General features: G+C 74.9%; 56 protein-coding genes and 2 pseudogenes (2 of these 58 running past the window's edge). 29 read left to right on the forward strand and 29 right to left on the reverse strand.

Annotation, left to right across the window (positions count from 1 at the left end; all coding sequences use genetic code 11):
- The 6 genes from ACFY2K_RS04910 to ACFY2K_RS04935 all read right to left on the reverse strand — a co-directional run.
- Positions 1 to 381, reverse strand: the 5' portion of a protein-coding gene (locus ACFY2K_RS04910; RefSeq protein WP_380587038.1) for an FAD-dependent monooxygenase. 753 nt of this gene lie to the left of the window's left edge; only the first 381 of its 1,134 coding nucleotides appear in the window; it begins with the start codon at positions 379 to 381; the stop codon falls past the left edge of the window.
- Between the two features lie 47 nt (positions 382 to 428).
- The gene (locus tag ACFY2K_RS04915; RefSeq protein ID WP_380523097.1) at positions 429 to 1,043 is read right to left on the reverse strand and encodes an ATP/GTP-binding protein; all 615 of its coding nucleotides are present in this window, start codon (positions 1,041 to 1,043) and stop codon (positions 429 to 431) included.
- Between the two features lie 3 nt (positions 1,044 to 1,046).
- On the reverse strand, positions 1,047 to 1,412 hold the full coding sequence (locus ACFY2K_RS04920; RefSeq protein ID WP_375895482.1) for a DUF742 domain-containing protein: 366 nt from the start codon (positions 1,410 to 1,412) through the stop codon (positions 1,047 to 1,049).
- 104 nt (positions 1,413 to 1,516) lie between these two features.
- Complete coding sequence (locus ACFY2K_RS04925) at positions 1,517 to 1,963, reverse strand: roadblock/LC7 domain-containing protein (protein WP_375895420.1); 447 nt, start codon at positions 1,961 to 1,963, stop codon at positions 1,517 to 1,519.
- Positions 1,963 to 4,860: a nitrate- and nitrite sensing domain-containing protein gene (locus ACFY2K_RS04930; protein WP_387709622.1), complete on the reverse strand. Its 2,898-nt coding sequence runs from the start codon at positions 4,858 to 4,860 to the stop codon at positions 1,963 to 1,965. The genes ACFY2K_RS04925 and ACFY2K_RS04930 overlap by 1 nt, the downstream gene beginning before the upstream one ends.
- 502 nt (positions 4,861 to 5,362) lie before the next feature.
- Positions 5,363 to 6,052: a FadR/GntR family transcriptional regulator gene (locus tag ACFY2K_RS04935; protein WP_380523166.1), complete on the reverse strand. Its 690-nt coding sequence runs from the start codon at positions 6,050 to 6,052 to the stop codon at positions 5,363 to 5,365.
- Between the two features lie 290 nt (positions 6,053 to 6,342).
- Between ACFY2K_RS04935 and ACFY2K_RS04940 the strand changes: the two genes are divergently transcribed.
- The 5 genes and pseudogenes from ACFY2K_RS04940 (at position 6,343) to ACFY2K_RS04960 (ending at position 10,314) form a co-directional block, all read left to right on the forward strand.
- Positions 6,343 to 8,100, forward strand: coding sequence for a 2-isopropylmalate synthase (locus ACFY2K_RS04940; RefSeq protein WP_387709624.1), 1,758 nt, complete (start codon positions 6,343 to 6,345; stop codon positions 8,098 to 8,100).
- Positions 8,101 to 8,107: 7 nt separating this feature from the next.
- Positions 8,108 to 8,617 (forward strand): YbaK/EbsC family protein, encoded by a 510-nt coding sequence (locus tag ACFY2K_RS04945; RefSeq protein WP_380523101.1) that lies wholly within the window; start codon positions 8,108 to 8,110, stop codon positions 8,615 to 8,617.
- Between the two features lie 303 nt (positions 8,618 to 8,920).
- Positions 8,921 to 9,307, forward strand: a pseudogene (locus tag ACFY2K_RS04950) (peptidoglycan-binding protein); the annotation flags it as partial.
- Between the two features lie 12 nt (positions 9,308 to 9,319).
- The gene (locus ACFY2K_RS04955) at positions 9,320 to 9,808 is read left to right on the forward strand and encodes a peptidoglycan-binding protein (RefSeq protein ID WP_375892119.1); all 489 of its coding nucleotides are present in this window, start codon (positions 9,320 to 9,322) and stop codon (positions 9,806 to 9,808) included.
- Positions 9,809 to 10,017: 209 nt separating this feature from the next.
- Entirely contained in the window at positions 10,018 to 10,314 is a 297-nt protein-coding gene (locus ACFY2K_RS04960; protein ID WP_375892109.1) for a DUF1330 domain-containing protein, read from the forward strand.
- 54 nt (positions 10,315 to 10,368) lie between these two features.
- Here ACFY2K_RS04960 and ACFY2K_RS04965 read toward each other — a convergent pair whose 3' ends face one another.
- The 3 genes from ACFY2K_RS04965 to ACFY2K_RS04975 all read right to left on the reverse strand — a co-directional run bounded on the left by ACFY2K_RS04965 (position 10,369) and on the right by ACFY2K_RS04975 (position 13,756).
- Entirely contained in the window at positions 10,369 to 11,043 is a 675-nt protein-coding gene (locus ACFY2K_RS04965) for an O-methyltransferase (protein WP_380642689.1), read from the reverse strand.
- Positions 11,044 to 11,082: 39 nt separating this feature from the next.
- Entirely contained in the window at positions 11,083 to 11,988 is a 906-nt protein-coding gene (locus ACFY2K_RS04970; RefSeq protein ID WP_387709626.1) for a HEAT repeat domain-containing protein, read from the reverse strand.
- 199 nt (positions 11,989 to 12,187) lie between these two features.
- Positions 12,188 to 13,756 (reverse strand): MFS transporter, encoded by a 1,569-nt coding sequence (locus ACFY2K_RS04975; RefSeq protein ID WP_387709727.1) that lies wholly within the window; start codon positions 13,754 to 13,756, stop codon positions 12,188 to 12,190.
- 157 nt (positions 13,757 to 13,913) lie between these two features.
- Between ACFY2K_RS04975 and ACFY2K_RS04980 the strand changes: the two genes are divergently transcribed.
- Entirely contained in the window at positions 13,914 to 14,906 is a 993-nt protein-coding gene (locus ACFY2K_RS04980; protein WP_387709628.1) for an Lrp/AsnC family transcriptional regulator, read from the forward strand.
- A 457-nt stretch (positions 14,907 to 15,363) separates the two neighbouring features.
- Positions 15,364 to 15,726 carry a hypothetical protein gene (locus ACFY2K_RS04985; RefSeq protein ID WP_387709629.1) on the forward strand — a complete coding sequence of 121 codons (363 nt, stop codon included), beginning with the start codon at positions 15,364 to 15,366 and terminating at the stop codon, positions 15,724 to 15,726.
- A gap of 196 nt (positions 15,727 to 15,922) precedes the next feature.
- Here ACFY2K_RS04985 and ACFY2K_RS04990 read toward each other — a convergent pair whose 3' ends face one another.
- The 5 genes from ACFY2K_RS04990 to ACFY2K_RS05010 form a co-directional block, all read right to left on the reverse strand.
- Positions 15,923 to 16,402, reverse strand: coding sequence for an RICIN domain-containing protein (locus tag ACFY2K_RS04990; protein WP_387709631.1), 480 nt, complete (start codon positions 16,400 to 16,402; stop codon positions 15,923 to 15,925).
- A 122-nt stretch (positions 16,403 to 16,524) separates the two neighbouring features.
- Positions 16,525 to 16,776 (reverse strand): DUF397 domain-containing protein, encoded by a 252-nt coding sequence (locus ACFY2K_RS04995; protein WP_387709633.1) that lies wholly within the window; start codon positions 16,774 to 16,776, stop codon positions 16,525 to 16,527.
- Positions 16,777 to 16,869: 93 nt separating this feature from the next.
- Entirely contained in the window at positions 16,870 to 17,349 is a 480-nt protein-coding gene (locus ACFY2K_RS05000) for an RICIN domain-containing protein (protein ID WP_380395790.1), read from the reverse strand.
- A gap of 276 nt (positions 17,350 to 17,625) precedes the next feature.
- On the reverse strand, positions 17,626 to 18,315 hold the full coding sequence (locus ACFY2K_RS05005) for an alpha/beta fold hydrolase (RefSeq protein ID WP_380642695.1): 690 nt from the start codon (positions 18,313 to 18,315) through the stop codon (positions 17,626 to 17,628).
- 123 nt (positions 18,316 to 18,438) lie between these two features.
- Entirely contained in the window at positions 18,439 to 19,137 is a 699-nt protein-coding gene (locus ACFY2K_RS05010) for a glyoxalase (RefSeq protein WP_380642697.1), read from the reverse strand.
- Between the two features lie 140 nt (positions 19,138 to 19,277).
- Here ACFY2K_RS05010 and ACFY2K_RS05015 point away from each other — a divergent pair, with 140 nt between their 5' ends.
- Positions 19,278 to 19,517 (forward strand): hypothetical protein, encoded by a 240-nt coding sequence (locus tag ACFY2K_RS05015; protein ID WP_380523108.1) that lies wholly within the window; start codon positions 19,278 to 19,280, stop codon positions 19,515 to 19,517.
- Between the two features lie 8 nt (positions 19,518 to 19,525).
- Here ACFY2K_RS05015 and ACFY2K_RS05020 read toward each other — a convergent pair whose 3' ends face one another.
- On the reverse strand, positions 19,526 to 20,695 hold the full coding sequence (locus ACFY2K_RS05020; protein ID WP_387709636.1) for a PQQ-binding-like beta-propeller repeat protein: 1,170 nt from the start codon (positions 20,693 to 20,695) through the stop codon (positions 19,526 to 19,528).
- A gap of 108 nt (positions 20,696 to 20,803) precedes the next feature.
- Here ACFY2K_RS05020 and ACFY2K_RS05025 point away from each other — a divergent pair, with 108 nt between their 5' ends.
- The gene (locus ACFY2K_RS05025; RefSeq protein WP_375892092.1) at positions 20,804 to 21,193 is read left to right on the forward strand and encodes a VOC family protein; all 390 of its coding nucleotides are present in this window, start codon (positions 20,804 to 20,806) and stop codon (positions 21,191 to 21,193) included.
- Positions 21,194 to 21,234: 41 nt separating this feature from the next.
- Here ACFY2K_RS05025 and ACFY2K_RS05030 read toward each other — a convergent pair whose 3' ends face one another.
- Together ACFY2K_RS05030 and ACFY2K_RS05035 are read right to left on the reverse strand one after the other, a co-directional pair.
- A complete protein-coding gene (locus ACFY2K_RS05030) occupies positions 21,235 to 22,131 on the reverse strand; it encodes an aldo/keto reductase (RefSeq protein WP_380642699.1) in 897 nt (298 codons plus the stop codon).
- Positions 22,128 to 23,021 (reverse strand): NAD-dependent epimerase/dehydratase family protein, encoded by an 894-nt coding sequence (locus tag ACFY2K_RS05035; protein ID WP_387709638.1) that lies wholly within the window; start codon positions 23,019 to 23,021, stop codon positions 22,128 to 22,130. Before ACFY2K_RS05035 ends, ACFY2K_RS05030 begins: the two co-directional genes overlap by 4 nt.
- A gap of 182 nt (positions 23,022 to 23,203) precedes the next feature.
- On the opposite strand from ACFY2K_RS05035, the gene ACFY2K_RS05040 reads away from it, so the two are divergent.
- From ACFY2K_RS05040 to ACFY2K_RS05050, 3 genes are all read left to right on the forward strand, one after another.
- The gene (locus ACFY2K_RS05040) at positions 23,204 to 24,127 is read left to right on the forward strand and encodes a LysR family transcriptional regulator (protein WP_387709640.1); all 924 of its coding nucleotides are present in this window, start codon (positions 23,204 to 23,206) and stop codon (positions 24,125 to 24,127) included.
- A gap of 125 nt (positions 24,128 to 24,252) precedes the next feature.
- Entirely contained in the window at positions 24,253 to 25,065 is an 813-nt protein-coding gene (locus ACFY2K_RS05045) for a nucleotidyltransferase domain-containing protein (RefSeq protein ID WP_380587007.1), read from the forward strand.
- A 123-nt stretch (positions 25,066 to 25,188) separates the two neighbouring features.
- On the forward strand, positions 25,189 to 26,406 hold the full coding sequence (locus tag ACFY2K_RS05050) for a glycosyltransferase (RefSeq protein ID WP_387709642.1): 1,218 nt from the start codon (positions 25,189 to 25,191) through the stop codon (positions 26,404 to 26,406).
- 45 nt (positions 26,407 to 26,451) lie between these two features.
- On the opposite strand, the gene ACFY2K_RS05055 is transcribed toward ACFY2K_RS05050, so the two are convergent.
- Positions 26,452 to 27,366 carry a hypothetical protein gene (locus ACFY2K_RS05055; protein WP_380642709.1) on the reverse strand — a complete coding sequence of 305 codons (915 nt, stop codon included), beginning with the start codon at positions 27,364 to 27,366 and terminating at the stop codon, positions 26,452 to 26,454.
- Positions 27,363 to 27,896, reverse strand: coding sequence for a SigE family RNA polymerase sigma factor (locus tag ACFY2K_RS05060; RefSeq protein ID WP_375892080.1), 534 nt, complete (start codon positions 27,894 to 27,896; stop codon positions 27,363 to 27,365). Before ACFY2K_RS05060 ends, ACFY2K_RS05055 begins: the two co-directional genes overlap by 4 nt.
- Before the next feature lie 101 nt (positions 27,897 to 27,997).
- Between ACFY2K_RS05060 and ACFY2K_RS05065 the strand changes: the two genes are divergently transcribed.
- From ACFY2K_RS05065 to ACFY2K_RS05110, 10 genes are all read left to right on the forward strand, one after another.
- Complete coding sequence (locus tag ACFY2K_RS05065) at positions 27,998 to 28,765, forward strand: alpha/beta fold hydrolase (protein ID WP_387709643.1); 768 nt, start codon at positions 27,998 to 28,000, stop codon at positions 28,763 to 28,765.
- A gap of 164 nt (positions 28,766 to 28,929) precedes the next feature.
- The gene (locus ACFY2K_RS05070) at positions 28,930 to 29,736 is read left to right on the forward strand and encodes an alpha/beta hydrolase (protein ID WP_387709644.1); all 807 of its coding nucleotides are present in this window, start codon (positions 28,930 to 28,932) and stop codon (positions 29,734 to 29,736) included.
- A 448-nt stretch (positions 29,737 to 30,184) separates the two neighbouring features.
- Complete coding sequence (locus ACFY2K_RS05075) at positions 30,185 to 31,120, forward strand: urea transporter (RefSeq protein ID WP_380586995.1); 936 nt, start codon at positions 30,185 to 30,187, stop codon at positions 31,118 to 31,120.
- A gap of 98 nt (positions 31,121 to 31,218) precedes the next feature.
- A complete protein-coding gene (locus tag ACFY2K_RS05080) occupies positions 31,219 to 31,524 on the forward strand; it encodes an urease subunit gamma (protein ID WP_188310190.1) in 306 nt (101 codons plus the stop codon).
- 3 nt (positions 31,525 to 31,527) lie between these two features.
- On the forward strand, positions 31,528 to 32,379 hold the full coding sequence (locus tag ACFY2K_RS05085; protein WP_387709646.1) for a sirohydrochlorin chelatase: 852 nt from the start codon (positions 31,528 to 31,530) through the stop codon (positions 32,377 to 32,379).
- A gap of 23 nt (positions 32,380 to 32,402) precedes the next feature.
- Positions 32,403 to 32,846, forward strand: a complete 444-nt coding sequence (locus tag ACFY2K_RS05090) for an urease subunit beta (protein ID WP_387709648.1) — start codon at positions 32,403 to 32,405, stop codon at positions 32,844 to 32,846.
- The gene (gene ureC, locus ACFY2K_RS05095; RefSeq protein WP_380523120.1) at positions 32,846 to 34,570 is read left to right on the forward strand and encodes an urease subunit alpha; all 1,725 of its coding nucleotides are present in this window, start codon (positions 32,846 to 32,848) and stop codon (positions 34,568 to 34,570) included. Before ACFY2K_RS05090 ends, ureC begins: the two co-directional genes overlap by 1 nt.
- Before the next feature lie 29 nt (positions 34,571 to 34,599).
- The gene (locus ACFY2K_RS05100) at positions 34,600 to 35,343 is read left to right on the forward strand and encodes an urease accessory protein UreF (RefSeq protein ID WP_387709729.1); all 744 of its coding nucleotides are present in this window, start codon (positions 34,600 to 34,602) and stop codon (positions 35,341 to 35,343) included.
- Positions 35,344 to 35,388: 45 nt separating this feature from the next.
- Positions 35,389 to 36,009, forward strand: coding sequence for an urease accessory protein UreG (gene ureG / locus ACFY2K_RS05105; RefSeq protein ID WP_387709650.1), 621 nt, complete (start codon positions 35,389 to 35,391; stop codon positions 36,007 to 36,009).
- Positions 36,006 to 36,971 carry an urease accessory protein UreD gene (locus ACFY2K_RS05110; RefSeq protein ID WP_387709652.1) on the forward strand — a complete coding sequence of 322 codons (966 nt, stop codon included), beginning with the start codon at positions 36,006 to 36,008 and terminating at the stop codon, positions 36,969 to 36,971. The genes ureG and ACFY2K_RS05110 overlap by 4 nt, the downstream gene beginning before the upstream one ends.
- Positions 36,972 to 37,037: 66 nt before the next feature.
- Here ACFY2K_RS05110 and ACFY2K_RS05115 read toward each other — a convergent pair whose 3' ends face one another.
- Positions 37,038 to 37,532 carry a MarR family winged helix-turn-helix transcriptional regulator gene (locus ACFY2K_RS05115; RefSeq protein WP_380523123.1) on the reverse strand — a complete coding sequence of 165 codons (495 nt, stop codon included), beginning with the start codon at positions 37,530 to 37,532 and terminating at the stop codon, positions 37,038 to 37,040.
- A gap of 68 nt (positions 37,533 to 37,600) precedes the next feature.
- Here ACFY2K_RS05115 and ACFY2K_RS05120 point away from each other — a divergent pair, with 68 nt between their 5' ends.
- On the forward strand, positions 37,601 to 38,476 hold the full coding sequence (locus ACFY2K_RS05120) for an NmrA/HSCARG family protein (protein WP_380523124.1): 876 nt from the start codon (positions 37,601 to 37,603) through the stop codon (positions 38,474 to 38,476).
- Between the two features lie 98 nt (positions 38,477 to 38,574).
- On the forward strand, positions 38,575 to 40,197 hold the full coding sequence (locus tag ACFY2K_RS05125; protein ID WP_387709653.1) for a serine/threonine-protein kinase: 1,623 nt from the start codon (positions 38,575 to 38,577) through the stop codon (positions 40,195 to 40,197).
- Positions 40,198 to 40,223: 26 nt separating this feature from the next.
- Here ACFY2K_RS05125 and ACFY2K_RS05130 read toward each other — a convergent pair whose 3' ends face one another.
- From ACFY2K_RS05130 to ACFY2K_RS05140, 3 genes are read right to left on the reverse strand one after another with little or no spacing between them, the layout of a single operon-like run.
- Positions 40,224 to 40,679, reverse strand: a complete 456-nt coding sequence (locus ACFY2K_RS05130; protein ID WP_380523126.1) for a protein phosphatase — start codon at positions 40,677 to 40,679, stop codon at positions 40,224 to 40,226.
- A 17-nt stretch (positions 40,680 to 40,696) separates the two neighbouring features.
- Positions 40,697 to 41,536: an SDR family NAD(P)-dependent oxidoreductase gene (locus ACFY2K_RS05135; protein ID WP_375892057.1), complete on the reverse strand. Its 840-nt coding sequence runs from the start codon at positions 41,534 to 41,536 to the stop codon at positions 40,697 to 40,699.
- Between the two features lie 37 nt (positions 41,537 to 41,573).
- The gene (locus ACFY2K_RS05140) at positions 41,574 to 42,956 is read right to left on the reverse strand and encodes a LuxR C-terminal-related transcriptional regulator (protein ID WP_380586976.1); all 1,383 of its coding nucleotides are present in this window, start codon (positions 42,954 to 42,956) and stop codon (positions 41,574 to 41,576) included.
- Positions 42,957 to 43,119: 163 nt separating this feature from the next.
- On the opposite strand from ACFY2K_RS05140, the gene ACFY2K_RS05145 reads away from it, so the two are divergent.
- Both ACFY2K_RS05145 and ACFY2K_RS05150 read left to right on the forward strand, forming a co-directional pair.
- Entirely contained in the window at positions 43,120 to 44,046 is a 927-nt protein-coding gene (locus tag ACFY2K_RS05145) for an NADP-dependent oxidoreductase (protein ID WP_380586973.1), read from the forward strand.
- 127 nt (positions 44,047 to 44,173) lie between these two features.
- Positions 44,174 to 44,950 (forward strand): SDR family NAD(P)-dependent oxidoreductase, encoded by a 777-nt coding sequence (locus ACFY2K_RS05150; protein WP_387709657.1) that lies wholly within the window; start codon positions 44,174 to 44,176, stop codon positions 44,948 to 44,950.
- A gap of 20 nt (positions 44,951 to 44,970) precedes the next feature.
- Here the strand turns inward: ACFY2K_RS05150 and ACFY2K_RS05155 are convergent, their stop codons facing one another.
- Entirely contained in the window at positions 44,971 to 45,495 is a 525-nt protein-coding gene (locus tag ACFY2K_RS05155; RefSeq protein ID WP_387709659.1) for a hypothetical protein, read from the reverse strand.
- Positions 45,496 to 45,602: 107 nt separating this feature from the next.
- On the opposite strand from ACFY2K_RS05155, the gene ACFY2K_RS05160 reads away from it, so the two are divergent.
- Positions 45,603 to 46,379: a GNAT family N-acetyltransferase gene (locus tag ACFY2K_RS05160; protein ID WP_380523132.1), complete on the forward strand. Its 777-nt coding sequence runs from the start codon at positions 45,603 to 45,605 to the stop codon at positions 46,377 to 46,379.
- 19 nt (positions 46,380 to 46,398) lie between these two features.
- Here ACFY2K_RS05160 and ACFY2K_RS05165 read toward each other — a convergent pair whose 3' ends face one another.
- The 4 genes and pseudogenes from ACFY2K_RS05165 to ACFY2K_RS05180 form a co-directional block, all read right to left on the reverse strand.
- Positions 46,399 to 47,082 (reverse strand): ABC transporter ATP-binding protein, encoded by a 684-nt coding sequence (locus tag ACFY2K_RS05165; protein ID WP_387709661.1) that lies wholly within the window; start codon positions 47,080 to 47,082, stop codon positions 46,399 to 46,401.
- A 52-nt stretch (positions 47,083 to 47,134) separates the two neighbouring features.
- Positions 47,135 to 47,818, reverse strand: a complete 684-nt coding sequence (locus ACFY2K_RS05170) for an ABC transporter ATP-binding protein (protein ID WP_387709663.1) — start codon at positions 47,816 to 47,818, stop codon at positions 47,135 to 47,137.
- Positions 47,819 to 48,101: 283 nt separating this feature from the next.
- Positions 48,102 to 50,078 (reverse strand): ABC transporter permease, encoded by a 1,977-nt coding sequence (locus ACFY2K_RS05175; RefSeq protein ID WP_387709665.1) that lies wholly within the window; start codon positions 50,076 to 50,078, stop codon positions 48,102 to 48,104.
- A gap of 142 nt (positions 50,079 to 50,220) precedes the next feature.
- Positions 50,221 to 50,637, reverse strand: a pseudogene (locus tag ACFY2K_RS05180) (hypothetical protein); the annotation flags it as partial.
- Between the two features lie 260 nt (positions 50,638 to 50,897).
- Between ACFY2K_RS05180 and ACFY2K_RS05185 the strand changes: the two are divergent.
- On the forward strand, positions 50,898 to 51,479 hold the full coding sequence (locus tag ACFY2K_RS05185; RefSeq protein ID WP_387709667.1) for a hypothetical protein: 582 nt from the start codon (positions 50,898 to 50,900) through the stop codon (positions 51,477 to 51,479).
- On the forward strand, positions 51,470 to 52,882 hold the full coding sequence (locus tag ACFY2K_RS05190; protein WP_380643161.1) for an ABC transporter substrate-binding protein: 1,413 nt from the start codon (positions 51,470 to 51,472) through the stop codon (positions 52,880 to 52,882). The genes ACFY2K_RS05185 and ACFY2K_RS05190 overlap by 10 nt, the downstream gene beginning before the upstream one ends.
- Positions 52,883 to 52,954: 72 nt before the next feature.
- On the opposite strand, the gene ACFY2K_RS05195 is transcribed toward ACFY2K_RS05190, so the two are convergent.
- Positions 52,955 to 53,969: the 3' portion of a PP2C family protein-serine/threonine phosphatase gene (locus ACFY2K_RS05195; RefSeq protein WP_380523139.1), read on the reverse strand. It continues 80 nt past the right edge of the window; 1,015 of the gene's 1,095 nt are visible here — the last part of the coding sequence; the start codon falls outside the window, past its right edge — the gene reads right to left on this strand; its stop codon occupies positions 52,955 to 52,957.

The following is a 53,969-nucleotide window of genomic DNA, read 5'->3' on the forward strand; positions in this document are numbered from 1 at the left end:
CGTGGTCCCGAAGCGGACCTCGGCGCCGGCCGAGGTGGCGGCGGCGGCCAGTACCCGGGCCAGGGCGGGGCGCGGTATGCCGTTGTTGGAGGGGGCGTCGCCCATCCGGGGCTGGGGGATCTGCGCGAGGGTGGTGCCGGCCGGGTCGCAGATGGTCAGCACCTCCCACTCGAAGCCGACGGCGAGGCACTCGTCCAGCACGCCGATCTCGCGCATCACGTGCAGGGCGTTGGACGGCTGGATGATGCCGACGCCCAGGGCCTCCAGCCCGTCGCGCAGTTCGGCGACGTCGACGTGGTGGCCGCGCCGGGCGAGGGCGGTGGCGAGGGTGAGGCCGCCGATGCCGCCGCCGTGGACGAGGACGCGCAGGGGTGTGGTCATGGAAGGGTGCTCCAGAGTACGGGGCTCGAGCGGGGGCTCGAACGGGCTCAGCCGACGGGGGTGGCGGCGAGGTCCATCAGGTGGTCGACCAGGGCGAGCAGCAGGTCGCGGCCGAAGCCGCGCTCGCGTACGTCGCCGATCAGCATCGGGACCTGCGGGTCGAGGTCGAGGGCGGCCCGGATCTCCTCCGGGGTGCGGGTGTTGTGGCTGTGGAAGCAGTTGATGGCGACCACGAACGGGATGCCGCGGCTCTCGAAGAAGTCGATCGAGGCGAAGCTGGTGTCGAGCCGCCGGGTGTCGGCGATGACGATGCCGCCGAGGGCGCCGTTGACCAGGTCGTTCCACATGAACCAGAAGCGCTCCTGGCCGGGCGTGCCGAACAGGTAGACCACCAGCTCGGGGCTGACGGTGATCCGGCCGAAGTCGAGGGCGACGGTGGTGGTGTCCTTCTGGTCGACGCCGTCCAGGTCGTCGACGCCGACGCTGGCCGTGGTCAGGTACTCCTCGGTGCGCAGCGGGGTGACCTCGCTGACCGAGCCGACCAGGGTGGTCTTGCCGACGCCGAAGCCGCCCGCGATCAGGATCTTGACCGCGGCGGGGGCGGCGGGGGCGGCGGGGGCCGCGGAGGCGGCAACGGGTGCGGGGGAGTGGGGTGTTGCCATGGTTCAGAGTCTCCGGAGTCCTTCGCGTACGGCCGTGAGCAGGCCGAGGTCCACGCCCCCGGCGGCGCGGGCGACCGAGAGGGGTGCCCGGGCCTTCAGCAGGCCCTGGGCGACGAGGTCGCCCAGCAGGATCTTGGTGACCGAGACCGGGAGGTCCAGGCCGGCCGCGACCTCGGCGACGGCGGCCGGGCGGCGGCAGCGGTCGAGGATCAGCCGGTGTTCGGGCTGGAGGCCGCGGGCGCCGGTGCGGCTGCCCCGCGCCAGGGCCGCGTCGGCCTCCTCCTCGGCCGTGGTGAGCACGGTGATCAGGGTGAGGTCGTCGCGCTCGGGCGCGGTCCGGCCGCGGGTGATGGTGTACGGGCGGACCATGACGCCGGTCTCGTCCTCGGCGTACGGTTCCTCCAGCTCGCTCCAGTGCGGCGTCCGGCCGCGGGCCCGCGGGTCCTCCTCGCCGGTGTGCGGCCCCACCCCGGTCAGCCCCGGGTCCGGGAGGCGAAGACGTCGAAGGACGCGGGGGCGCCCTCGGCGCGGGCCGGGGTGGTGAGCTTCTGGCCGACCTGCTGCACCAGGGTGTGCATGGCGACGGACATCACCTCGGCGTCGACCTCCTGGGAGGCGACCACGGCCAGGTGGGTGCCCTGGGCGGCGGCGATGACGAACAGCCAGCACTCGGCGAGCTCGACGATCACCTGGTGTACCGGCCCGCCGTCGAAGAGCTGGCCGACGCCCCGGGCGAGCGACTGCTGGCCGGTGGCCACGGCGGCGAGGCGCTCGGCGTCGGCGCGCTCGATGGTGCGGGAGTGGCTGACCACGAGGCCGTCGTCGGAGAGCAGGACGGCGTTGCGGGTCCCGGGCACCGAGTCGACGAGTCCGTCCAGCAGCCAGTCCAGGTCCTGGTGGGTGGCGATCGTGCGGTTCATCACTGGTCATCCGTTCGTGTGGTTCGGGGGTCCGCGGCCGGCAGGGCCCAGGGGGAGGGCGCCGACGCGGGGGCGGGGGGACCGGCGGGCGGAGCGGGGGGAGCCGGCGGGGTGGGGCGGGCGGGCAGCGGGTGTTCGCCGCTGTCCTGGGAGCGGGCGGCGCGGGACTGCCGCTGGAAGGCGCCGATGGTGGCGCCGGAACGGCGGACGGGCCGTTCGGCGCGCTCGGGGTGCTCGGGACGCTCGGCGCCCTGGGGGTGCCCGGACGGGGCGGCGGCGGGCTGCCCGGCGCCGGGCAGCCCGGCCGCCGGGTCGACCCACTCCTGCCGGGTCGGCGGGGGCACCCGCAGCTCGGCGGCCAGGCTGGCCTGGCGGACGCGCTGGGGCAGCGGCGGCTGGCCGCCCTCGACCTGGCTCACCGGCACGGCGGAGGGGTACTCGCGGTGCCGGCGCCGCTCGGCCAGCCGGTAGTGGTCGGCCGGGCGGTACTGCTCGTCGGCGTACGGGGCCTCGGCCTCGGTGACCCGGGCGTAGGCGATGTCCGGGTAGGCGGGGGCCTCCGGCGCGGGGGTGGCGGTGCCGGTGGCGGGCTGCGCCCCGGCCGGTGCGGCGGCGTAGGCCGGGGCCGGGTCGACGGGGGAGCTGTGCTGGATCGGCTGCTCGTACGACGGCGCCTGCTCGTACGGCTGCGGCGACGCCTGCTGATGGGACTGCGCCGGGAACGGGGCCTCCGGGAACGGCGCTTCCGGGAATGCCGCTTCCGGGAATGCCGCTTCCGAGAACGGTGGTTCCGGGAGCGGGGCTTCCAGCGGCCCCGGCTCCTGGAAGGCCGGCGCGACGCACCGCGCCGGAGCGACGGTCGCGACCGGTGCGCCGACGCCGGCCCCGAGGCCGACCCCGCCGACCCCGACCGGCAGCTGCTCGAAGGAGTCCACCGGTGCGACCGGCGGCCCGACCGCGACGGTCGGCTGGGCCGCCTCGTCGGAGGCGGAGCGCACCGCCCGGCGGGAGCGCCGGACCAGCGGGATGGGTTCGACGGGGGCGGCGTCCGGGAGTCCGGCGTCGCCGTCGATGACCAGCTCGTCGGGGACGAGCACGACCACCCTGGTGCCGCCGAAGGCGGACGGCCGGAACTCGATCCTGAGTCCGGTGAGCGAGGCGAGCCGGGCGACGACGTGGAAGCCGAGCCGGATGTCGTCGGCCCGGGCGAGCACGTCGGTGCGCGGCGGGCGGCTCATCAGCTCGTTGGCCGCGTCGTACTGTTCCGGGTCCATGCCGAGGCCGCGGTCCTCGATCTCGACCGCGAGGCCGCGGCCGACCATGGCGGCCCGGACCTCGACCGGGGTGGGCGGCTTGGAGAAGGTGGTGGCGTTCTCCATCAGCTCGGCGAGCACGTGGGCGACCGGCCCGACGGCCCGTTCGGAGAGCCAGGGGTGGCCCTCGACGTCGATCATGATCCGCCGGTAGTCCTGCACCTCGCCCTGGGCGGAGCGCAGCACGTCCAGCAGCGGGACGGGCTTGCGCCAGCGCCGCTGGGGCTGGCCGCCGGCCATGATGACGAGGTTCTCCTCGTAGCGGCGCAGGCGGGCGGTGAGGTGGTCGAGGTCGAACAGGCCCTCCAGGACCTCCGGGTCCTCGTGCTTGCGCTCCAGTTCGTCGAGCTTGCGCAGCTGGCGCCCGATCAGCAGCTGGGTGCGGCGGGCGATGCGCTGGAGCAGCCGTTCGAAGCCGCGGTGCTGGTCGGCCTGCCGGACGGCGGCCTCCAGGGCGGCGGAGCGGGCCAGGTTGAGGGCCTGGCCGAGGCGGGCGAGTTCGTCGGTGCCGTTGCCGTGCTCGCCGGTGGTGACGGCGCGGCTCGCGGCCTCGGTGTCGACCTGTTCGCCGCGGCCGAGGCGGTCGACCACCTCGGGCAGGGTGCGCTCCATCTCCTCGGCCTGGGTGTGGAGTTCCTTGATGCGGCGGCGCAGCGAGCGGCTGAGCCGCCAGGAGGCGATGACCACCGCGATGACGGTGATCAGGCCGACCACGGCGGTCAGCACGACGCGGGTGAGCAGGCCGAGGATGGTGCCCTTGCCGACCTCGACGATGGCGCCGGTGCGGGCCTCGATGGCCTTGACCAGCTGGGGGTTGAGCTGGTCGACGGCCTGGCGCCACTGGTCCTGGGCGGCGGGCAGTTTGACGGTGCCGTTGGACTCGGCGGCGGTGGGCCGGGTGAGCTGCTGCTCGACGGCGGTCTTGGCCTGCCAGGCGGGGCTGTTCATCAGGTCGTGCCAGGCGGCGGCCTCGCCGTCCGGGACGTACGGGACGACCTGGACGGTGAACAGGTGGTCCTGGGCGCCGATCAGCTGCTGGACCTGCTGGTAGTCGGCGGTGCTGAGCCGGCCGGTGGGCCAGCCGCGGGCCAGGACGGCGTCCTCGCGGGCCAGCATCTCCTTGGCCCAGAAGGAGTTGACCAGGGTCTTGGACACCCAGGTGACCTCGCCCGCGTCGACGTGGCTGAGCGCGGTGAACAGCCGCAGGTCGACGGCGATGAGGTCGGTGTAGTACGTGAAGACGGCCTGCTGGTCGAGGGCGCCCTTGTCGACGGCGGCCCGTTCCTCGGCCAGTTTGCCCATGGCCTGCCGGGCTTCGGCGACGGCGGTGCGGACGTCGTCGGGGGCGTTGTCGGCGGTCTCGCCGGACAGCGCCTGGAACTGGCGCACCGCGTCGTCGGTCAGCTGCCGCTGGTGGCGCAGCTGGTCGGCGTTGCTGCCGGGCCGGGCGAGCGCCTCGGCGCTGAGCCGGCGCTCCTCCTGGAGGTTGTAGTAGACGATGTTGGACGGCTGGCCGGCCTTCTGGGCGAGCATGCCCTGGGCGGCCTGGCGCTGGAAGTCGAAGACGGTCTCACCGCTGGTCACCGCCCAGAGAGCGACCAGGGCCAGGCTGGGGACGACGGCCAGGACGAGCAGCGCCGTCCGCAGGGACAGGCGTGGACGCCTGCGGGGGGTCTTCGGCGTCGGGGGCCGCCGATTCGCACGCGCGCGCAGAGCAGACTCCTTGGGACTGGCGGCCGGCCGGTGAGGGGCGGGCCGTCCGGGCACGGGCTTTTGACGAAGCGATACTAGCCATATCGTGTGATTGGAGTGAAAGCCCGTGTGCCACCTGCGTGGTGCTTGTGCACCAGCCGGACACAATGTCACCCCCGCGTTGACCGTCTGTGTCCGAAGCAGCCGGGTTTGCTCCTGCCTGACACAGTGTCGTCCCCACTCCGGGCCGTTGGGTGGCCGCGGTGTGAAAACTGTGTGACGCCCCCTCCGGAAGACGGCCCGCGCCCTCCGGTGGGTTCAGCGAGGGCCGCCCGCCGGTGACTTCGAGGGGAGCATCCGCCGGTGGGTTCAACGGGGCCGCCCGCCGCTGGGTTCAGTGCGGGCTGAGCAGCCGCGAGCGCGTCGACTCCAGCTCCGCCGCCAGCACCCGCCCCGCCGCCGCCGGATCGCCCTCGTGCAGCGCCCGCACCAGCTCCGCGTGCGAGTCGTACCCCTGGTTCGGATCCCCCTCGCGTAGACCGAACAGTCCGACCAGGGCCACCAGGTGCTCCCGCAGCACCGGCGCGAACTGGGCGAAGAGGTCGTCCAGGACGGGGTTGTGGGCGGCGGCGACGATCGCCGTGTGCAGCGCGATGTCGGCGTCCACGAAGACCGCGTCGTCCGCGCCGCCGGCCGCCAGGCGTGCGGCCAGTGCGGCGTCCACGGCGGCCAGGTCGGTCTCCGTGCGGCGCTCGGCGGCCAGTCGGGCGGCCTGCACCTCGACCATCGTCCGCACCTCGTAGACGTGCGCCAGCTCGGCGGCCCGCAGCCGGGTGGCCCAGTCCCCGGCGGTCGGGCGGTCGGACGTTACGAACACCCCGGCGCCCTGGCGGGCGCGCACCATCCCGGCCGCGGCGAGGGTGCGCAGCGCCTCCCGGACGGTGGAGCGGCCGACGCCCAGCTCCTTGGCGAGCGCGACCTCGCCGGGCAGCCGGCCGCCGACCGGCCACTCGCCCGACCGGATCCGCCGCTCGATCAGTTCGGCGGCCTGGGCGGCGAGGTGGGAGGGGCGGAGCGGGGGCATCGTCGTCACCTGTCAGGTTGTCTGAGGACTTCGGTCATGGTTACCCTACCCGGCATGCAGCCGTGGAGCGCTCTCCTTCTTGGTGGCCGCAGCGGGGCGTGACCTGACCGGCACCCCGCTGCGGGGCGCCGTCCTGCCGGTCCCCGGAACCAGAGCGCGGGAATCCGATCCCGATCCGATCCCGATGATCCGGGCGCGATCCCGATGATCCGATCGTGATCCCGATCCCCGATGATCCGATCCCGCTGCCCGGCTCCGGCACCCGAGTCGAGGACCCCCGAGGACGCCCGATGCGATTCCCGACCCTGCACGCCCCCGCCGGCCCCACCCCGGCCGACGCCCCCGCCTGGAACCCCCAGCGCGGCGGCGCCATGCCCTCCCACCGCTACCGCCCCGCCCACGAGCGGGTCCAGGTGCCCGCCCTGCTGCGCCGCTGGCCCGGCCGCCGGACCGAGCGGGCCCCGCTCTGGGTGCCCGTCGACCTGCGCGACGGCAACCAGGCGCTCGCCGAGCCGATGGACCCGGCGCGCAAGCAGCGGATGTTCGACCTCTTCCTGGCCATGGGCTTCAAGGAGATCGAGGTCGGCTACCCCTCCGCCAGCCGCACCGACTTCGCGTTCGTGCGCCGGCTCGCCGAGACGCCCGGGGCGGTGCCGGAGGACGTCACCGTGGTCGTCTTCACCGCCGCCCGGGCCGACCTGATCGACCGCACCTTCGAGGCCGTCGAGGGCCTGCCGCGCGTCCTCGTCCACCTCTACACCGCCACCGCCCCGCTGTGGCGGGACGTCGTCCTCGGCAAGGACCGGGCCGAGCTGCGGGCGCTGATCACCGCCGCCGCCGAACGGATGGCCCGGCTCGGGGGCGACCGGGACGGCGTGCGGTTCCAGTTCTCGCCCGAGGTGTTCAACCTGACCGAACCGGACTACGTGCTGGAGGTCTGCAACGGCCTGACCGAGCTGTGGGACGCGAGTCCCGACCGGCCGGTGGTCCACAACCTGCCGGCCACCGTCGAGATCGCCACCCCCAACGTCTACGCCGACCAGATCGAGTACCTCGACCGCCACCTGGCCCGGCGCGACAGCGTGATCCTCTCCGTCCACCCCCACAACGACCGGGGCACCGGCGTCGCCTGCGCCGAACTGGCCGTGCTGGCCGGCGCCCAGCGGGTCGAGGGCTGCCTGTTCGGCAACGGCGAGCGCACCGGCAACGTCGACCTGGTCACCCTGGCGCTCAACCTGCACACCCAGGGCGTCGACCCGATGCTCGACCTGTCCGACATCGACACGATCCGCCGCACCGTCGAACACTGCAACCGGCTGCCCGTGCACGAACGCCACCCCTACGCGGGGGACCTGGTGCACACCGCCTTCTCCGGCACCCACCAGGACGCCATCAAGAAGGGCTTCGCCCGGCACGCGCGGACCGCCGCCGAACTCGGCCTGCCCGAACGGGAGGCGCCCTGGTCGGTGCCGTACCTGCCGATCGACCCGGCCGACCTCGGGCGCGACTACGAGGCGGTGATCCGGGTCAACAGCCAGTCCGGCAAGGGCGGCATCGCCTACCTGCTGCAGAGCGCCGGCGGACTGGAGCTGCCCCGGCGGCTGCAGATCGAGTTCGCCCGGGTCGTCCAGGAGGCCGCCGACGACAGCGGGCGGGAGGTGACCGGCGAGGAGCTGTACGCGCTGTTCCGGGGCGAGTACCTGGACGCCGGTGCCGCCCGCGCCTGGCGGGTCGACGGCGGCCGGGCCGAGGTGGACGGCCGCCCGGGCCGCGGCGCCGGGCCGGTGGACGCCGTCGCGGACGCGGTGGGGGTGGAGGTGCTCTCCTTCACCGAGCACAAGGTCGGGGGCAGCCCGGACGCGATCGCCTACGTCGAGGCCCGGGCGGGCGACGGCGCGGTGGTCTGGGGCGTCGGACGCGACGCCTCGGTGCTCACGGCCGGCGTACGGGCGGTGCTCAGTGCCGCCGCCCGCGCCGCCGCCCGCGCGGCGTCCGGAACGGCGTCCGGGATGGCGTCCGGGGTGGCTTCCGGACGCGGAAAGGCATGATGGGGCGATGAGTTCACCCCTTCCCGCACGAAGCGTCGCGGTCGCCGAGGCACTGGCGGCCGCCGGCGTCACCGGTGAGATCCTCGTCCTGCCCGACTCCGCCCGCACGGCGGCCGAGGCCGCCGCCGCCCTCGGCTGCGAGGTCGGGGCGATCGCCAACAGCCTGGTGTTCACCTGCGACGGCGAACCCCTGCTGGTGATGACCAGCGGCGCCCACCGGGTCGACACCGCCCACCTGGCGGCGGAGTTGGGCGCGGGCCGGATCACCCGGGCCTCCGCCGACCAGGTCCGCGAGGCCACCGGCCAGGCCATCGGCGGCGTCGCCCCCACCGGGCACCCGGCGCCGCTGCGGACCGTCGTCGACACCGCGCTGCGGCAGTACGAGGTGCTGTGGGCGGCGGCCGGGCACCCGCACACCGTGGTGCCGATGACGTACCAGGAGCTGCTGCGGGTCACCGGCGGCGCGGCGACGGCCGTGGTGCCGCCGTCGGAGCCGAGCGCGGCGGCCGACGGCTGACGGCCGGTAGCCGGGCTCGCAACGGCCCACCGCCGTCCCGGCGGTGGGCCGTCGCCGTGCGGCGCGTCCCTGGGACGCCCGGGACGCCGGGGGCACCCGGGCCGCAGACCGGTCCCGGGGGCGGACGGCGTCCCAGGGACGGGGAAGCGCTAGCGGGACGCCGTCGGCGCCTCCTAGCGTCTCCCCACGGCGGCCGGTCGCGGCCGACGGCCGTCCGGCGCCGCCGATCCCCTCTCCTGCGCTCCGCGCTCAGTCAGTCAGTGAGGAACCGTCATGAAACGCATCTCGGCCATCGTCGCCGCGATGTTCGCCGCGCTGCTCGCGGCCGTGCTCGTCGCTCCGGCCGCCCAGGCCGCGAGCTGGCCGCTGGTCCGCAGCGGTGACCGCGGTGACAACGTCACCACCGTCCAGTACCTGCTGTCCGCCCGCGGCTTCGCGACCGGCGTCGACGGCGACTTCGGCCCCGGCACCGAGGGCAAGGTCAAGGCCTTCCAGCAGTCCGCCGGCCTGAACCCGGTCGACGGCATCGTCGGCGGCGACACCTGGTCCAAGCTGATCGTCACCGTCCGCAACGGCGACAACGGCGACGCCGTCAAGGCCCTCCAGGTCCAGCTGAACGCCCACGGCGCCGGCCTCGCCGTCGACGGTGCCTTCGGCCCCGGCACCGACGGCAAGGTGCGCGCCTTCCAGCAGAGCGCCGGCCTGAACCCGGTCGACGGCATCGTCGGCCCGGCGACCTGGGGCGCCCTGCTCGGCGGTGGCGGCAGCACCGGCGGTTCCGGCGGCGGCAGCGGTGACAAGCTCACCCAGTCGCAGGCCGCCTCGATCTTCTCGTCCGCCGGCATCACCTGGTCGTCCTCGGGCGGCTGCTCGGACCGCAACAACAGCAGCTGCACCTCCTTCGACGGCCTGCGCCGCGCCTCGGCCGACGGCGCCGTCAACTTCAAGCGGGCCAGCAACTGCGCGGTGAACATCACCGGTGGCACCGAGGCCGGCCACGCCAGCGGCACCTACAGCCACGGCACCGGCTACAAGCTGGACTTCGGCATCACGAGCTGCATCACCAACTACATCCACGGCAACTTCTCGCACAGCGGCACCCGCGGCGACGGCGCCGACCTGTGGACCGCCCCCTCCGGCAACATCTTCGCCAACGAGGGCAGCCACTGGGACGTCACCTTCATGAACTGACGCCTGCGGAGCGCTTCCTGAGCGGCGCACCTTGCTGGGGCAGGGCCACCGGAGACCCTCCGGTGGCCCTGCCCCGTCGCGTTGGGGGCGGCCTGGTACCCGGGCGCGGCCCGCCGGACCCCGCCCGCAGGGCGCCGTCCGCGACGGGGACACTGGGGTACGGGCCGTCCACCGGGCCGGCCCCTTCGCAGAGTTGACGAGGAGCCGACGTGCCCGCCCTGCTCATCCTGAACTACGACGTCACCGACCCCGAGCGCCTGGAGGCCTACCGCCAGGGCGCCGCCGCCGTCCTGCTGGGCCCCGCGGAGCTGGTCGCCAGCACCGACCGGACGGTCCACCTGGGCGAGGGCGGTCGCCCGCCCGGTGGCAGCCACACCGTCGTGCTGCGCTTCGCCGACGCCGAACAGGCCCACGCCGCTTACGCGTCGGACGCCTACCGGGGCCTGCTGGAGGAGCGCCTGGCGGCCACCGTCCCGTTCACGGCGATGATCGTGCCCGCCCTCTGACCCCGCCCCCCGACCCCTCCCTCCGTCGGGCACCGCACCGGGCACCGCGTCCGGTTACCGCACCCGGCGGACGACGGTGAAGCCGTCCCAGCCCTTGGCGCCGACCGTCTGGAGCGCCGTGGCCTCCAGGCGGTCGTCCGCGGCGATGTCCGCGAGGACGGTGCGCACGCCCCGGACCCGGTCGTCGTCGCTGTCCGGGTCCGTGACGGCGCCGTTGCGCACCACGTTGTCGATGACGATCACGCTGCCGGGGCGGGTCAGCGCCAGGGAGGCCTTCAAGTAGGCCGGGTTGCTGGGCTTGTCGGCGTCGATGAAGACGAAGTCGTACGGCTCGGTGCCGGCCTCGACCAGCTGCTCGGCCGACTTGAGCGCGGGGCCGGTGCGGAGGTCGACCCGCTCGGCGACGCCCGCCCGGCGCAGGTTGTCGGCCGCGACCGCGGCGTTCTGCGGCTCCAGCTCCAGGGTGGTGACGTGGCCGTCCCCGCCGACGGCGCGGGCCAGCCAGATCGTGCTGTACCCGGCCAGCGTGCCGAACTCCAGCACCCGCCGGGCGCCGCTCATCCCGCACAACAGGGCCAGCAGCTTCCCCTGGTTCGCCGCGACCTCGGCCTGCGGCATCGTCGTCGCCCCGCCGGACCGCCGGGCGTGCACCAGCGCCTCGTCCTCGGGGACGAGGGTGTCGACGAAGTAGGCGTCGACCTCGCGCCAGGCCTGTTCGGATGCGTACATGCCGTCGTTCCTCCCCAGCGGTGGTCCCGGCCGCTCGGGTCAGTCGGCGAGCCAGGCGAAGTCCTCAGGATGGCGCATCTGGTGCAGGCAGACCAACAGCCCGTTCCTCTCGTCGAGGTCCTCGACGGCGTCCAGCCAGGGGACGGCGGCGAGGAGTTCCACCAGGTCGTCGGTGACGGCGGTGTCGAGGAAGGCGTCGAGGTCGGCGGGTATCGGGTCGTCGGTCAGGCAGAGCCAGGCGAGGGCGGCGCCGACCCGGACCTCCGGCGGGCGGGCCTCGTCCCGCCACCAGGCGTGCAGGAGCGCGGTGGTGGCCGGATCACGCGTCTCCCAGGCGAGTTGACCGAGCGCCAGGACGAGGGAGGCGCGCACTGCCGGGTCCTCCTCGACGGCGAGGCGCCCGTGCAGCACGGCCGCGACCACGGGCGCCGGGGGCGGCACGACCGCTGCGGCCTGGGCGACGGCGTGGCGGACCTCCGGGTCCGGGTCGTCCAGCAGGTGGAGCAGCAGCGCCGCGTCCGCGGCCACGGCCGAACGGGCCGCCTCGATCGACCGGTTGGCCAGGCTGCCGTCCTGCTCGTACCGGGGCCGGTCCGCCGGGAGGCCGACGCGCAGCAGGCCGCCACGCGTCCCGTCGCCCCACGGCATCCGGTGGGCCACCGACGCCGTCAGCCGCACCAGCGAAGCGCGGTGCCGGGGGTGCGCGAAGGCGACGCGCAGCAGGAAGGGGACGGCCAGGGCGCCGGCCGTGGAGGTGCCGCCCTGGTGGGCGAGGCGGTTCCACAGCGTGGCGAGGGCTCCCTCGGAGGCCCTCGCGTCACCCAGGCGGACGGTCTCCAGCAGGGCGGGGACGTCCTGGGCCGAGCCGTAGGCGTGGTCGAACCGGGCCCAGGGCACCGCGTCGTAGCGCAGGTCGTCCTTGACCACCCGCGGTATCGCGGCCACGACCGGGCGCACGTCCTCACGCTCGGGCAGCGTGCCCGCCCAGCCCCTCGCGGCCGGTGCCGACGTCTCGGTCCCGATCCACCCCACAGCAGTTCCCCGTCCCGCAGACCAGTTGGTGCACACCCTTCCTCACATGTGCCACCGACAACCCGAAGGGCTGCCGGTGGCGAAGGTGGTGATGCTGGGGGATCGGGCGGCGTCAGGGCGCGGGCACCGGCTCCCGGTCGGTGGCCGGGGCGGTGCGCGGCGCCGGGGTCCGGGGCGGCGCCGGGCGGAGCAGGACGGCGCAGGCGAGGGCGGCCAGCAGGGCGAGCGAGGCCGCGACGATCAGGCAGAGCCGCAGGCCGTCCAGGAAGGAGCCGCTGAGCGCCGTCAGGGCCTGGCCGGTGGCCGGGCCGAGGTCCAGTCCGGCGACGGCGCCGAGGCCCTGCTCGCGGGCGACGTCGACGACGTGGCCGGCGGTCGCGGCCGGTACCCCGGCGTCCGTGAGCCGGCCGGGCAGGGCGTCCACGGCCCTGGTGGTCAGCAGGGCGCCGAGCACGGCCGGGCCGAGCGCGCCGCCGACCTGGCGGAAGGCGTTGTTGCCGGCCGCGGCCATGCCCGCCAGGTGGTGCGGGACGGCGGAGACGGCGGTGGCGGTCATCGGGGTGAGCACGGCGCCCAGGCCGAGCCCGAGCAGCAGCAGCCGCCAGGCGATCGAGCCGAAGGAGGTGTGGGCGTCGAGGTTCGTCAGCGACAGCAGCGAGCCCGCCGTGACGACCAGGCCGGAGGTGATCAGGACCCGGGCGGACACCCGGTGCATCAGGCGCCCGACGGGCAGGCTGGCGGCCAGCGACGCCCCGGTCACCATGACCATCCGCAGGGCCGCCTGGAGGGTGGTCAGGTGCTGCACCAGGCCGAAGTACAGGCTGAGCGCGAAGAAGAAGCCGATCAGACCTAGGAAACTGATCATGGCGACCAGCGAGGTGGCGGTGAAGGCCGGGCTGCGGAACAGGGCGGGGTCGATCATCGGACTCGCGCTGCGCCGCTCCACGGCGACGAAGACGACCGCGGCGAGCGCACCCAGCACCAGGGCGGCCACCGTGGCGGGCTCGCCGAAGCCGTTCGCGCCGCCCTCGATGACGCCGTAGACCACGGCGGTGACGGCCACGGCCGCGCTGATCTGTCCCGGCCAGTCGAGCCGACGGCCGTGCGGGGCGCGCGAGTCGGGCAGCAGGAACGCGGCGACGGCCAGCACGACCAGCGACACCGGGACGGGCAGCAGGAAGATCCAGCGCCAGGCGACGTGGTCCAGCAGCACGCCCGCGATCAGCGGACCCACGGCCAGCGAGGCCAGCATGGACATCGCCCACAGCCCGATGAACCTCCCGCGCTCCCGGTGGTCGGGCACCGCGTGGCTGATCAGCGCCAGCGTGGTCGGCAGCAGCGCCGCCGCGCCGAGGCCGGAGGCGGCCTGCCCGGCCCACAGCACCTGGACGGAGCCGGAGCCCAGCGAGACCGCCGCGCCCACCGCGCACAGCGCCATGCCCGCCTGGAACACCCGCTTGCGGCCGTGGACGTCGCCGACCACGCCGGTGGTCAGGATCAGCGCGGCCATCGGCAGCACGAACGCGTCCGACACCCAGGACAGTTGGGCCGTGGTGGCGCCGAGCGCCCGCTGGATCGCGGGCAGGCTGACCGACACGGTGGTCACGGGCAGGTAGGCGACGAAGACGCCCAGGCAGGCCATGACGAGGGTGACGCCCCGTCCGGTCCTGGGGCCTTGCATCGTTGCGGAGTTCACGGAGGTCGTCCTTCGGGTGCGGAGGGTGCGGAGGGTGCGGAGTCGCCGACCAGCTTCACCCCGGCGGGTTCGGGATCCCCGAACGATCTCGGAGGACGTTCCGGAACATCCATTCCGGTGCCGACTGTGTGATGATTCCGCCATGCCCGACGCCCTGGACCGCACGATCATCCACGGACTCCACTACGGCCCGCGGGTCCCCTTCCGCCGCCTCGCCGAGGTCATCGGGGTGTCCGAGCAGACCGTGGCGCGCCGCTACACCGCGCTGCGCCGCAGCGGGGTCCTGCGCGTCGTCGGCCTGAGCTCCGCCGCCGCCCACGGCCGGGCCGAGTGGATCGCCCGCCTGCGCTGCCGACCCGACGCCGTGGGGCCGCTCGCCGACTCCCTCGCCCGCAGGCCCGACGTCGCCTACGTCGGCATCGCCTCCGGCGGTTCGGAGATCAACTGCATCATCCGCTCACCGGCCGGCACCGGCCGCGACGACGTCCTGCTGCGGCAGCTCCCCAAGGCGGCCTCCGTCCTCGACATGAGCGTCGACCTGCTCATCCACCCCTTCGGCCCCGAGCGCGCGGGCGGCTGGACCGGCGGCGAGGGCTCCCTCACCGAGGAGCAGGTCCGCCGGCTCGCCGGGGAGCGTCCCGCCCCCGTCGGCCCCCCGCTCACCCCGACCGACGAGGACCTCCCCCTGCTGGCCGCCCTGGCCGAGGACGGCCGCGCCTCCCACACCCGCCTCGCCGAGGTCACCGGCTGGTCCAAGCCCCGCGTCGCCCGCCGGATGGAGGCCCTGGAGTCCTCCGGCTCGCTGGTCTTCGACATCGACACCATGCCGGAGCGGCTCGGCTACGAACTCAACGCCACCCTCTGGCTCCAGGTCGACCTGTCCGGGCTGCACCGCATCGGCGAGGAGATCAGCCGGCACGACGAGGTCGCCTTCGCCGCGGCCGTCAGCGGCCGGCACAACATCATGGCCGTCGTGTTCTGCAAGGACACCCCGGACTTCTACCGCTACCTGAGCACCCGCCTCGCCCGCATCGAGGGCGTCCGCGGCTACGAGATCAGCGTCCGCGTGCGCCGCCTCAAGCAGGCCGCCTCCCTGATCCACCACGGCCGGCTGATCCACCCGGCCCTGGCCTGACGGGCGGCCGGGAAGCAGGCAGCCGGGGCCGGTAGCCAGGGGCTGTCCGTGGCGCCTCCTAGGGTGCGCCGGTGAACGTTGATGATCTTCAGTGGCAGCTGAGCCACCACGGCGGCGTACCGCGGGAGCTCGTGGCGGCCCTGCTCGAACGGGGCTGTACGGAGCTGGTGGCGGCGGCGGCGCGGGAGCGCGGGGACTGGTGCTGCGCCGAGGGCGTGGTGCGGGAACTGTGCGCGGCCGGGGAGTTCGGGCGGGCCTGGGAGGTCGTCGAGCCGTTCGCGGCGACCGGGTGGCAGCCCGCGGTACGGGTGGGCGCGGACGTCCTGCTGCGGTGGGGGCGGATCGGGCGGGCGCTGGAGCTGGCCTGCCCCGCCGAGCCGGCCGGGGACGGGTTCGACGAGGCCCGGGCCTGGCGGGACTACGCCGAGGTGCTGGTCCGGGCCGGCGGATCGACGAGTTGCGCGAACACGCCGGCACGGACACCTTCGCCGCGCTGCGCCCGTACGTGCGGGGCTTGGAGGAGGCGGGCAGCCCCGGGGAGGCGGAGGCGTACCTGCGCGGCCGGATCGCCACCTCGACCTACGCGGGGCACTACGAGAACGCGCTGCTGGAACTCCTCGTGCGCCAGGGCCGGTTCGAGGACGCGGTGGCGGCGGTGGCGCACACCTTCGACAACCTTCACGACGGGAACCTGCTCCAGCCAGTGCTGCTTCTGCTGGCCGAACACGGCCTGCACGAGCGGGCGTTGGAGCTCACCGTGGGACGAAGTCCCGAATTCCACGCGGAGAAAGACGAGTTCTGGCTCCGGTCCAACCGGTGATGGCTGATGGGGGAGTCCGGCCGCGCGGGACCTGGCGGGCCTGCTGGTGCGGCAGAGCCGGTACGCCGAGGCCCTCGCCGTCGTGCCGGGGGTGGCCGCGCAGCGGGAGGAGGCGCGGAACTTCTGGACGCGACGGGGCTGAGCGCGATGGCGCCGGCCTGCCGGTGGGCGCGGCTGGCCGGGGCCGGGTGAATCGTTACTTCTCGTAGGTGGTCCACTGCTGGTTCGAGGTGCCGATCGACAACTCGGTGGTGACGGGCTGGTCCGCCCCGTTGGCCTGGAGGACGTAGTCCTGGTACTTCGCGCTGGCGATGGCGGTGGCGTCCACGCTCGGCTCCACGATCCAGCGCTGGGCCAGGTCGCTCGGGTTGCAGGCCTTCTGGGTGACGGGCTTGCCGGGACCCTTGGCGGCGATGCACTTGCCCCAGTGGTTGCCCTTGATGGTGTAGCTGCCGTCACCCAGCGGCGAGAACGTCCAGATCTGCCAGGTGAGCGCGGCGTCGCGGGTCCAGACGTCGCTGCCGAGGTACTCGTCCAGGTTGGTGCTGTCGCTCTGCACCTGGAGGGAAGCGGTGACCGGGACGGCGGCGGTGGCCGTGTCGCAGTTCAGGACGGCGCCGCCGGTGAGGGAGGCGGTCGCCACGAGGGTGGCGACGGCCTTCTGGGTGATGCGCACTGCTTCTCCTAGTTCGAGGGGTCGGCGAGCCCGGGGTGGGCCCGCCCGGCCGCGAAACTAGGGGTGCGAGGGAAGTCGTTTGTGGACGACTCGATGAGGGTAGGCCAACTGGTTCCGACGTTTCACTGGGACAGCGCAGCAGCGGCGGTCGCGAGGGTGAGGAAGGACTGCCAGGCGGCTGGGGTGAAGCTGAGGTAGGGGCCGCTCCTGTCCTTGGAGTCGCGGACCAGGACGGCGGTGGTGGTTTCGGCGACCTCGACGCACTCGCCGCCTTCGTTACTGCTGTGGGTGCTCTTGCGCCAGGGAATCTCGACGCATTCGCCGCCCTCGTTGCCGCTGTGGCTGCTCTTGAACCAGGTCGGTTCGCTGCTCATGTGGTCCCCCCGGTTGGTGGGATGGCGCGGTCGGCTCGACGGTACGGCACCGGCCCGCCGCTGGTTAGCGGCGGGCCGGTGCCTGCGGGGGCGTCACTTCACGTAGGCGGTCCACTTCTGGTCCGAGGTGCCGAGCGCCAACTCGGTGGTGGCGGGCCGGTCCAGGCCGTTCGCCTGGAGGGCGGTGCCCAGGTACTTCGCGCTCGCGATGGCGGTGCCGTTCACGCCGGGGTCGAGGTACCACCGCTGGGCGAGGTCGTTCGCGTTGCAGGCCTGCTGGGTGACGTTCGCCCCGAGGCCGTTGCTCACGAGGCACTTGCCGTAGTGGTTGCCCTTGACGGTGTAGCTGCCGTCGCCGAGCGGCGTGAGGGTCCAGGTCTGGTAGGTGAGGCCGGGGTCCCGGGTCAGCATGGTGGCGCCGAGGTACTCGTCCAGGTTGGTGCTGTCGCTCTGGGCCTGGAGGGAGGCGGTGACCGGGACGGCGGCCGTGGCGGTCCCGGAGTTGAGGACGGTGAGGCCGGAGAAGGAGACGGCCGCCGCGAGGATCGCGACGGCCTTGTGGGTGATGCGCACTGCTGCTCACTCCTAGATCTAGGTAGTCGCGAGCCCGTTCGGTCGGGCCCGCTCAGCCGCGAAGCTAGGTGGGCGGCGGTGCGGTTCGGCCGCAGCTCGGGAGGTGTCGGCCCGAGTGGTCACGGTGTTTCACCTGGATGGGTCAGCCGATGCCGCCGCCCCCCGATGCCACCTGAACCCGGCCATAGCCGGACTCCCGGCAACTCGCACCCGTGAACCGCGAGGAGTGGGAAGTCGACGCTGCCGACTTCCCGTTCCTCCCGCGTGCCAGGGCCGCTACAGCGCGGCGCGGTACGCCTCCAGGCGCTCGGCCAGTTCCTCCGGGTGGCCGAGCATCGGCAGGTGGTCGCCGGGCATCTCGTCCGGCTCGATGCCGAGCCGCTCGACGGCCAGCCGCCGCATGAACTCCACCGGGAAGAACCGGTCACCGGCCGACAGCAGGACCTCGGTCGGCACCTGCGGCCAGGCGTCCAGCGGCCACGGGTCGCCGAACGGCGCAGCTGCTTGCGGTTGTTGGTGATGCGTCATCAGCTCGGCCGCGAGCTCCGCCGGGGTGTCGTGCAGGTAGAGGGTGACCGGGTCCTCCTCGGTGCCCTCGGGGACGCCCCGCCGCCGGTCGGCCTCCTGCCGGGCCCCGCCGTACCCGGTGGTGTCCCACCACGCGCCCGGCGTCTCGCCCGGGGCCGGGATCTGGGCCTGGAGCATGACCAGCAGGTCCACCGGCACCCGCGCGCACACCAGCGGCCCGGTGAAACCGCCGAACGAGTGCGCCACGACGACGAGTTCGGTCCGGCCTCCGATCGCCCCGACCACCGCGTCCGCGTACGCGCCGAGCCCGGCCGACTCGTCCCCGCACGGCAGGTCCGGTGCGATCACCTCGTGGCCCCGGCCGCGCAACTCGGCGGCCAGCGGCCCCCAGTACCACGCGTCCGCCGCCGCGCCGTGGATCAGTACGTACGTCGCCACCGTGCCCAACCTCCGTCTGCTCGGGAACTCGCCGCTCTCCGGCGCCGGGTGACCCCGTCACAAGCTACCCGCCCGCACCGGCCGCCCATCGGTTCCCACGACGGCCGGGCGGACGGCGGAACCTCAGGGCATGCCCGCCCGGCCACGTTCGGCGTCGGTGAGGTCGAGGGCGTTCAATCGTTGACGCCATCCGTCGACGCCTTCGGTCTCGTCCAACGCAGTGGCGAGCTCGATCAGCGTGGTGAGCGTCCGGGCCGTGTCCACGGGCGGTGCGGTGGGCCCGTGCCTACGCAGGGCGGTGGTGAGGACCCGCAGGGCGGCGCGGTCGTCGTTCTTGAACTCGCTGAGGATCCGGGCGTTGTCGAGGGCCCTGGCCAGCCCGGTGAGCTCCTTCGAGCCGCCGTACTCCAGCCCTGCGGGTTCGTCCCGCTGGATGAAGATGACCGAGTTCCCGGACGGGTCGACCATGGTGAACCGGCTTGCCCCCGGCCGGAACCGGGTGATGCGCGGCCTGCCCTTGGCCGGGACCTTCCCGTAGGCGGCGCGCAGGGCTCTGCTGAACTCGGCGTGGTAGGGCGCGACATCGTCGACCAGGATCAGGCAGCCTCCCACCTCCTCCTGGCCCGGGTCGGTGTTCTTCGGCGGTGTTCCGAAGTGCAGGGCGAAACCGCTCCACTCCAGTGCCAGGTAGAGGTAGGGCCGGGTCTGCTGGAAGGTGACCTCGAACCCCAGTGCCCGGTAGAACTCCAGCGTCTCCTCCACCGAAACGCACGGCATCACCGGCACCGTCGTCTCGTTGGCCCGTATCGTCGCTTCCGTCATGCCCGCCGCCTCTCGGTCTCCGCTCGGCACCACCGCTCCGAGCTTGCCGCAGATCGCGTTTTCGCGCCTATGGGGATCCCGGGGCGGCCGACGGGAAAGCCGGGTGCTCGAACGTCCCGGTCCCGCCTACGATCGCCCGCATGGAGCGACACGTGCCCCGTGGCCTCGGTCCCGTGGACAGTCATGCCGCCCGGTGCTGGGAGCGGGGCGACGCCGGGCACGAGCGGAGCATCCGCCTGCACCCGGTGCATCCCGAACGGAACCTCGCGCGGTACGTCGAGCGGATCGAGGCGGCGGGGTGGCGGCTGGTGGAGCGGACGTACCGGGACGACGGGGCCCACCGCCGGTGTTCGATGCGGTTCGCCCGTGGCGCCGGGTGAGCCCGGCCTCAGGTCAGGGTGCCCAGGGCCTGGAGGCCGGTGCGGCTGCTGCGGTAGACGGTGGAGCCGGCGGCGGCCAGCGAGACGTAGGTGTACCCGGTGCCGGAGCGGAGGTCGTCCGGGGCGTCCTGCCAGCGCGGGCTGCCGGTGGTGAGGTCGAAGGCGAACAGCCGGTCGTCGTTGGTGCCGACGTAGGCGACGCCGTTCGCGGTGGTCATCGAGCTCTCGCCGCGGCCCAGCCCCAGGGTCACGGTGGCCGTCCAACGCGGCTCGCCGGTCTCCGTGTCCATCCCGACGAGCTGCGTCCCGCTGAGGAAGCAGACCGTCCCGTCCGCGGCCGACAGCGGGTGGTTGGTCGCGCCACGCTGCATGCGCTGCCAGCGCACCCGGCCGGTGGCCGCCTCCAGCGAGCAGACCCATGTGGTGGTCGCGGTCCCGCCGGCGTACGTGAGCAGGACGGCGCCCCGGTGGACGACGGGGGTGGTGTTGACGCCGGGGACGGTCTCCTGCACCCAGCGCTGCTCGCCGGTGCGCGCGTCGAAGGCGCGGGCCCCGGCCCCGCCGGTGTACACGGTGTCGCCGTCCGCGGCCAGGAAGTCCCCGGCACCGGACGCCTTGCGCCAGCGCGTTTCGCCGGTGGCCGGGTCGTGGGCGTGCAGTGCGCCCCCGTGGACCGCGAACACGAGGCCGCCGCCGACGGCGACCGGGGTCTGCTCGGCGGGGAGCTCGGCCCACTCCGGCACCGGCACCTGCCAGCGCACCTCGCCGGTGGCGGCGTCCAACGCCTGCAGCCCGGTCGAGGTGGCCGTGTACACCGCGCCGTCGCCCACCGCCGACGGGCGGCCGCCCAGGTAGGCGGAGACGGCGTCGGGCGAGTCGACCGCCCGGCTCCAGCGGACGGCGCCGGTGCGGGGGTCGAGCGCGCGCAGGTTGCCGTCGGAGCCGGAGACGTAGAGGTCCCGCTGCGGGCCGTCGGTCAGGAGGAGCCGCCCGTTCGCGGCCGTCGTGCTCCAGAGCCGGGGTCCGTGCTCGGCGCTCCGGTCCGCCCACCAGCGGGCACCGCCCGCGACGGCGAGCGCGCCGATGCCGCCCGCCGCGCTCAACAGCAGCCGCCTGCGGTTGATCTGGTTGACCTGGGGGCGGGCCGGCGGGTTCTGGGCTGCTGCATCGGGATTCACTCCGTACAGGACTTCGTACCCGCTCGGATGGTTCCCGGCGCGCAACCCGGTGGCGGTCGGCGCGCAACCCGGTGGCGGCCGGCGCGGGAATCGGGGAGGCTCGGGCGCATGGTCTCGGTAGTGCAGAACGTGGCGGTCGACTGTGCGAACGCCTATGAGCTGGCCCGCTTCTGGAGTGAGGTGACGGGCCGACCGCTCGGCCCGGACGACGGGCCCGGCGACGAGGAGGTGGCGGTGATGCTCGCGGAGGGGCCGGTGCTGTACTTCAGTCAGGTGCCCGAGCCGAAAACGGCCAAGAACCGCCTCCACCTGTGCCTGCGCCCGGAGGGCCCGCGCGACCAGGAGGTGGCACGGCTGCTGGAGCTCGGCGCCACCCTCGTCGCCGACCGCCGCGAGCCGGACGGCACCGGGTGGGCGGTGCTCGCGGATCCCGAGGGCAACGAGTTCTGCGTGCTCCGCAGCGCCGCCGAGCGGGCCGCCACGGAGGCGGGGGCCTGAGCCGCCGTTCGACCCCGGCACTACGGGTGTCGTACGGGCGACTACAGGTGCAGTGTCGCCAGTTCCTCGGCCGTCAGCACGAGCCCGGCCGCGGCGGCGGAGTCGCGGACGGAGGCGGGGCGGCGGGCGCCGGGGATCGGCAGGACGCCGGGGGACTGGGCGAGGTGCCAGGCCAGGCAGATCTGCTGGGGGCTGACGCCCCGGGCGCGGGCGAGGGCGTGGAACGGGGTGTCGGTCGCCGGGGCGGCGGCGCCCGGGTCGTCGACGGCGCTGGTGGAGATGCCGCCGAGGGGGCTCCAGGGGAGGAAGGCCAGGCCGAGTGCGGTGCACAGGTCGAGGGTGTCGCGGGTGGCGGTGTACGCCGGGGAGAAACGGTTCTGAACGGAGACCAGGTGCGGGCCGAGGATCTCCCGGGCGGTGCGGATCTGCGCGCAGTCCACGTTGGAGATGCCGACCAGCCGTACCGTCCCCGCGTCCACCAGCTCGCGCAGCGCGCCGACCGAGTCGGCGAAGGGCACGGCCGGGTCGGGCTTGTGCAGCTGGTAGAGGCCGATGGCCTCGACGCCCAGCCGCGCGGCCGAGGCCCGGGCGGCCCGGTGCAGGTGGCGCGGGTCGCCGTCGACCGTCCAACTGCCGTCCCCGGGGCGGCCCCGCCCGCCCTTGGTCGCCACCAGGACGTCGTCGGTGCCGCCGCCGTACGTGGCCAGGGCGCGGGCGACCAGGCGCTCGTTGTGGCCCACCTCGTCCGCGTGCCAGTGGTAGGAGTCGGCGGTGTCGATCAGCGTCACGCCCGCGTCCAGGGCGGCGTGCACGGTGGCGACGGCCTGCTCCTCGGCCGGGCGGCCCTCGACCGACAGGGGCATCGCGCCCAGGCCGATCGCGCCGACGCCGAGGCCGCCGATCCGGCGGGTGGCGGGAGTCGTGGGGAGCGTGCTCATGCGTGGGCCTCCTTGACGGCCTGGGGCAGCCAGTCGGTGACGGGGGAGAAGCGGAAGCCCTGGTGGGCCGCCCGGCCGGTGTCCATCGCGTAGCAGTGGTCGAAGGAGAACGGGGAGTGCGGCCCGCCCTCACCGGCGACGGCCAACTCCGGCTCCCGGCCGACCACCTGGCCGACCACGGCGGACAACTCCCGTACGTCCAGGGCCTCCGGGGAGGCCGCGTTGACCGGGCCGGTGAAGTCCGCCTGCGCGGCCCAGGCCAGGAACCGGGCGATCTCCGGCGCGTGGACGAAGGACGCGCGCTGCGGCGACGGGTGCACGGCCACCGGCAGGCCGCGCCCGATCCGCTCCACGTAGTGCGCCAGCCGACCGGTGAAGTCGGCGCCGCCGAGGACGTGCGCGGTGCGGACGGTGACCAGGTCGAAGGGGGCCAGCCGGGTGAGCAGGGCCTCCGCCTGGCGCTTGCCCTCGGCGTAGTTCTCCGACCGGAACTCCTGCTCGGACCAGGGGAGTCGCAGGTCCACCCGCTCGGCCGACAGGTCGAGCGCCTGCTCCGGCAGCGGTGCGCCGCCGGGGCGGCCGAGGTGGGCGTAGACCTCGACGGTGGAGGTGAGCAGGTAGCGCGGGGTGCGGTCGGCGAACACCCGCGCGGCGACGGCCGCCTGGACGGGCGTGTAGCAGACCTGGTCCACGACGGCGTCGAAGCGCCGGTCGCCGAGCGCGGCGTTCAGCGCGGCCTCGTCGTTGCGGTCGGCGCGCAGGTGGGTCACGCCGTGCGGGGCGGGGACCGAGCCGCGGTTGACCACCGTCACCGCCGCGCCCGCGTCGCGGAGCTCCTCGATCAACTGCCTGCCGAAGTAGCGGCTCCCGCCGATCACGCACACGTCCATCGTTCGGATCCCCTCTGTCCGGCCCGGTTCCGTACCGTGCCGTCCCATGCCGTGCTGTCCCGCACCGTGCTGTCCCGCACTGTGCCGCCCCGCCCGCTGCGGGTCGGCTTCGGTGATCAGCCTGCCGCGCACGGGGCGACAGCAGTAGTGTCGAGCTGGAGCCCTCGTCATAAGGAGAACTGTTGATCGACGTCCAGCGGCTGGCCGTACTGCGGGAGGTCGCCCGCCGCGGCAGCTTCAACCAGGCGGCGCAGGCCCTGCACTGCACGCCCTCGGCCGTCTCCCAGCAGGTCGCCGCCCTCGAACGCGGCCTCGGCGCGCCCGTCGTGGAGCGCTCCACCCGAGGTGTCACCCTCACCGACGCGGGCCGCCTCCTGGTCGAGGCGGCCGACGCGATCGCCGCCGAACTCGCCGACACCCGGCAGCGCATCGACCGGCTGACCGCCGAACGGACCGCCCTGACCGTCGCCACCTTCGCCAGCGGCGGCCGCCGCCTGCTGCCCGCGGCGCTCGCCGCCTTCGCCGCCGACCACCCCGAGGTGGAACTCACCGTCCTGGAGGCGGAGCCGGAGGAGAGCCTGCCCGCCGTCCGCGAAGGCCGGGCCGACCTCGCCCTCGCCTACCACCTCGACGGGCCGCCGCCCAGCCGCCCCGGCGACCGCTCCGGCCTGGACTGGACCCCGCTCGGCGCGGACCCGCTGCGGGTCGTCCTGCCCGTCCGGCACCCGGCCGCGATCCGCTACCGGGACCGGCCCGAGCCGCCGCACCTGGCCGAACTCGCCGACCAGCGCTGGATCCTGGGCTGCCGCAAGTCCGCCGGCCAGCTCACCCACCACGCCGCCCTGGCCGGGGTCGAGCTGCGGATCTGCTGCATCGCGACCGACTACGAGTTCGCCCAGTCCCTCGTCCGGGGCGGGATCGGCATCGCCCTCATCCCCGAGATCGGCCTCGCCCCGCACCCCGACCTGGTCGCCCTCCCCCTCGCCGAACCCGGCCCCCGCCGCCACCTCGGCCTCGCCCTCGCCCGCCGCCGCCGGGGCCATCCCGCCCGCCTGGCCGAAGACCTGGCCGCCCACCTGACCGGCCGAGGATCAGGCGGGTCCTGACGCGACGGGCCCTCGCGGCCCGTCGACCCGAGGGAGCCGTTCCCGGCGGCGGGGGCCGTCCACGGCGCAGCCCGCCGGGCTGGAATGCGGTGGCCCGGGGGCGGTGGGCGCGCCAGAATGCCGCCATGCAGGCGATCACCGAGCACATCGAGCACATGGCGGCCCGGCTGGCCGAAGTTCCGGGCGTGGTGGGGGTGATGCTCGGGGGCAGCCGGGCGCGGGGGGAACACCGGCCGGAGTCCGACTGGGACCTCGGGGTGTACTACCGGGGCGAGTTGGACCTCGCCGCCCTGGGGGAGGTGGCGGGCCCCGGGGTCGAGGTCGCCGGGCCCGGCGGCTGGGGACCGTGGGTGAACGGCGGGGCGTGGCTGCGGGTCGGCGGGGTCGCCGTGGACTGGATCCTGCGGGACCTCGACCGGGTCGAGCGGGTGTGGGCGGACTGCCGCGCGGGCCGCTACGAGGTCGGCGTGCAGGCCGGGCACCCGCTCGGATTCTGGTCGCCCTGCTACGTTGGGGAGCTCGCGCTCGGTCGCGTACTCGCCGACCCGGCAGGGGAGTTGGCGACCCTGCGGGCGCAGGTCGCGGACTATCCCGAACCGCTGCGGGCGGCCCTGACGGCCGGGGCCTGGGAGGCGGAGTTCCTGGTCGGTGCGGCCGCGAAGGGTGCGGGGCGGGGCGACGTGCTGTACGTGTCGCTCTGCCTGTCCCGGGCGGTCGGCGTGCTGGTGCAGGCGTTGTACGCGCGGGACCGGCGCTGGTGCCTGAACGAGAAGGGCGCGCTGGCCGTCGCCGGTCGACTCGACGGTGTGCCCGTCGACTTCGAGGCCCGGGTGCGTCGACTGCTCGGCTCCGCCGGGGAGACGCCCGAGGCGCTGGCCGCGACGGTGGACCGGGCACGGCAGTTGGTCGGGGAGGTGGTGGCGGTCCTGCGCGGATGACCGCACGCGCTTCCCGCCACTCTCAAGCTATAGCGCACGGGGGGTCTTGCCGCAAGGCCCCGGTCGTGCCGCAGAATCTCCCCCTCCAGGGTCGTCCCTGGGGAGAACGGGAGGAATGTCAGGATGCGTGTGGTGCTCTCCACCTACGGTTCGCGCGGTGACGTCCAGCCGCTGGCGGGACTCGCGGTGAAGCTGCGGGAACTCGGCGTGCCGGTGCGGGTGTGCGCTCCGCCGGACGAGGAGTTCGCCCGGCGGCTGGCCGTCGACGGGGTCGAGCTGGTCCCGGTCGGACCGGACGTGCGGGCAGCGGTGCGGGCGGCCGTGAACGGGGCGCCGCCCGCGCCCGGGGACTTCCCCCGGCGGGTGGCCACGATGGTCGGGCAGTTCCACGAGGCCGTCGCGGCGACCGCCGGGCCGGGGGACACGGTGGTGGCCACCGGGCTGTTCCCGGCGGTGGCCGGCGCCCGGTCGGCGGCCGAGACGGTCGGCGCCCGCTTCCGGTACGTCGCCCTCCAGCCGACCATGCTGCCCTCCCCGCACCACCCGCCGTTCGAGTACCCGGGCCACCCGCACCCGCCGGGGGTGACGGACAACCGGGAGCTGTGGCAGGAGAACATCCGCACCATGGACGCGCTGTTCCGCGAGCCGGTCAACGCCCACCGGGCCTCGGTGGGCCTGCCCGCCGTGGACCGTGTGCGCGACCACATCCTCACCGACTGCCCCTGGCTGGCCACCGACCAACTCCTCGGCCCGTGGCCGGAGTTCGCCGGGAGCACGGTCGTGCAGACGGGGGCCTGGCTGCTGCCCGACCACCGCCCGCTGCCCGCTGCCCTGTCCGCCTTCCTGGACGCCGGGGAGGCCCCGGTGTACGTGGGCTTCGGCAGCATGCCGATGCGCGGCGCGCCCGACGCGGCGCGCGACGCGGTGACGGCCGCGCGGGCCCTGGGGCAGCGGACGGTGCTCGCCCGGGGCTGGGCGGAGCTGGCCCTCGCCGACGGCGGGGGCGACTGCTTCGCCGTCGGCGAGGTCAACCAGCAGGCGCTGTTCCCCCGGGTCGCCGCCGTCGTCCACCACGGCGGCGCGGGCACCACCACCGCGGCCGCCCTGGCCGGGGTCCCGCAGGTGGTGGTCCCGCAGATGGTCGACCAGCCCTACTGGGCGGGCCGCGTCGCCGAGTTGGGGATCGGTGCGGCCCACGACGGAGCCGTCCCCACCGTCGATTCGCTGACCACCGCGCTCCGAGCGGCGCGGGCCCCGGAGGTCGCCGCGCGGGCGACGGCGCTCGCACGCGAGATCCGTACGGACGGGGCGGAGGTGGCGGCGGGGCTGCTGCTGGGCTGACGGCCCGGGCGGAGCCAGGAGGCCAGGGGCCAGGACGTCAGGAGGTCAGGAGGTCAGGAACTGCGCCCCCGAGTCCGGGAGCTTGGCGCCGTTCCGGTCGAAGAACTCCCACAGCTTGGCCGTCTTGCCCGCCGGCCGGGCCACCACGACCTGGCGCAGCGGCAGGTCGCCCACGGTGACGATGGTCGGTTCGGTGACGCTCCCGTCCGTCCAGGTGACCTTCACCCGGGCGATGTCCGGCCCGAGGCTCAGCGCGACGATCTCGCCCGGTGCCACGGTGTCGCCCTTGCCGCGGGCGCCCTGGAGGCCGCCGGCGATGTACGCGCCGCTGCGGGGGTCGAGCTTGCCGGGGGCAGGGGTGATGCCCTCGGAGTCGTGGCTCTGCCGGACCCCGTCGACCGTGAAGTAGGTGTTGATGACGTCGGAGCCGGCGTCGTAGTACTGGTCGACGTACTCCGGGGTGGGCTTGCCGACCGCCGAGTCGTACGGGCTGCGCTCCTGCCACACGGCGAGGGCCTGCTCGTACGCCCGGTCCCTGGGCGCGGTCGGCCACACCGCCTGCCACAGCTTCCACTCCTTGCCGTCCGCCGTGGTGCCCTGCCCGAGCACCACCCGGAGCGGGGTGAACGGGTCCCGCGCGGACGGGGTGGTGGGCGTGCCCGCCGTGGGGGTCGGCGGGCCGCCGGTGCCGGAGCCGTGGCCGGTGCCCGCGGCGACCAGCGGCTGGGAGGCGGCCGGGGCCGGCCGCAGCTGGCTGATCGCCCCGCCCGCCAGCAGCACCGCCGAGGCCAGCGCCACGGCGCCGACCGCCGTCCGGCGACGGCGCCGGATCCGCCGGCCGCCCGCCACGATGTCCGCCACCGGCACCGGTCCGATCCGCGCCGTCGACGCCGCCTCGGCCAGGCCCAGCCCGACCCACAGATCGGTGTCCTTGCCCGCTTCCGGGTTCTCCATGGTCATACCGCCCCTCCGATCTCAGTCCTGTCCATCGTCTCCACCAGCGCCGGGACCAGCCGCAGCTTCGCTATGCCCTTCGCCGCGTGGCTGCGCACCGCGCCCACCGAGCAGCCCATCGCCAGTGCCGTCTGGCTGTCGCTCAGGTCCTCCCAGTGGCGCAGCACCACCGCCTCGCGCTGGCGCGGCGGCAGGGTGGCGAGCGCGGCCAGCAGTGCGCCGCGCTGGTCGGAGCGGGCGAAGCCGTCCTCCGGCCCGGCCGCGTCCGGCACCGCGTCGACCAGCAGCTCCGGCGGCCGGCGGCGCCAGCGGCGGGCGTGCTGGTTCACCAGGATCCGCCGCACGTAGGCGTACGGATCGTCGGCCCGACGCACCTTCGACCAGGCCGCGCAGGCCTGTTCCGCCGCCGACTGCACCAGGTCCTCGGCCGCGTACTGCTCGCCGGCCAGCAGGAACGCCGTCCGCACCAGCCGTGGCCAGGCCGCGACGATGAACGTCTGGAACTCCTCGTCCCGTGTGTTCTTCGGTTCTCCCATGAGCACCTCCTCGCCCACCAAGAGCCCACCCGGGGCCGGAAGCGCTTACTCCGCGGAGAAAAGGTTCGCGCCCCACCCTTCCCACGGCTACCATCCGCCGCATGATCCTCTCCCATGACGACTCAGGTGCCGGTCCGGCCGTCCTCCTGCTCCACTCCGCGGTGTGCGACCGGCGGATGTGGGACGCGCAGTGGCAGGCCCTGCTCGACGCCGGCCACCGCGTCGTCCGCTGCGACTTCCGCGGCTTCGGCGGGACGCCGCTCGCCGACGGGCCGTACGCCGCCGGCGCCGACGTCCTCGCCCTGCTCGACCACCTGGGCATCGAGTCCACCGCGGTGGTCGGCGCCTCGTACGGCGGGCGGACGGCCCTGACGGTGGCGTCGCTGCGCCCGCAGGCGGTCACCGCCCTGGCCCTGCTCGGCGCCGGCCGGCCGGGCCACCAGCCCTCCGAGGCCCTGCGGGCCTTCGGCGCCGAGGAGGAGGCGCTGGTGGAGGCGGACGACCTCGACGGCGCCGTCGAGCTCAACGTCCGCACCTGGCTGGGCCCGGAGGCCGACGAGGAGACCCGCGCGTTCGTCCGCCGGATGCAGCGCCACGCCTTCGAGGTGCAGTGGGACGCGACGGGCGGTCCGGAGCAGGAGGAGACCGACCTCGCCCGGATCACCGCCCCGACCCTGGCCGTCGCGGGCGCCCACGACCTGCCGGACTACCGCGCGATCGCCGCCGAACTGCCGGGCCTGCTGCCGAACGCCCGGCACGTCCGCCACCTCGAACTGCCCTGGGCCGGCCACCTGCCGAGCCTGGAGCGCCCGGCGGAGGTGACGGCACTGCTGACGGACTTCCTGCGGGAGTCCTCGGCGGCGCGGTAGCAGGGCGCCGGCCGGGCGGTGGCGGCGCGTCGGCGGGGCCGCGGCGGCGCGGCAGCAGTGCGGTGGTGCGTGTGCGGCGGTCCGGGCCGGGGCGGCTCCGGCGAGTATCGGCCAGGGGGTGGAAAGGCCGGACTCGAACGTGCGTCGGGGGCCATCATGGACGGGTGCACTTCACCTCGGAGACCAGCTCGGACGGCGTCCTGGAACGCCCTTTCGTCCTTGACGGCGTACCCGGCGTGCTCTGGCAGCCGGACGGCTCCGGCCCCGACGGCCCTCCCGGCCCCGACGGCCCTCCCGGCCCTGACGGTACGGGCCCCGGCGCGCGGCCGCTGGTGCTGCTCGGGCACGGGGGCGGGGGCGGGCAGGGCCGCTGGGGGCCGCGGGAGCGGGCGCTGCGCTGCGCGCGGCGGTACGGGTGGGCGACGGTGGCGATCGACGCGCCCGGGCACGGCGAGCGGGCGCGCACCGCGCAGGACGAGCGGTTCGCCACCGAGATCGGGCAGTTGCTGGCGGCCGGGCGTCCGGTCAGCGCGTGGGTGGCCCGGCACACGGCGGCGCTCGCGGAGCGGGCCGTGCCGGAGTGGCGGGCGGTGCTGGACGCCCTGGCGGACGCGACGGGGGAGGGCCTGGGGCCGGTCGGCTACTGGGGGTTGTCGCTCGGCACGGTGATCGGCGTCCCGCTCGCGGCGGTCGAACCCCGCATCGTGGCGGCGGTGTTCGGCCTGGCGGGGAACGCCGCGCTGGCGGAGGCGGCCGGGCGGGTGACCGTGCCGGTGGAGTTCGTCCTCCAGTGGGACGACGAACTCCAGCCGCGCGAGGGCGCGTTGGCGCTGTACGGGGCGCTGGGCTCGCGGGAGAAGACGCTGTACGCCAACGCCGGGGGCCATCTGGCGGTGCCCGACTTCGAGGCGGCGGCCTCGGAGGGCTTCCTGCTGCGCCACCTCGGCGGCGGGGGGCCGGCGGCGGCCTGACCGGAGCCGTGTGCGCCGGCGCCCCGATCCGACCACACTTCCACCACATCCACCCGGCGCTTCACAGCTTTCCCACAGCTTTCCCACGGTGTCCGCTGTCCGTATTGCCGGGATCAGCGGAATTTGTCAAGAATTACTTGACATGGTCATATTCCGGCGCTTGTCGAGGGCGAGTAAAACTTCGCAAAGAATTGCCCTCCTCAACCACTCCGTCGGACGTTGATTTCAACAGAATGTTGCAGCTCAGCGGCCCTGCCGTCACCCACCGTCGATTTGGCGTGACCCACCGCGCCCATCCCGCTCCGCAATCCGCAGGAGTACGGTTCCCAACGAATCGCCGAACGGGCTCCCGAGCAATCTCCCGAGCCCCCTCGGCCGTACCGGGGAATTGGTGCGCCGCATGGGTCTGCAAAAGGGTGGGGAAGGAGTCCCGGAAGGGGTTCCGCCGGTGGTCCGTCCGCTATCCGTCAAGTTGGTCGTCGAAGTCCTGCGCGGTGTCGCCCAGGTCGATTTCATGCCGTCCGCCGTGTGCGGACTCCTCTTCGTCGTCGCACTGTTCGCCGCCGGCTGGCAGTACGGCGTCTACGGCCTGCTGGGCAGCGCCGTCTCCACCGCCGCCGGGTACGCTCTCCGGCTGCGGCGGGACACCGTCGAGGCGGGGCTGACCGGGTACAACGGGTGCCTGGTGGCGCTCGGTTGCGCGGTGTTCCTCGACCCGGGCGATCCGGCCACGGTCGTGGTCGCGGTGCTCGGCGCGGTGGTCGCCGTGGTGGTGACCGCCGGGCTCGGGGTGCTGCTGGAAGGGCGTGGACTGCCCGCGCTGACCGCTCCGTTCTGCCTGGTCGCGACCGCCGTCACGGTGGCCGCGCCCGGGTTCCGGCGGCTGTGGCCGGAGGGCGGCAGCCCGGCCGCGCTGCCCGCACCGGCCACCGGCGGCACCGGCCTGAGCTGGGAACACCTCTGGCACGGGTTCTTCGCCAACATCGGCCAGGTCTTCCTCATGCCCCAGTGGTACGTCGGCCTGCTGTTCCTGGCCGGGCTGTTCGCGGCCGGCCGGCTCGCCGGGCTGATGGCCTGCGTCGGCAGCGCCACCGCACTGCTCACCGCCCGGGTGTTGGGCGCCCCGGCGGAGGCGGTCGAGCAGGGGCTGCTCGGCTACAGCAGCGTGCTGGTGGCGCTGGCGCTGTGCGGGGTGTTCATCGCCCCGGACGGCTGGAGCGCGGCCTACGCCGTGCTCGGTGCGGCGGCCGCCACCGTGCTGACCCCGGCGCTCGGCGCGGTCACCGCGCCGTTCGGCGGCCACGCCTTCACCTGGCCGTTCGTCCTGACCACCCTGCTGTTCCTGGCGGCGGTGCCGGCGATTCCCCGGCTGCGTCGGATCTGAACCCGTAGTCGCCCTAACCTGGTATTCCGTCGGCCAACTCCCCTGCAATTCCTATGACTTGCATTTCGTCGGATTCTCGGAAAGGAGAAGTGGTTCCGATGAACCTCTCCCCGCGTGAGATGGACAAGCTCTACATCTACGTCGTGGCCGATCTGGCCCGCAAACGCCGCGACCGAGGCGTCAAGCTCAACTACAGCGAGGCCTGCGCGCTGATCAGCGAGGCCATCATGGAGGGGGCCCGGGACGGCCGCACCGTCGCCGAGTGCATGGAGATCGGCAAGCAGGTCGTCAGCAACGCCGAGGTCATGCCCGGCGTCCGCGAGATGCTGCCGCTGCTCCAGGTCGAGGCCGCCTTCCTGGACGGCACCAAGCTGGTCTCCTGTCACGACCCGGTCGGTGCCTGACCCATGACCGCACCACAGTCCGCCACGGTCGTGCTGGCCGGCGGGCACGAGAGCGACGGCGGCCGCGACCTGGCCGCCCTGGTCGGGCAGGGGCGCGGGCAGGGGCACGGGTACGCCGGGCACGCGGCGGCCGCCGCCGGGCGCCCGCTCGCCGAAGCCGTCCGGTCCGCCCTGGCGGCCGGGGACGGGCCGGTGTGCGTCGTCCCGATGACCCTCGGCCGCGACCCGAAACTGATCGCCGACACCGCCCGCGCGCTGCGCTGGCTCGCCGCCGGCGAGGGCCGCGGACGGCTCGCGCTCACCGCACCCTTCGGCGCCGCCGAGCACCTGATCGGCTGGCTGCGCGCCGCCGCGGCCACGGCCGGCGACGGGGACGCCGTCCTGGTCACCGCCCCGGCGGCCGGGCCCTTCGAGGACGCCGAACTGTTCCGGATCGCCCGGCTGGTCCGCCAGTACGGGCGCCACCACCGGGTCGAGGTCGCCTTCACGGGCGGCGACCCCGACCCGGCCGAGGGCGTCGAACGCTGCCGGCTGCTCGGCGCCGGGCGGGTCACGGTCGTCCCGGCCTCCTTCGGCACCGCGCCGCCCCCGGGCCCGACCGGCGAGGGCGTCCGGGACGGCGGCCCGCTGCTGCGCCCGGCCGCGATCGCCGGAGTGGTCGCGGCCCGCACGGCGGCGGCGCTGCACCTGCTCGGCCACGGCGAGGACGGCATCCTGGCCGGCCTCGACGCCGAGCACGGCCACGGCTACGCCCACAGCCACGGCCCGGGCGAGGCGCACCACCACCACGGCCACCCGCACGCCCCCACGCACCCCCACCCCCACCCCCAAGCACCTGCACACACCCCCCACTGAACCGGCAGAGAGGAAGGCCAGCCATGTCCGGTGGCGCTGCGTACCTGTACGGCGACGACCCGGTGGAGATCAACGCCGGCCGCGCCAAGGCCACGATCATGGTCAGCAACACGGGCGACCGCGCGATCCAGGTCGGTTCCCACTACCACTTCTTCGAGGCCAACCGCGCCCTCGACTTCGACCGCAACGCCGCCTTCGGCAAGCACCTCGACATCCCGGCCGGCACCGCCGTCCGCTTCGAGCCGGGTGACACCAAGGACGTCACCCTGGCCGATTTCGGCGGGCACCGCCGCCTGGTCGGTTTCAGCAACCTGGTGGACGGCGGCACCACCGCGCGCGACACCCGTGCCCGGGCCATCGACCGGGCCATCGCGCGCGGCTTCAAGGGCACCAACCTCGACCTCAAGGACGACGACCTGCACGGCAGGGACTTCCACACCCGGACCCACTCGGAGGGCGACCGCTGATGGCCATGCTGTCCCGCAAGCAGTACACCGACCTCTTCGGCCCCACCGTCGGTGACCGCTTCCACCTGGCCGACACCAACCTCGTGGTCGAGGTCGAACAGGACTTCAACCAGGGCCACTACGGCGACGAGGCCGTCTACGGCGGCGGCAAGGGCATCCGCGACGGCATGGCCCAGGACCCGGCCGCCACCTCGGCGCAGGGCGCGCTCGACCTGGTGATCACCAACGTCGTCGTGCTGGACCCGGTGCTCGGCGTGGTCAAGGGCGACATCGGCGTCAAGGACGGCTTCATCACCGCCGTCGGCAAGGCCGGCAACCCGCACACCCAGAGCGGGGTGCACCCCAAGCTGGTGATCGGCCCCGGCACCGAGGTGATCTCCGGCGAGCACCTGATCGCCACCGCCGGCGGCATCGACACCCACATCCACTTCATCGCCCCGCAGCAGGCCCAGGAGGCGCTGAGCAACGGCATCACCACCCTGATCGGCGGCGGCACCGGCCCCTCCGACGGCACCAACGGCACCACCTGCACCCCCGGCCCGTGGAACATCGGGCGGATGTACCAGGCGGTCGAGGACCTCCCGGTCAACGTCGGCCTGCTCGGCAAGGGCAACGGCTCGCTGCCGGGCGCGCTGCGCGAGCAGGTCGAGGCCGGGGTGTGCGGGCTCAAGGTGCACGAGGACTGGGGCAGCACCCCGGCGGCCATCGACAGCGCGCTGCGGGTCGCCGACGAGTACGACGTGCAGGTGGCCATCCACACCGACACCCTCAACGAGTCCGGCTTCTTCGAGGACACCCTGTCCGCGATCGACGGCCGCACCATCCACACCTTCCACACCGAGGGCGCGGGCGGCGGCCACGCCCCCGACATCATGCGGATCGCCGGCGAGCCCAACGTGCTGCCGTCCTCCACCAACCCGACCCTGCCCTACACCGTCAACTCGGTGGACGAGCTGCTCGACATGGTGATGGTCTGCCACCACCTCAGCCACGACATCCCCGAGGACGTCTCCTTCGCCGACTCCCGGGTGCGCGCCGAGACCATCGCCGCCGAGACCGTGCTGCACGACGAGGGCGTCATCTCGATCTTCTCCTCCGACTCGCAGGCCATGGGCCGGATTGGGGAGTCCTTCACCCGCGCCTTCCAGACCGCCCACCACTGCAAGGCGCAGCGCGGCAAGCTGGACGGCGACAGTGAGCGCAACGACAACGTCCGGGTGCTGCGCTACCTCGCCAAGCTCACCATCAACCCGGCGATCGCCTCCGGCACGGCCGAGTACATCGGCTCGCTGGAGCCCGGCAAGCTCGCCGACATCGTGCTGTGGCCGATCAACTCCTTCGGCGCCAAGCCCAAGCTGGTCATCAAGGGCGGCCTCATCAACTGGGCGCTGATGGGCGACCCCAACGCCTCGCTGCCCACCCCGCAGCCGGTCTACTACCGGCCCATGTACGGGGCGCTCGGGCGGGCCAGGCAGGCCACCCGGATCACCTTCATGTCCCAGGCCGCCGTCGACCTCGGGGTGCCGAAGGAACTCGGCCTGGACAGCCGGGTGCTGCCGGTGCGGCACTGCCGCTCGGTCGGCAAGCAGCACATGGTGCGCAACGACGCGCTGCCGAGGATCGCGGTCGACCCGGAGACGTACAAGGTCACCCTGGACGGCGAGCCCGCGACCATCGAGCCGGCCCGCGAACTGCCGCTCAACCACCTGTTCTACCTCGCGTGAGCGGCGCCGACCCGGGGCCCGCCGACCCGGTGCCCGCGGATCCGGTGCCCGCCGGCCCGGGCCCGACGGACCCGGGCCCCGCCGGTGCGGGCCTGGACGCCCTGCTGGTCAGCCTCCAGCTGACCGACTCGGCCTTCCCCAGCGGCTTCTACACCCTCTCGCACGGCCTGGAGGGCTACGCCCAGGCCAAGGCCGTCACCGCCGACACCATGCCGGTGCTGCTCGCCGACCTGCTGCGGCACAGCGTCGGACCGGCCGACGCCACGGCGCTCGCCCTGGCCCACCGGGCCGCCGGCGCCGGGGACTGGGCGCTGCTCGCCGAGACCGACCAGCGGCTGCACGCCACCAAGCTCAACCGCGAGCTGAGGCTCGCCGCCACCCGCACCGGGCGCCAACTCCTGGACATCGCCCGGGAGTCGGTGGGCGGCGAGCCGCTGGAGCGGTACGCCGCCCTGGTCGCCGACAAGCGCGCCCCCGGCTGCCAGGCGGTGGCCGCCGGGGTCGCCTACGCCTCGGCCGCCGTCCCCGTCGAACAGGCCGTGGCGGGCGACCTGTTCGCCTTCTGCACCAGCTTCGTCGGCGCCGCGCTGCGGCTGCGGCTGACCGACCACCGCAAGGCGCAGGTGGTGCTGCGGGCCACCGCCCCGGTCATCCGCGAGGTCGTGGCGGCCGCGCTGGAGCGGGAGTCGGCGGAACTCGGCGGCTGCGTACCGGTCGCGGACGCGATGTCCGGACGGCACGAACGGGCCGAGGCCCGGCTCTTCGCGAGCTGAACACCCGCTGAACGCTGGACACCCCTACGAATGGAGGAGGACCCCATGACCGAGAACGTGCTCCGGGTGGGCATCGGCGGCCCGGTCGGCTCCGGCAAGACGGCGCTCATCGAGGCGCTGGTGCCGGTGCTGATCGAGCGCGGCCACCGCCCCGCGGTGATCACCAACGACATCTACACCCAGGAGGACGCCCAGCACGTCCGCCGCACCCTCGCCGGGGTGCTCGACCCGGAACGGGTGGTCGGCGTCGAGACCGGCGCCTGCCCGCACACCGCCGTGCGCGACGACCCGACCATGAACCTGGCCGCCGGGGCCGAGATGCTGGAGCGCTTCCCCGACGTCGACACCCTGCTGTACGAGTCCGGCGGCGACAACCTGACCCTGACGTTCAGCCCGGTGCTGGTCGACCTCTTCCTGTTCGTCCTCGACACCGCCGAGGGCGAGAAGATGCCCCGCAAGCGCGGCCCGGGCATCACCGAGTCGGAGCTGCTGGTCATCAACAAGACCGACCTCGCCCCGTACGTGCGCGCCGACCTCGGCGTCATGGAGTCCGACGCCCACCAGGTCCGCGAGGGCGGGCCGGTGGTGCTCACCAACTGCCTGACGGGGGAGGGGCTGGAGGAGATCGCGACCTTCCTGGAGACCTTCCGCAAGGTCCCGGCATGACGGTGGCCGCGCGGGCCCCGGAGGGGCGGCGGCCGGTGCCCCGGCTCGACCCCCGGCACTACGAGCCGGCCCGGGTCCCGCAGGCGGTCCGCCGGTACGCCGGGACGCCCGACACCCTCGTGGTCGGGCGCCCCGGCAAGGTCGGGCTGCTGGAGCTGGCCTTCGAGCGGATCGGCGGGCGCACCGAACTCACCGGCCACTACCAGAAGTCGCCGCTGCAGATCATGCGCCCGCTGTACTTCGACCCGGCCCGCCCCGACCTCGCCGTCACCCTGCTGATGTCCACCGGCGGCGGCATCCTCCAGGCCGACCGGCTGCGCACCGACATCCGCTGCGGGGCCGACACGGCGGTCCACCTGACCACCCAGGCGGCCACCAAGGTCTACCGGATGGAGTACGACTACGCGACGCAGCTGGTCAATCTGGAGGCCGGGCCCGGCGCCTACGTGGAGTACCTGCCCGAGCCGGTGATCCCCTTCGTCGACTCGCGCCTCTACCAGCGCACGGTGCTCACCGTGGACCGGGGGGCGACCGTCCTGGCGGGCGAGACCGTCCTCGCCGGCCGCCTCGCCCGGGGTGAGCGCAACGCCTACCAGGTCTTCGCCTCGGACCTCGAAGTGCGGCGCCCCGACGGCGAGTTGGTGGCCCTGGACACCGTCCGGCTGGAGCCCGCCGGGGCTGGCGTCACCGGCCCCGCCGTACTCGGCGGGCACGACGTGATGTCCAGCCTCTACGTGCTCAGCCCGCTCGCCCCCGCCGCCCGGATCGCCGACGCGCTGCACGAGGCCCTGGCCGACCGCGGCCTGCTGTACGGGGTCAGCGTGCTGCCGCAGGACAGCGGTGCCTGGCTGCGGCTGCTCGACTCCGACACCCGCGTCTGCGCCGCCGCCCTGCGGGCCGCCTGGGACGCCGTCCGCCGGCTGCTGATCGGGGCGCCGGCGCCGGAGCTGCGCAAGACCTGACGGGGCCGGGGGCCGGGGGCCTGGTCGGGCGGGGGAGGCCTGGTCGGGCCCGGAGTCCTGGCGGCCCTAGGAGTCCCGGTCGCCCCCGGGGCGCAGGTCCGTGTCGGCGAGGCGGGCGATCTGCCGGTGGCTGAGTTCGACCGTGCGGTTCATGTGCCGAAGCAGGAAGGCCAGCTCGTCCTCGCTGTCCTCGGCGAAGATCGCGGCCCAGTCGCCGCCGAGCTCGCGCCAGACCTCCCCGAAGCGCGCCAGTGCGTCGGGGAGGACGGCGACCAGCACCCGGCGGCGGTCGGCCTCGTCCCGCTGCCGGGCCACCAGGCCCGCCTTCTCCAGGCGGTCGACCAGTCGGGTCGCCGAGCCGCTGGTCAGTCCGGTCAGCTCGGCGACCCGGCCGGTGGTGACGGGGCCGTCCTCCAGGGTGAGCAGGTTGAGGCACTGGACGTCGGTCGGGTGCATGCCGAGGTGGTCCGCGACGGCCTGGTTGAACAGCACGTAGGAGGCCAGGTAGCGGCGCGAGAGCGGCCAGAGCCGGGCCAGCAGTTCGTCGCGGTGGGGGGTCATGGGGCCAGGGTAACCGGCAGGCCGTTAATCATTTGCGTCACGCAGAGATCTCTTCGTATGTTGTCTGCATGACGCAGATAATATCTCGACCCCCCGTCGCCGTCACCGGAGCCACCGGCGCCCAGGGCGGCGCCACCGCCCGGGCCCTGCTCCGGGCCGGCCGCCCGGTCCGGGCCCTCACCCGCGACCCCGGATCCCCGGCCGCCCGCGAACTCGCCGCCCTCGGCGCCGAGCCGGTCCGTGCCGACTTCGACGACCCGGCCTCGCTCGCCGCCGCCCTCGACGGCGCCGGGAGCCTCTTCGCGATGTCCACCCCGTTCGGGACGGACCTCGACACCGAGGTCCGCCAGGGCATCGCCCTGCTCGACGCCGCCCGCGCCGCCGGCACCGTGCGGCACGTCGTCCTCACCTCCGCCACCAACGCCGACCGCTCCACCGGCATCCCGCACTTCGACTCCAAGCAGCGCATCGAACAGCACCTCGCCGGCCTCGACCTGCCCTGGACGGTCATCGGCCCGGCGGCCTTCCTGGACAACTACGCCAACGACTGGACCCTCGCCTCGCTGCGCGAAGGGGTCTTCCCGCTGCCCATGCCCCCCGGCGTCCCCCTCCCGGTGATCGCCGCCGAGACCATCGGCGACTTCGCCGCCCACGTCCTGGCCCACCCGGACGACTACGCGGGGCGGCGCATCGACATCGCCTCCCAGTGGTGCACCGGCGAACAGATCGCCGCCGCCATCACGGCGGCGGCCGGCCGGCCGGTCCGCTGCCAGGAGGTGCCGCTGTCCGTCGTCGAGACCTACTCCCAGGACCTCGCCGCGATGTTCCGCTACTTCCAGGAGGTCGGCCTGGAGATCGACACCGACACCCTGCACGCCGAGACCCCGGCCGTGCAGTGGCGCACGCTGGAGTCCTGGGCCGCCGGGCAGACCTGGGACCTCTGACCCGCTCCGCCCCGGCGGCGCCGGCCCGCCCCGTCGGCCAGGCCGGTGCGGGACTGCCGGTGTCACCGATGACGGACCGCGCCCCTACGATGACCGTCATGAATTCTGGGGGGCCGGGGCTCCAACTCATCGACGGACGCTTCGAACTGGTGGAGCGGCTGGGCGGCGGCGGCATGGGACTGGTGTGGCGGGCACGCGACACCCTCCTGGAGCGCGAGGTGGCCCTGAAGGAGGTGCGCCCGCCCGACCCGGCCGACCTCGCCGGCGACCCGGGCGCGGCGGCGGTGCTGCGCGAGCGGGTCCTGCGGGAGGCCCGGTCGCTGGCCCGGCTCAACCACCCCCATGTGGTGACGATCCACCACATCGTCGACCGGCCCGAGTACCCGCACCCCTGGCTGGTCATGGAGCTGGTGACCGGCGGCTCGCTGCACGAGCGGCTCGCGCGCGGCCCGATGACGCCCCTGGAGGCGGCCCGGCTCGGCCGCGGCGTGCTGTCCGCCCTGAGCGCCGCGCACGCGGCCGGCATCCAGCACCGCGACGTCAAGCCCGGCAACGTCCTGCTGCGCCCGGACGGCACCCCGGTCCTCACCGACTTCGGCATCGCCGCGCTGTCGGAGGCGCCCAGCCTGACCACCACCGGCGCCCTGATCGGCTCGCCCGAGTACATAGCCCCCGAGCGGGTCCGCGGCGAGGAGGGCAACCCGGCCTCCGACCTGTGGTCGCTCGGCCTGATGCTGTACGTCGCGGTGGAGGGGCAGCACCCGCTGCGGCGCGCCACCACCCTCGCCACGCTGGCCGCCGTGCTGGACGAGCCGGTACCGGCCCCGGTGCGGTCCGGGCCGCTGGGCCCGGTGCTCGCCGCCCTGCTGGTGCGGGACACGGCCGCGCGCCCCGACGCCTGGCAGCTCGACCGGCAGCTCGCCGACGCCGAGGTCGCGGCGGCGGCCGAGGCCCAGGCCGGGGCGGTCGGCACGGTCCGCCTGCTCCCGCCCGCGGCCGCCACGGCCACGGCCACCGGCCCGACGGCCACGGCCACCGCCCCGCCGCCGACCGGGTACGCCACGGGGCACCCCACCGGGCAGGCCTACGGCCCGCCGCAGACCCTCGGCCAGGAGCCGCGCGACGCGATGCCCCCGCCCCGGCCCGGCAGGCTGCGCGGCGCGCTGCGCACCGGCTACCTGGTGCTGGTCCCGGTGCTGATGGTGAGCATCGGCTTCGCCGTCCAGCACTTCGCGGCCCAGGGCGACAGCACCGCCACCCCGCCGGCGGCCTACCCGGGCCTGCTGACGCCGACGGGCGCGCGCAGCGCGATCCAGTCCATGAGCCAGAAGTCGGGCGGCCGCGCCTTCCTGGAGTTCACGCTCCGGCAGGACTCCGGCGACGCCCTCGTCGCGACCGCCGCCAACCCGAACCTCTACGACAGCCTCTCCTACCGCGACGGCAAGTCCACGCCCGGCATCCGCTCCGGCACCGTGGCCTTCGGCGAGAAGCCGCTGGACCTCCGGTCCGTCAACTGGGACGCCCTCCCCGCGCTGCTGCAACGGGCCGACGCCGAACTCGGCATCACCCATCCGACCAGCCACTACGTGTTCCTGCACGACGCCCAGGGGATGGGCGACACCGAACCGTCGCTGCTGGTGTACGTCGCGGACGCCTACGGCGCCGCCTACCTCAGGGCGGACTTCGACGGCACGGTCGTGAAGGCGTACCCGCGCAGCTGAGGACCGGTCAGTCGCCGCAGGACCGGTCAGTCGGTCGAGGGCCGGGCCCAGCGCTCCACGAACTTCCGCTGCCAGGGCGTCTCCACGGCGTGCCGGCCGTAGTGCTCCCGCACGTACCCGACCGCCTCCGCCGCCGGCACGCCGTCCAGCACGGCGATGCAGGCCAGGGCCGTGCCGGTGCGCCCGCGGCCGCCCGCGCAGGCGAGTTCGACCCGCTCGCCGGTGCAGCGCTCCCAGGCCTCCCGGAAGGCGTCGGCGGCGTCCGTGCGGTCGGCGGGCAGCCGGAAGTCGGGCCAGCGCACCCAGCGGCTCTCCCAGGGGAGCGGCTTCGGTTCGCGCCCCAGCAGGTAGATGCCGAAGTCGGGGCGCGGGCCCGGCGGCAGCGGGTTGAGGACGCCGCGGCCGCGCAGCAGCCGCCCGGAGGGCAGGCGCAGCACGCCCGGGGCGTCGGGGGCCCAACTCGTGCGGGGGTGCTCGGTCATGTCGTTGATGTCGCCTTTCAGAGGTCGGCGTGCCCGACGAGCTTCAAGCAGCGCTCCCACAGCTCGGCCCGGGCCCGCAGGTCGTAGGCCTGGCGGTTGGCGCGGGCCTCGCGCAGCCGGTCGTAGTAGCGGCCGGTGGTGCCGGCCAGGGCCGGGTCGGTGACCAGCCGGTGGGTGGCGGTGACGCCGTCCTCCAGGCTGTCGATGCTGTGGCCGATCTCCCGGAGCACCATCTTGGTGGGCATGTACGTCGACGGGTGGAGGCTGTTGACGGTCACTTCGGCGGCCGGCACCCGGGCGGCGAGCTCCATGCCGCAGGCGATCTGGGCGAGCTTGCTGCGGCAGTACGCGCTGGTGCCGTCGTAGCCGTTCTCCAGCATGAGGTCGTCGAAGTCGATCTCCTGCTGTCCGGCGGAGGCGACGTTGACGATCCGGGCGGGCGCGCAGGCGCGCAGCAGCGGCAGCAGTTCGAGGCTGAGCAGGAAGCCGGCCAAGTGGTTCACGGCGAAGCGCAGTTCGTGGCCGTCGGCGCTGGTGCGGCGGGTGCGGCCGTCAGGTTCGCCGGCGCCTATGCCCGCGTTGTTGACGAGGACGTCGAGCCGGCCGGTGGTGGCGCGGACCTCGGCCGCGAGGGCGCGGACCTGCTCCAGCTCGGCGAGGTCGGCGAGCAGGGTGGCCGGGCGGGCCGTCCCGTGGGCCTCGGCCACCTCCCGGGCGGTGCGGTCGAGCCGGTCCCGGTCGCGGCCGTGCAGCAGGAGGGTGGCGCCCTCGGCGGCCAGGCGGTGGGCGAGGGCGCGGCCGAGGCCGTCGGTGGAGCCGGTGATGAGAACGGTCCGCGGTGGGGTGGGCGTGGTCATCGGGACTCCTGTCAACGGGTGTGGCGGCGGATCCGGTTCAGGATGCCACGTGCAGCCGCGCGCCGCCGGGCATCCCGGCGCGGTGGGCGAGGGCGGCCGCCTCGCCGCGCGAGCCGACACCCAACTTGGCCAGGATGTTGGCGACGTGGAACTTCACCGTGGACTCGCTGATGTGCAGCTCCGCGGCGATGTCCCGGTTGCGGCGGCCCTGGGCGAGCTGGTCGAGCACCTCCAGTTCGCGCGGCTGGAGCCCGTCCAGCGGGTCGGTGACGGCGGTCGGCGAGGGCATGCCGAGCGGCAGCTCCACCGTCACGGTGGTGCCCCAGTTGGGGACGGACTCGACCTCGTAGCGGCCGCCGAGGGCGGTGATCCGGTCGGCCGTGCGGTGGACGGCGAGGGCGTCGGCGGCGAGCACCCCGAGGCCGTCGTCGCGCACCACGGTGCGCAGCGCGCCGTCTGCCGTGAACTGCCAACTCAGGTGCAGCCGACCGGGCTTCTCCTGCTCCATCATCAGCATGACGGCGCACTGCACGGCGGCCCGGGCGGTGTGCGCGGTGTCCGCGGGGATGGACCGGGTGGCGTCGGACGGCGGCGCGAGGTCGAGCCGGACCCCGGTGTGCCGCAGCAGCGGGCGCAGTTCGCGGGCGAGCCGGGCGAACGCGGCGTCGGCGGGCTCCTCGCTGAGCTCGCGGTCCAGGTCCGCGGCCCGGCGCAGGTCGAGCAGGGCGGTGACGGCCAGGTCGGTGGCGGCCCGGCGGGCGGCGCGGTCGTCCAGGTCGGCCGAACGCAGCGGCGCCAGGACGGCGGTCAGCGCGGCACTGTGGGTGCCGGTGAACTCGGCGATGGTCCGGGCCCGGGTGACGGCCGCGGTACGGGAGATCATCGCCTGGCCGGGCGCGGCGTCGGTGGCGCGGTGCTCGGAGTGGGCGATCACCAGCTCGCACACCTGCTGGAGGACGGCGAGCGCACCGGCCGGCACCGGCGCGGCGTCGCCGCGGACCAGGACCAGCAGCACCTCCTTGTCGTCGGCCGGAGCGGCGATCACCACCACCGGCCGGGTCCGGCCCGCCAGTTCGGCCTCGCCCTGCCAGGGGCGGCCGGCCGAGGTCGTCCCGGCGGCCTGCTCGGCGAGCCGGGCCAGCTCCAGCCCGGAGAGGCCGCCGACCAGCTCGCGCGGGCCGTGGGCGTTGGCGGGGGAGTAGGCGCAGACACCGCTCAGGTGGGCGATCGCGACGTGCGGGACGAGCGTGCGGACCACCGCCGACAGCCGCGGCACCACCTCGGGCCGGGGCGCGCGCAGCACCTCGACGGCCCGCGCCAGCGCGTCCTCGGGGCGGCCCCAGTACTCCCGCCAGGCCTCGTCGGGGCCGGGGCCGTCCACCGCGTCCATGCCTTCGTGCGACTCCATGCCTGCGTCCATGCCCTTCACCCTAGTTCCGGGGCCGCCCCCGGCCGCCCCTCCCTTCGGCCAGGTGGAACTGTCCGAACGGCCGGCCGGGGGCCTGCGGCCGGCGCCGCAGGATGGAGCCGTCGGAACGAACAACCCCCGGACGGACAACGCCCGGACGAACCGAGGATCTTCCATGACCAAGGCCATCGCTTTCCCCCGGTACGGCGACGCGGACGTGCTGCGCCCGATCGAGCTCGACCTGCCCGCCCCCGGGCCCGGCCAGGTGCGGGTCGCGGTCCGCGCGGTCGGCGTCAACCCGCTGGACCACAAGGTGCGCAGCGGCGCGTTCGACGGCATCATCCCGGTCACCTTCCCCGCCGTGCCCGGCTACGAGGTCGCCGGGGTGGTGGAGGCGGTCGGCGCGGAGGTCACCGCCTTCGCCCCCGGCGACGAGGTGTTCGGCGCCCTGATGGGCGGCGGCTACGCCGAGCACGCGCTGCTCGACGCCGACCAGGTGGTGGCCAAGCCCGCCACCTTGAGCTGGGAGGAGGCCGCGGCGATCCCGGTCGCCGCCGAGACCGCCGAGCGGGTCCTCGACATCCTGGGCGTGCGCTCCGGGGAGACGCTGCTGGTGCACGGCGCCGCCGGGGCCGTCGGCACCCTGCTGCTCCAGTTCGCCCGGGCCCGCGGCATCACCGTGATCGGCACCGCGAGCGAGGCCAACCACGCCTACCTGCGGGAGCTGGGCGCGATCCCGGTGACGTACGGCGAGGGCCTGGCCGAGCGGGTGCGGGCGGCCGCGCCGGGCGGGGTCGACCGCGTCCTGGACGCGGCGGGCAAGGGAGTGCTGCCGCTCTCCGTCGAACTGGCGGGCAGCGCCGAGCGGGTGCTGACGATCGCCGACATCCCCGGCGCGCAGGAGCACGGCATCCGTTTCAGCGGCGGAGCCGAGGGCGGCGAGTCGTACCACGGGCGCGCCTTCGCGGCCGCCCTCGCCCTGCACCGGGCGGGCACCCTGCGGCTGCCGCTGCACCGGGTGCTCCCGCTGGCGGAGGCGGCGCAGGCGCACCGGATCAGCGAGGACGGGCACGTGCGGGGGAAGATCGTCCTCACGGTCTGAGCGGCCTGAGTGGCCTGAGTGGTCCGAGTGGTCCGAGCGCTGCCGCCGTCCGGGCCGGTCCGCTGTCGACCCGGGCCCGTCGGGCGGAAGTCCGGCCCCGCGCCGCCGCGCTCGGTAGAGTCCCGCCATGGTGACTTCGAACGCGGCGGGGCGGCTGGCCGGCCGTTCCTGCGTGGTGACCGGCGCGGCCAGCGGCATCGGCCGGGCCGTCGCGGAACGCTTCGTCCGGGAGGGCGCGTCGGTGGTGGCCACCGACCTGGACGCCGAGGGGCTGGACCGGCTGGCCGGGCGGTTCCCGGAGGCCGTCGGCACGGTGGTCGGTGACGTGTCCGTCGACGCGGACGCCCGCCGGATGGTCGCGGCGGCCGTCGAACGGCACGGGCGGATCGACGTGCTGGTGGCCAACGCCGGGGTGATCCCGCTGATGGACATCACCGAGGCGAGCGCCCAGGACTGGGACCGGGTGATGGCCGTCGACGGCCGCGGCATGTTCCTCACCTGCAAGTACGCGATCGAGGCGATGCTCGCCCAGGAACGGCCGGGCGGCTCGATCGTCTGCCTGTCCTCCATCTCGGGCGAGGCCGGCCAGCGCGGCCAGGCGGTGTACGGGCCCGCCAAGTTCGTCGCCTCCGGGCTGACCAAGCACCTCGCCGTCGAATGGGCGGACCGCGGCATCCGGGTCAACGCCGTCGCCCCCGGCACCATCGGTACCGAGCGGGTCGCCCGGCTGCGGGACGAGCCCGGCGGGCCCGAGTACCTGGCGGCGATCGAGAAGCTGCACCCGATGGGCCGTCTCGGCGACCCGGCCGAGGTCGCCGCCGCCGTCCTCTTCCTCGCCTCCGAGGAGGCCTCGTTCATCACCGGCGCCGTCCTGCCGGTCGACGGCGGCTACCTGGCGCAGTAGCGGGCGGGGCGCGGGGCCGATCAGGCGCCGCCCGCCGTTCCGACGTCGCGGACCCAGACGGGCAACGGCGGGAGGGGCGGCCCCGGGACCCAGTCCCCGTCCGCGTCCAGGACGTCCCCGTCGTTCGGGGGTTCGTCGAGGTCGCCGATGTCCACCAGTTCGGTGCGCAGGACCGTGCCGGGCTCGTCGTCGGAGAGGTGGTCCGCGACGATCGGGCCGAGGTCCGTGGTCGGCAGGTAGTTCCCGCGGAACGGCAGGTCCCGCGGCCCGACCGAGCCGGTCGAGCAGCGCAGTTGCCCGGCCAGCACGTCGTGCCAGACGTAGAAGGTGGCCGGCCCGTGGTGGCCGAGTGCCCGGACCCGCTCCCGGAGCAGGGCGGCGGTGCGCTCGAAGGCGTCCACCACCTGCTGGACGGTCAGCGTCCGCCGGTCCTCCTCCTCTGCGGTCATCCACCAGGTGTTGGTCCGCTGCTCCGCCGGACGGTCGTCCGGGTCCAGTACCAGCGGGTCGTCCGCGAGTTCGGCGATCCACGTGAGCAAGGGCATGGCGGCAGTATCCCAGCCGCCGCGCCCGCCCGCGCCGGGTGGGGGCGTTCGTGGGCGGGCCGTAAAAGCGGTGGCGCCCGGCCGTCGCGGCGTGCTCGAGTGGTCGGATGGATCGTGATCATGTACTCGCCCTGTTCGACCAGCGGATCCGGCGCGACGCGCGGCCGGACGGCCCCGACGTCCGGGTCGAGCGCGACGGCGCCGTGGTGCGCCAGGTGGGGGGCGAGCACGCCTGGAACGGCATCGTCTGGTCCGGACTGGACGAGGCCGGGGCGGACGCCGCGATCGCCGCCCAGGTCGCCCACTTCACCGGGCTGGGCCTGGAGTTCGAGTGGAAGACCTACAGCCACGACCGCCCCGCCGACCTCGGCCGGCGGCTGCTCGCGGCCGGGTTCACCGCCGAACCCGACGAGGCGCTGATGATCGCCCGGATCGCGGACCTGCCCACCGACGCGGCCCTGCCCGAGGGCGTCCGGCTGGAGCCGGTGACCGACGAGGCCGGGGTGGACCTCATGGTGACCGCCCACGATCTGGCCTTCGGGGCCGCATCCCCGACCCTGCGCGGGCGCCTGCTCGACCACCTCCGGCACGACTCGGAGACGCTGCTCCTGGTCGTCGCGATGGCCGGCGACCAGCCGGTGAGCGCCGCCCGGACGGAGCTCACCCCGGGCACCGGCTTCGCCGGCCTGTGGGGCGGCGGCACCGTCCCCGGCTGGCGCGGGCGCGGCATCTACCGCGCCCTGGTCGCCCACCGCGCCCGCCAGGCCGCCGCACTCGGCTACGAGTACCTCCAGGTCGACGCGAGCGACCAGAGCCGTCCCATCCTGGAGCGGCTCGGCTTCGCGCGGCTCAGCACCACCACGCCGTACGTGTACCAGCCGTAGGGCCCGGGCGCCGGGGGCGTCACGGCGTGGGCGTGAACCGCCCCGGCAGTGCCTCCCCCGGCTCGCCCGAGAACACCACCTCACCCCGGTGCAGCACGTGCACCGCCGCCGCCCCCGCCAGCGAGCGCGGCAGGGACTGCGCGGCCAGCACCACCGTACGGCCCCCGGCCGCCCCGGCCAGCAGCACCGCGTGCAGCCGCGCCGCCACCGCCGGCGCCAGCCCGCGCTCCGGCTCGTCCAGCAGCAGCAGGTCGGGCCGTGCCCCCAACGCCCGCACCACCGCCACCAGTTGGCGCTGACCGCCGGACAGCGTGGCCGCCCGGCGGGGCAGCAGCGCGGACAGCTCCGGGAACGCCTCCAGCACCTCCGCCGGCACCTCCGCCCGCCCCGCACCGCCCAGGCCCAGGTTCTCCGCCACGGTGAGCGAACCGAACACCCCGCGCTCGGCCGGCACCAGCGCCAACCCCAGCCGCACCCGCCGGTGCACCGACAGCCCGGTGACGTCCCGCCCCCGCCAGCACACCCGCCCACCGGACAGCGGCACCACCCCCGCCAGGGCGTGCAGCGCACTGGTGCGCCCCGAACCGTTGCGGCCCAGCAGGACGGTGACGGCGGCGGCCGGAAAAGCGAGGTCCACACCGTGCAGCGCCTCCAGCGGCCCGTACCGGACCCGGACGCCGCACAGGGCCGCGGCTACCGGCATGCGATCACCCCGGCGGCGTCCAAGCAGGGCTTCCCGTACGGGAGTTCGGCACTCACGGGCGGCCACCCCAGGCCTCGGCCACCCGGGCGTCCGCCAGCACCGCCGCCGTCGGCCCGGCCGCCACCACCCGGCCCTGCGCCATCGCGTAGACGGCATCGGCGAGTTCGGCCACCAGCTCGGCATCGTGCTCGACCAGCAGCAGTGCCATCCCACGCCCCGCGAGAGCGCGCAGTACCGCCACCAGGCGGCCCGTCTGGGCGGCATCGAGCCCCGCCGCCGGCTCGTCCAGCAACAGCACCCGGGGCTCGCCCGCCAGCGCCCGCGCCAACTCCACCAGCCGCAGCACCCCGGTGGGCTGCACCCCCGCCGGCTCGTCCGCGACACCCCGCAACCCGAGCAACCCCAGCGCCCGCTCCGTCCGCTCCGCCGCCCCCCTGCCCCCTCGCTGCTCCGCGCCCACCCGCACGTTGTCGGCCACCGAGAGGGTCGGGAAGACGGCGATCTGCTGGAACGTCCGCGCCAACCCGAGCCGCACCCGCCGGTGCGCGGCCACGGCGGTCACGTCCCGCCCGCCCAGCAGCACCCGCCCGGCATCCGGCCGCACCGTCCCCGCCAGACAGTCGAACAGGGTGCTCTTCCCCGCCCCGTTCGGCCCGATCAACGCCGTGATCCGCCCACCCGGAGCCACCAGGTCCACCCCGCCCACCGCCACGATCCCCCCGTACCGCCGTACCACCCCCCGCACGGTCAACCGCGCCGCCGTCACGACGCCCCACCGGGGGGCATCGTGCAGCTGAACAGGCCTACGGGGAAGGTGAGGTGGCTCGTCCTCCGCCGTCTCCGGCCGGCAGGGGCCTCGGCTCCTGCCCGCGGTCGTAGGGCGTCGGGTCGGGCCGCACCCGGCAGGGTGGTGGCGCGGGGGAGTCGGCGGTGGATCCGGCCGCAGCGTCGGGCGGGGGGCGAGGATCTGTTCAACGGGCCTTCCTTCGCCGGGAGTTCGGGTGGCGCCGGTGCTCCGTTCACGGGCGGCGGTTCAGGGTGGCGCGGAGGCGTCGGCCGGTGGGGGTGAGGCGGCCGGGCGGGAGGTCTGGCGGGGGGTCGCGCCGTGCGGTGGGGAGGGCGGCGAGGCCGCCGGGGAGGCGGCCGATGGCGGCGGCGAGGACGCCGACCGCGACGGCCGAGACGCCGGTGACGGTGCCCGCGTCGAGGCCGATCAGCAGGGCGGCGGCGAGGACGGCGCCGAGGGCGCTGTCGGCGCCGGCGACGACCACGGCGGCGAACCAGAGCAGGCCGCGGACCGGGTCGAAGGACGCCGCGTCGAAGGCGCGGCCCGCGAGGCCCATCAGGCCGCCGCCGAGGGCGGCGAGCGCGGCGCCGACCACGAAGGCGAGGAGTTTGAGGCCCGGTACGTCGACGCCCGCCGCGACCGCACCGGCCTCGTGGTCGCGCATGGCGGTGAGGGCGCGGCCGAGGCGGCCGCGGTGGAGGGCGCGGACGGCGAGCAGACCGAGGCCGAGCAGGAGGAGTTCGGCGAGGTAGAAGGCGCGGTCGCCATCGAGGAGGGCGGGGCGGTCGAGGGTGAGTCCGGTGGTGGCGTAGGGCTGCTGGAAGACGAAGCGGCTCAGCGCGGTGCCGAAGGCGAAGGTGACGAGGGCGAGGGCGAGTCCGCGGCGGCGGATCGCGGGCCGGCCGGTGAGCAGGCCGAGCGGGGCGGTGGCGAGGACGGCGAGCAGCAGTGCGGGGACGGCCGGGAGGGCCGGCAGGCCGGGGACGCGACCGCTCATCAGCAGGGCGGTGCCGAGCGCGCCGAGGCCCGCGTACCCGGCCTGGCCGAGGGAGGTCTGCCCGCCGTAGCCGGTGACGACGACGACGGACAGCAGCACCAGGGCGAGGGCGGGGACGAGCAGGGCGCTGCGCAGGTCGTTGCCGCGGAAGCCGAAGGGCAACAGGAGCAGCACCAGGCAGACCGCGCCGGCCGACCGCCCGCCGCCTCCTCCTCCTCGCCCTCCTCCTCGTCCTCCTCCGGGTCGGTGGCTCCGGGAGGTGAGCGGCGCCCCGCCGTCCGGGGCCCGGCCCCCGGTGATGCCGGGCCCCGCGAGCAGGGCGGCGGCGAGCAGCGCGATCACGAACAGGTTGGACTGCACCGCCTGGACCAGCGGCAGCAGTTGGCCGGACGGGCGGAGCCGGGTGAGTTCGGACTGGGCGATGCCGAGTCCGAGTCCGGTGGCGACGGCGACGGGGATGCTGCGCAGCCGGGCGGCGACGGCGACGGCCATGGTCTCCATGACCAGCAGCGGCAGCCCGTACGGGTCGAGCAGCAGGTAGGGCGCGAGGGCGACGCCGACGAGCCCGGCGGTGAAGGTGCCGAAGGCCCAGCCGAGGGCGGAGACCCGGTCGGCGTCGACGCCGGTGAGGGCGGCGAGCCGGCGGTCGTCGACGACGGCGCGCAGGTGGAGGCCGAGGCGGGTCCAGCGGGTGGTGGCGGCGACGGCGAGGCCGAGGACCAGGATCGCGGCGAGCTGGGCGACGGTGTCGGGGCGCAGGGTGTGGCCGCCGGGCAGCCGGATCGGGGCGCCGCCGAACGGGCTGGGCGCGCCGGCCAGCGGGGCCGGTCCCCACAGCAGGACGGCGACTCCGATGAGCAGCACGAACACGCCGAGCCCGGCGACCATGGTCTCGGCCGGTCCGGCGCCGCGCCGTTGCAGCGGGCGGTGCACGAGGACGTCGAGGAGCACGCCGAGGGCGGGCGCGACCACCAGCAGGCAGCAGGCGAGGGCCGGCCAGACCGGCCAGTGCCGGACGACCACGAGGTCGCGCAGCAGATAGGCGACGGCCATGGCCTGGGCGCCCTGGGCGATGTTGAGCACGCCGGTGGTGCGGTGGCAGACGACCAGTCCGATGCCGCTGAGCGCGGCGGCACTGCCGACGGTGAGCCCGGCGAGGGCGAGGTCGAGGGTGAGGCCGAACGAGTCGGGCGCGGCGAGCAGGACGGTCATCGGTTCAGCCGCTCGGCGGGGCGGCTTCGCCCGGACGGGTGGCGGGCCTGCTCGGGGCGTCCGGGGTGTTCGGGGGGTTCGGGGTGTTCGGGGTGTTCGGGGTCTCCGGGAGCCCCAGGGCGTCCGGGGCCCCGGGGGCGTCCGGCGAGCAGAGCGGGCAGGGCGTCAAACCCCGCTCCCGTACGGCGGCCGCGTCCACCGGTGCGGCCGTCGCCTTGCCGGTGACCAGTGGGCAGTCCGGCCGGTGGTAGCGGGTGCCCTCGGGGACGGCGAGTGGCCCCGACCGGTGCGCCGGGGCCGGATCAGGCCCCGGCCCCGGCTCGGCCCCGGGCTCCACCAGCAGGTCGTACAGGCGCTCGACCCGCCGGTCGGTCAGTTCCCCCAGGCGCCCGCGCGGGGGCGGCGGCCGCAGCGCGACCAGGACGGCGCCGGCCACGATCAGGGCCGCGCCGGGGACGGTGGCGGAGGCCAGGTAGGGGACCTGCTGCTCGACGAAGCGTTCGCCGGAGACCCCGTACCAGCCGAGCACGCACAGCACGGCCCCGACCGCGAGGAGCAGCCAGCCGGCCCGGTCACGCCCGGCCCGCTCGCGCCCGGCCCGCTCGCGCGCGCTCCGGAGGCTCTGCGGCAGGCGGGCACCGCGCCGGACGGGGGAAACCCTCGGGGCGGTACGGGTGATTTCTCCGTCGGATTGCGATGCGTCCATGGATCCGCCTTCATGGTGTCACCTGAGACGTTTCCAGGATCGGCCTGGAACAGCATCCGGGGATCCGCGACCGGCCGGGCGCAGTCCGGGCGGCGCGGTCGAGAGGGAACACCATGCGCGTGACGCGAAGCGGCACCTCCCGGGGCGGCAGCGCCCTCCTGCGGACGGCGGGCGGGCTGCTCGCCCTGCTGCTGGCGGGCACCGCGGCCGGGTGCGGCAGCACCAAGTCCGGGTCCGGGTCCTCGGCCTCCTCCCCGGCCGCGACCGCGAGCGTCACCGCCGGTGCGAGTGTCACCACCGGCGCCGGCGCCAGTGCCACCGCCCCCGCCGACCCGGCCGCCGCCCAGGCGGAGGTCACCGCCAACTGGGAGAAGTTCTTCGACCCGGCCACCCCGATCGCCGACAAGGCCAAGCTGCTCCAGGGCGGCGACACGCTGCTCCCGGTGCTCCAGGGCTTCTCCCAGGACCCCCGGGTGGGCCAGGTGAAGGCCACGGTGGGCGGGGTCGCGTTCACCGACGCCGCCGACGCGACCGTCACCTACGCGCTCTCCCTCCAGGGCACCGTGGTCGCGCCGGCCGCGACCGGGCAGGCCGTCCTCGACAACGGCACCTGGAAGGTCTCCCGCTCGACCCTGTGCGGGCTGCTCACCCAGGCCGGCGGGGCCAGTGCCACCCCGGTCCCCGGATGCGGCTGACCGCACCTCGGCGGCACCTGACCGCACTGCCGCACGGCCGCGGGCCGACGCCCGTCCTGCGTCCGGTCCTGGTCCCGGTCCTGGCCCTGCTCCTGGCCCTGGTGACGGTGCTCGCCGGCTGCGGCACCCGGCTGCCGGACGGCGCCTTCACCGCCCGCGCCACGCCCGCCCCGGGGGCCGGCGGCAACCCGCCCTCCGACACCGGCGTGTCCGCGACCGGGATCCGGATCGGCATCGTCACCTCCCTGACCAGCCCGGTCGGCAGCGAGGTGTTCAGCGGCCCCCGGTACGGCGCCCAGGCGTTCTTCCAGGCCCTCAACGACCGCGGCGGCCTGCACGGGCGCACGGTCGAGGTGGTGACCTGCGACGACGGCGGCAGCGGCATCGGCAACCAGGACTGCGTGCACCGGCTGGTCGACCAGGCGCACGTCTTCGCCCTCGTCAGCGGCAGCGTCCTGGACTACGCGGGCGCGCCGTACGTGAGCGGCAAGGCGGTGCCGGACGTCGGCGGCCAGCCGATCGGCACGGCGTACGACCGCTGGCCGCACCTGTACGGGATCTACGGCAGCGCCGCCCCGCGCGACGGCCGGGCGGTCGGCTGGAACGGCACCCTGTACCAGAGCACCGAGGTGTTCCGTTTCTTCAAGCAGCGCCTGGGCGCCGACAGCGCCGCCGTGGTCGCCTACAACCAGGCCGACTCGGCCCGCTACGCCGGACAGCTCAAGGCGGGGCTGGAGGCGGAGGGCTACCGGGTGCTGCTCCAGACGGTGGACTTCGCGCTGCCGAACTTCCAGGCGGTGGCCGCGGCCGTGCGCGCCGACGGCTCGCAGCTGCTGTTCGACGCGATGGACTCGCGCGGGAACGCGGCGCTCTGCCGGGCGCTGGACGAGGCCGGGGTGTCGGTCGCGGCGAAGGTGACCACGGTGCAGAACTGGTCGGAGTCGGTGCGCACCGACTACGCCGCCTCGCCGAACTGCCGCAACGCGCTCTGGGCGACGTCCTCCAGCCAGAACTACGAGGACGAGCGGCACCCGGCCGTGCACGACTTCCGCGCCGCGATGGCCCGCTCCTACCCGGACCGGGCCGACCGGCTGTCCGCGTGGGAGCTGGAGGGCTGGGCGGGCGCCCAGTGGCTCGCCGACGCCCTGGACTCCTGCGGCGCCGCACCGACCCGGGTCTGCGTCGAGGCCTTCCTGAACCGCGCCGAGCCCTACGACGCGCACGGGCTGATCCTGCCCGCGTCCTTCGTGCCGCAGCCGCCGCCGAGCGGGCCCACCCGGGCCTGTCTGAACGTCGCCCGCTGGCAGGACTCCGCCGGGGGCGGGCGGGGCGGCTGGGTCACCCAGGTGCCGGCCATGACCACGGACTGCTTCGACGTGCCGCAGCTGCCGTACCGGCCGTGACCGACGGCGGGTCCCGTGGCCGACGGCGGGGCCCGTGGCCGAAGACGGGTCCCGGCGAGGGGCGGACGCGTCCTAAGGGAGCCGCTCCACCATCACCATCGCCGCGTCGTCGTCCAGCCGGCGGCCGACGTGTGCCAGCAGGTCGCGGCGCAGGCGGCTCAGCAGGACGCCGGGGCGCTCGGCCTGCCAGGCGGTGACCCGTTCGGTCAGCGGGTAGAAGCGGCGCTGGGCGTCCCGGGCCTCGATCACCCCGTCGGTGTAGATCAGCAGCCGGTCGCCCGGGTGGAACGGGAAGGTCTGCACCTGGTACGAGACCGGGGCGAGTTCGCCGAGGCCGAGCGGCGGTGCCGGGTTGCGGGTGGTGAGCGTGGTGACGCCGTCCGGGCGCAGCAGCAGCGGGGGCGGGTGGCCGCAGTCGATGAGGTGGACGTGCGAGCCGTCGTCGGGGATGTCGATCAGCACGGCGGTGATGAAGGACTCGCCGCCCTCGTCCGGCGCCTCCTCGGCCGGGCGCTGGTGCCGGGAGCGTTCGGCCCGCCGGGCCTCGGCGAGCTGGGCGAGGTCCCAGCAGACGCTGCCGTCCAGGTACTCGGCCAGGCCCGGCAGGTCGGCGTGCAGGTGGGCGGCGGCGCGGAAGGCGCCGAGCAGCAGGGCCGCGTCGCCGAGCGAGGACAGCCCCTTGCCGCGGACGTCGCCGACCAGCAGCCGGGTGCCGTCGGTGGTCCGGGCGGCCGCGTACAGGTCGCCGCCGACCTGGGCCTCGGCCTCGGCGGCCAGGTAGAAGGAGGCCAGGTGCAGTGGTCCGATCCGCTCCGGCAGCGGGCGCAGCAGGACCCGCTGGGCGGCCTCGGAGACCGAGCGCACCCGGGCGAGCTCGCGTTCGTGCCGGTCGCGCAGCACCCGCAGGCCGACGATCAGCGCCGAGACGACCACCTGGGCGCTCAGCTGGGTCTCGATGTTGGCGCTGGTCAGGCCGTCCCGGACGGCGCCGATGGCGGTGAGCGCGGCGAGGGCCAGCAGGGCGACCCCGGCGGTGGCCCGCGGGCCGGCGAAGGAGGCGGTGAGGGCCGGGGCGACGATCAGCAGC

This window comes from Kitasatospora sp. NPDC001309 (assembly GCF_042896295.1).
Classification (GTDB): domain Bacteria; phylum Actinomycetota; class Actinomycetes; order Streptomycetales; family Streptomycetaceae; genus Kitasatospora.

What these genes read in the sequence shown, in the direction of transcription:
- ACFY2K_RS04980 (WP_387709628.1), top strand. Translation starts at nt 13,914, where the DNA reads ATGCCCGACGCCCTGGACCGCACGATCATCCACGGACTCCACTACGGC.
- ACFY2K_RS05030 (WP_380642699.1), bottom strand. Translation starts at nt 22,131, where the DNA reads ATGAGCACGCTCCCCACGACTCCCGCCACCCGCCGGATCGGCGGCCTC.
- ACFY2K_RS05150 (WP_387709657.1), top strand. Translation starts at nt 44,174, where the DNA reads ATGGTGACTTCGAACGCGGCGGGGCGGCTGGCCGGCCGTTCCTGCGTG.
- ACFY2K_RS04920 (WP_375895482.1), bottom strand. Translation starts at nt 1,412, where the DNA reads ATGGTCCGCCCGTACACCATCACCCGCGGCCGGACCGCGCCCGAGCGC.
- ACFY2K_RS05160 (WP_380523132.1), top strand. Translation starts at nt 45,603, where the DNA reads ATGGATCGTGATCATGTACTCGCCCTGTTCGACCAGCGGATCCGGCGC.
- ACFY2K_RS05140 (WP_380586976.1), bottom strand. Translation starts at nt 42,956, where the DNA reads ATGGACGCAGGCATGGAGTCGCACGAAGGCATGGACGCGGTGGACGGC.
- ACFY2K_RS05155 (WP_387709659.1), bottom strand. Translation starts at nt 45,495, where the DNA reads ATGCCCTTGCTCACGTGGATCGCCGAACTCGCGGACGACCCGCTGGTA.
- ACFY2K_RS05055 (WP_380642709.1), bottom strand. Translation starts at nt 27,366, where the DNA reads ATGACCATGGAGAACCCGGAAGCGGGCAAGGACACCGATCTGTGGGTC.
- ACFY2K_RS05085 (WP_387709646.1), top strand. Translation starts at nt 31,528, where the DNA reads ATGACCGCACCACAGTCCGCCACGGTCGTGCTGGCCGGCGGGCACGAG.
- ACFY2K_RS05035 (WP_387709638.1), bottom strand. Translation starts at nt 23,021, where the DNA reads ATGGACGTGTGCGTGATCGGCGGGAGCCGCTACTTCGGCAGGCAGTTG.
- ACFY2K_RS05175 (WP_387709665.1), bottom strand. Translation starts at nt 50,078, where the DNA reads ATGACCGTCCTGCTCGCCGCGCCCGACTCGTTCGGCCTCACCCTCGAC.
- ACFY2K_RS04975 (WP_387709727.1), bottom strand. Translation starts at nt 13,756, where the DNA reads ATGCAAGGCCCCAGGACCGGACGGGGCGTCACCCTCGTCATGGCCTGC.
- ACFY2K_RS05190 (WP_380643161.1), top strand. Translation starts at nt 51,470, where the DNA reads ATGCGGCTGACCGCACCTCGGCGGCACCTGACCGCACTGCCGCACGGC.
- ACFY2K_RS04945 (WP_380523101.1), top strand. Translation starts at nt 8,108, where the DNA reads ATGAGTTCACCCCTTCCCGCACGAAGCGTCGCGGTCGCCGAGGCACTG.
- ACFY2K_RS05060 (WP_375892080.1), bottom strand. Translation starts at nt 27,896, where the DNA reads ATGGGAGAACCGAAGAACACACGGGACGAGGAGTTCCAGACGTTCATC.
- ACFY2K_RS05115 (WP_380523123.1), bottom strand. Translation starts at nt 37,532, where the DNA reads ATGACCCCCCACCGCGACGAACTGCTGGCCCGGCTCTGGCCGCTCTCG.
- ACFY2K_RS04995 (WP_387709633.1), bottom strand. Translation starts at nt 16,776, where the DNA reads ATGAGCAGCGAACCGACCTGGTTCAAGAGCAGCCACAGCGGCAACGAG.
- ACFY2K_RS05065 (WP_387709643.1), top strand. Translation starts at nt 27,998, where the DNA reads ATGATCCTCTCCCATGACGACTCAGGTGCCGGTCCGGCCGTCCTCCTG.
- ACFY2K_RS04940 (WP_387709624.1), top strand. Translation starts at nt 6,343, where the DNA reads ATGCGATTCCCGACCCTGCACGCCCCCGCCGGCCCCACCCCGGCCGAC.
- ureG (WP_387709650.1), top strand. Translation starts at nt 35,389, where the DNA reads ATGACCGAGAACGTGCTCCGGGTGGGCATCGGCGGCCCGGTCGGCTCC.
- ACFY2K_RS04925 (WP_375895420.1), bottom strand. Translation starts at nt 1,963, where the DNA reads ATGAACCGCACGATCGCCACCCACCAGGACCTGGACTGGCTGCTGGAC.
- ACFY2K_RS05145 (WP_380586973.1), top strand. Translation starts at nt 43,120, where the DNA reads ATGACCAAGGCCATCGCTTTCCCCCGGTACGGCGACGCGGACGTGCTG.
- ACFY2K_RS05050 (WP_387709642.1), top strand. Translation starts at nt 25,189, where the DNA reads ATGCGTGTGGTGCTCTCCACCTACGGTTCGCGCGGTGACGTCCAGCCG.
- ACFY2K_RS05090 (WP_387709648.1), top strand. Translation starts at nt 32,403, where the DNA reads ATGTCCGGTGGCGCTGCGTACCTGTACGGCGACGACCCGGTGGAGATC.
- ACFY2K_RS05125 (WP_387709653.1), top strand. Translation starts at nt 38,575, where the DNA reads ATGAATTCTGGGGGGCCGGGGCTCCAACTCATCGACGGACGCTTCGAA.
- ACFY2K_RS05165 (WP_387709661.1), bottom strand. Translation starts at nt 47,082, where the DNA reads ATGCCGGTAGCCGCGGCCCTGTGCGGCGTCCGGGTCCGGTACGGGCCG.
- ACFY2K_RS05130 (WP_380523126.1), bottom strand. Translation starts at nt 40,679, where the DNA reads ATGACCGAGCACCCCCGCACGAGTTGGGCCCCCGACGCCCCGGGCGTG.
- ureC (WP_380523120.1), top strand. Translation starts at nt 32,846, where the DNA reads ATGGCCATGCTGTCCCGCAAGCAGTACACCGACCTCTTCGGCCCCACC.
- ACFY2K_RS05045 (WP_380587007.1), top strand. Translation starts at nt 24,253, where the DNA reads ATGCAGGCGATCACCGAGCACATCGAGCACATGGCGGCCCGGCTGGCC.
- ACFY2K_RS05185 (WP_387709667.1), top strand. Translation starts at nt 50,898, where the DNA reads ATGCGCGTGACGCGAAGCGGCACCTCCCGGGGCGGCAGCGCCCTCCTG.
- ACFY2K_RS05110 (WP_387709652.1), top strand. Translation starts at nt 36,006, where the DNA reads ATGACGGTGGCCGCGCGGGCCCCGGAGGGGCGGCGGCCGGTGCCCCGG.
- ACFY2K_RS05010 (WP_380642697.1), bottom strand. Translation starts at nt 19,137, where the DNA reads ATGACGGAAGCGACGATACGGGCCAACGAGACGACGGTGCCGGTGATG.
- ACFY2K_RS05135 (WP_375892057.1), bottom strand. Translation starts at nt 41,536, where the DNA reads ATGACCACGCCCACCCCACCGCGGACCGTTCTCATCACCGGCTCCACC.
- ACFY2K_RS05025 (WP_375892092.1), top strand. Translation starts at nt 20,804, where the DNA reads ATGGTCTCGGTAGTGCAGAACGTGGCGGTCGACTGTGCGAACGCCTAT.
- ACFY2K_RS05120 (WP_380523124.1), top strand. Translation starts at nt 37,601, where the DNA reads ATGACGCAGATAATATCTCGACCCCCCGTCGCCGTCACCGGAGCCACC.
- ACFY2K_RS05015 (WP_380523108.1), top strand. Translation starts at nt 19,278, where the DNA reads ATGGAGCGACACGTGCCCCGTGGCCTCGGTCCCGTGGACAGTCATGCC.
- ACFY2K_RS05080 (WP_188310190.1), top strand. Translation starts at nt 31,219, where the DNA reads ATGAACCTCTCCCCGCGTGAGATGGACAAGCTCTACATCTACGTCGTG.
- ACFY2K_RS04965 (WP_380642689.1), bottom strand. Translation starts at nt 11,043, where the DNA reads ATGTACGCATCCGAACAGGCCTGGCGCGAGGTCGACGCCTACTTCGTC.
- ACFY2K_RS04915 (WP_380523097.1), bottom strand. Translation starts at nt 1,043, where the DNA reads ATGGCAACACCCCACTCCCCCGCACCCGTTGCCGCCTCCGCGGCCCCC.
- ACFY2K_RS04935 (WP_380523166.1), bottom strand. Translation starts at nt 6,052, where the DNA reads ATGCCCCCGCTCCGCCCCTCCCACCTCGCCGCCCAGGCCGCCGAACTG.